This is a genomic window from uncultured Collinsella sp., assembly GCF_959026545.1.
Lineage (GTDB): Bacteria > Actinomycetota > Coriobacteriia > Coriobacteriales > Coriobacteriaceae > Collinsella.
Genome location: NZ_CAUFLV010000002.1, coordinates 115,343 through 173,013 on the forward strand (window position 1 = coordinate 115,343; position 57,671 = coordinate 173,013).

45 protein-coding genes (2 of these 45 running past the window's edge) are annotated in these 57,671 nt (G+C 62.7%); 32 read left to right on the forward strand and 13 right to left on the reverse strand.

The window, feature by feature from the left end; genetic code table 11:
* From Q5Q88_RS01740 to Q5Q88_RS01760, 5 genes are all read left to right on the forward strand, one after another.
* Positions 1-1,069 carry the 3' portion of a permease prefix domain 1-containing protein gene (locus tag Q5Q88_RS01740; RefSeq protein ID WP_302741445.1) on the forward strand. Its footprint begins 68 nt before the window's first position, so only the last 1,069 of its 1,137 coding nucleotides appear in the window; its start codon lies beyond the left edge, outside the window; it ends in the stop codon at positions 1,067-1,069.
* A 620-nt stretch (positions 1,070-1,689) separates the two neighbouring features.
* Positions 1,690-9,309 (forward strand): hypothetical protein, encoded by a 7,620-nt coding sequence (locus Q5Q88_RS01745; protein ID WP_302741446.1) that lies wholly within the window; start codon positions 1,690-1,692, stop codon positions 9,307-9,309.
* A gap of 79 nt (positions 9,310-9,388) precedes the next feature.
* Positions 9,389-10,936, forward strand: coding sequence for a SpaH/EbpB family LPXTG-anchored major pilin (locus Q5Q88_RS01750; RefSeq protein WP_302741447.1), 1,548 nt, complete (start codon positions 9,389-9,391; stop codon positions 10,934-10,936).
* Between the two features lie 12 nt (positions 10,937-10,948).
* The gene (locus Q5Q88_RS01755; protein WP_302741448.1) at positions 10,949-11,902 is read left to right on the forward strand and encodes a class C sortase; all 954 of its coding nucleotides are present in this window, start codon (positions 10,949-10,951) and stop codon (positions 11,900-11,902) included.
* Entirely contained in the window at positions 11,874-12,641 is a 768-nt protein-coding gene (locus Q5Q88_RS01760) for a hypothetical protein (RefSeq protein WP_302741450.1), read from the forward strand. Before Q5Q88_RS01755 ends, Q5Q88_RS01760 begins: the two co-directional genes overlap by 29 nt.
* A 146-nt stretch (positions 12,642-12,787) precedes the next feature.
* Here Q5Q88_RS01760 and Q5Q88_RS01765 read toward each other — a convergent pair whose 3' ends face one another.
* From Q5Q88_RS01765 to Q5Q88_RS01775, 3 genes are all read right to left on the reverse strand, one after another.
* Entirely contained in the window at positions 12,788-13,558 is a 771-nt protein-coding gene (locus Q5Q88_RS01765) for a mechanosensitive ion channel family protein (RefSeq protein ID WP_294122368.1), read from the reverse strand.
* 122 nt (positions 13,559-13,680) lie between these two features.
* Entirely contained in the window at positions 13,681-14,520 is an 840-nt protein-coding gene (locus Q5Q88_RS01770; RefSeq protein WP_302741453.1) for a MerR family transcriptional regulator, read from the reverse strand.
* Positions 14,521-14,646: 126 nt separating this feature from the next.
* Positions 14,647-15,885: an MFS transporter gene (locus Q5Q88_RS01775; RefSeq protein WP_294122362.1), complete on the reverse strand. Its 1,239-nt coding sequence runs from the start codon at positions 15,883-15,885 to the stop codon at positions 14,647-14,649.
* A 451-nt stretch (positions 15,886-16,336) separates the two neighbouring features.
* On the opposite strand from Q5Q88_RS01775, the gene asnS reads away from it, so the two are divergent.
* The 6 genes from asnS to Q5Q88_RS01805 all read left to right on the forward strand — a co-directional run bounded on the left by asnS (position 16,337) and on the right by Q5Q88_RS01805 (position 22,823).
* On the forward strand, positions 16,337-17,740 hold the full coding sequence (gene asnS, locus Q5Q88_RS01780) for an asparagine--tRNA ligase (RefSeq protein WP_302741456.1): 1,404 nt from the start codon (positions 16,337-16,339) through the stop codon (positions 17,738-17,740).
* A gap of 430 nt (positions 17,741-18,170) precedes the next feature.
* On the forward strand, positions 18,171-19,169 hold the full coding sequence (locus Q5Q88_RS01785; RefSeq protein WP_118654093.1) for an ABC transporter substrate-binding protein: 999 nt from the start codon (positions 18,171-18,173) through the stop codon (positions 19,167-19,169).
* A 94-nt stretch (positions 19,170-19,263) separates the two neighbouring features.
* On the forward strand, positions 19,264-20,295 hold the full coding sequence (locus tag Q5Q88_RS01790; protein WP_118654094.1) for an ABC transporter substrate-binding protein: 1,032 nt from the start codon (positions 19,264-19,266) through the stop codon (positions 20,293-20,295).
* 110 nt (positions 20,296-20,405) lie between these two features.
* Positions 20,406-21,326, forward strand: a complete 921-nt coding sequence (locus Q5Q88_RS01795) for an ABC transporter permease (RefSeq protein WP_118654095.1) — start codon at positions 20,406-20,408, stop codon at positions 21,324-21,326.
* Entirely contained in the window at positions 21,319-22,113 is a 795-nt protein-coding gene (locus tag Q5Q88_RS01800) for an ABC transporter ATP-binding protein (RefSeq protein ID WP_118654096.1), read from the forward strand. Before Q5Q88_RS01795 ends, Q5Q88_RS01800 begins: the two co-directional genes overlap by 8 nt.
* 203 nt (positions 22,114-22,316) lie before the next feature.
* Entirely contained in the window at positions 22,317-22,823 is a 507-nt protein-coding gene (locus Q5Q88_RS01805) for a hypothetical protein (RefSeq protein ID WP_118654097.1), read from the forward strand.
* Between the two features lie 133 nt (positions 22,824-22,956).
* Here the strand turns inward: Q5Q88_RS01805 and Q5Q88_RS01810 are convergent, their stop codons facing one another.
* The 3 genes from Q5Q88_RS01810 to Q5Q88_RS01820 are packed head-to-tail and all read right to left on the reverse strand — an operon-like array spanning position 22,957 to position 26,906.
* Complete coding sequence (locus Q5Q88_RS01810) at positions 22,957-24,573, reverse strand: UDP-glucose--hexose-1-phosphate uridylyltransferase (protein WP_302741458.1); 1,617 nt, start codon at positions 24,571-24,573, stop codon at positions 22,957-22,959.
* A complete protein-coding gene (locus Q5Q88_RS01815; RefSeq protein WP_302741460.1) occupies positions 24,564-25,778 on the reverse strand; it encodes a galactokinase family protein in 1,215 nt (404 codons plus the stop codon). The genes Q5Q88_RS01810 and Q5Q88_RS01815 overlap by 10 nt, the downstream gene beginning before the upstream one ends.
* A 51-nt stretch (positions 25,779-25,829) precedes the next feature.
* Positions 25,830-26,906 (reverse strand): aldose epimerase family protein, encoded by a 1,077-nt coding sequence (locus Q5Q88_RS01820; RefSeq protein ID WP_294158036.1) that lies wholly within the window; start codon positions 26,904-26,906, stop codon positions 25,830-25,832.
* A gap of 196 nt (positions 26,907-27,102) precedes the next feature.
* Here Q5Q88_RS01820 and Q5Q88_RS01825 point away from each other — a divergent pair, with 196 nt between their 5' ends.
* The 5 genes from Q5Q88_RS01825 to Q5Q88_RS01845 all read left to right on the forward strand — a co-directional run bounded on the left by Q5Q88_RS01825 (position 27,103) and on the right by Q5Q88_RS01845 (position 33,394).
* On the forward strand, positions 27,103-28,134 hold the full coding sequence (locus tag Q5Q88_RS01825; RefSeq protein ID WP_294122345.1) for a LacI family DNA-binding transcriptional regulator: 1,032 nt from the start codon (positions 27,103-27,105) through the stop codon (positions 28,132-28,134).
* Positions 28,135-28,360: 226 nt separating this feature from the next.
* Complete coding sequence (locus tag Q5Q88_RS01830) at positions 28,361-29,641, forward strand: substrate-binding domain-containing protein (protein ID WP_006720964.1); 1,281 nt, start codon at positions 28,361-28,363, stop codon at positions 29,639-29,641.
* A gap of 186 nt (positions 29,642-29,827) precedes the next feature.
* The gene (locus Q5Q88_RS01835; protein WP_276670628.1) at positions 29,828-31,336 is read left to right on the forward strand and encodes a sugar ABC transporter ATP-binding protein; all 1,509 of its coding nucleotides are present in this window, start codon (positions 29,828-29,830) and stop codon (positions 31,334-31,336) included.
* A 12-nt stretch (positions 31,337-31,348) separates the two neighbouring features.
* The gene (locus tag Q5Q88_RS01840) at positions 31,349-33,001 is read left to right on the forward strand and encodes a galactoside ABC transporter permease (RefSeq protein ID WP_276674451.1); all 1,653 of its coding nucleotides are present in this window, start codon (positions 31,349-31,351) and stop codon (positions 32,999-33,001) included.
* A gap of 87 nt (positions 33,002-33,088) precedes the next feature.
* Positions 33,089-33,394: a PTS sugar transporter subunit IIB gene (locus tag Q5Q88_RS01845; protein ID WP_050754969.1), complete on the forward strand. Its 306-nt coding sequence runs from the start codon at positions 33,089-33,091 to the stop codon at positions 33,392-33,394.
* 125 nt (positions 33,395-33,519) lie between these two features.
* Here Q5Q88_RS01845 and Q5Q88_RS01850 read toward each other — a convergent pair whose 3' ends face one another.
* The 4 genes from Q5Q88_RS01850 to Q5Q88_RS01865 form a co-directional block, all read right to left on the reverse strand.
* Positions 33,520-34,251 (reverse strand): SdpI family protein, encoded by a 732-nt coding sequence (locus tag Q5Q88_RS01850; RefSeq protein WP_276674453.1) that lies wholly within the window; start codon positions 34,249-34,251, stop codon positions 33,520-33,522.
* Entirely contained in the window at positions 34,229-34,519 is a 291-nt protein-coding gene (locus Q5Q88_RS01855; RefSeq protein ID WP_006720969.1) for an autorepressor SdpR family transcription factor, read from the reverse strand. The genes Q5Q88_RS01850 and Q5Q88_RS01855 overlap by 23 nt, the downstream gene beginning before the upstream one ends.
* 225 nt (positions 34,520-34,744) lie before the next feature.
* Entirely contained in the window at positions 34,745-35,683 is a 939-nt protein-coding gene (locus Q5Q88_RS01860) for an N-acetylglucosamine kinase (RefSeq protein ID WP_302741475.1), read from the reverse strand.
* Positions 35,680-36,324: a hypothetical protein gene (locus Q5Q88_RS01865; RefSeq protein WP_118654106.1), complete on the reverse strand. Its 645-nt coding sequence runs from the start codon at positions 36,322-36,324 to the stop codon at positions 35,680-35,682. Before Q5Q88_RS01865 ends, Q5Q88_RS01860 begins: the two co-directional genes overlap by 4 nt.
* 202 nt (positions 36,325-36,526) lie before the next feature.
* Here Q5Q88_RS01865 and Q5Q88_RS01870 point away from each other — a divergent pair, with 202 nt between their 5' ends.
* The 4 genes from Q5Q88_RS01870 (at position 36,527) to rplL (ending at position 41,508) form a co-directional block, all read left to right on the forward strand.
* Entirely contained in the window at positions 36,527-37,228 is a 702-nt protein-coding gene (locus tag Q5Q88_RS01870; RefSeq protein ID WP_118654137.1) for a histidine phosphatase family protein, read from the forward strand.
* A gap of 241 nt (positions 37,229-37,469) precedes the next feature.
* Complete coding sequence (gene feoB, locus Q5Q88_RS01875; protein ID WP_294158021.1) at positions 37,470-39,896, forward strand: ferrous iron transport protein B; 2,427 nt, start codon at positions 37,470-37,472, stop codon at positions 39,894-39,896.
* A 606-nt stretch (positions 39,897-40,502) separates the two neighbouring features.
* Entirely contained in the window at positions 40,503-41,024 is a 522-nt protein-coding gene (gene rplJ, locus Q5Q88_RS01880; protein WP_302741479.1) for a 50S ribosomal protein L10, read from the forward strand.
* A 106-nt stretch (positions 41,025-41,130) separates the two neighbouring features.
* Positions 41,131-41,508: a 50S ribosomal protein L7/L12 gene (gene rplL, locus Q5Q88_RS01885; RefSeq protein WP_118654108.1), complete on the forward strand. Its 378-nt coding sequence runs from the start codon at positions 41,131-41,133 to the stop codon at positions 41,506-41,508.
* A gap of 675 nt (positions 41,509-42,183) precedes the next feature.
* Here rplL and Q5Q88_RS01890 read toward each other — a convergent pair.
* The gene (locus Q5Q88_RS01890) at positions 42,184-43,194 is read right to left on the reverse strand and encodes a calcium/sodium antiporter (protein ID WP_302741481.1); all 1,011 of its coding nucleotides are present in this window, start codon (positions 43,192-43,194) and stop codon (positions 42,184-42,186) included.
* A gap of 237 nt (positions 43,195-43,431) precedes the next feature.
* A complete protein-coding gene (locus Q5Q88_RS01895) occupies positions 43,432-44,751 on the reverse strand; it encodes a homoserine dehydrogenase (RefSeq protein ID WP_302741483.1) in 1,320 nt (439 codons plus the stop codon).
* Between the two features lie 339 nt (positions 44,752-45,090).
* Here Q5Q88_RS01895 and Q5Q88_RS01900 point away from each other — a divergent pair, with 339 nt between their 5' ends.
* The 7 genes from Q5Q88_RS01900 to Q5Q88_RS01930 all read left to right on the forward strand — a co-directional run bounded on the left by Q5Q88_RS01900 (position 45,091) and on the right by Q5Q88_RS01930 (position 52,691).
* Complete coding sequence (locus Q5Q88_RS01900; protein WP_199588920.1) at positions 45,091-46,287, forward strand: ABC transporter substrate-binding protein; 1,197 nt, start codon at positions 45,091-45,093, stop codon at positions 46,285-46,287.
* A gap of 123 nt (positions 46,288-46,410) precedes the next feature.
* Entirely contained in the window at positions 46,411-47,292 is an 882-nt protein-coding gene (locus tag Q5Q88_RS01905; protein WP_040360995.1) for a branched-chain amino acid ABC transporter permease, read from the forward strand.
* A gap of 4 nt (positions 47,293-47,296) precedes the next feature.
* The gene (locus tag Q5Q88_RS01910) at positions 47,297-48,379 is read left to right on the forward strand and encodes a branched-chain amino acid ABC transporter permease (RefSeq protein ID WP_294158013.1); all 1,083 of its coding nucleotides are present in this window, start codon (positions 47,297-47,299) and stop codon (positions 48,377-48,379) included.
* The gene (locus Q5Q88_RS01915; RefSeq protein ID WP_294122311.1) at positions 48,372-49,223 is read left to right on the forward strand and encodes an ABC transporter ATP-binding protein; all 852 of its coding nucleotides are present in this window, start codon (positions 48,372-48,374) and stop codon (positions 49,221-49,223) included. The genes Q5Q88_RS01910 and Q5Q88_RS01915 overlap by 8 nt, the downstream gene beginning before the upstream one ends.
* 5 nt (positions 49,224-49,228) lie before the next feature.
* On the forward strand, positions 49,229-49,954 hold the full coding sequence (locus tag Q5Q88_RS01920) for an ABC transporter ATP-binding protein (RefSeq protein ID WP_118654113.1): 726 nt from the start codon (positions 49,229-49,231) through the stop codon (positions 49,952-49,954).
* Positions 49,955-50,280: 326 nt separating this feature from the next.
* The gene (locus Q5Q88_RS01925) at positions 50,281-51,612 is read left to right on the forward strand and encodes a uracil-xanthine permease family protein (RefSeq protein WP_294158009.1); all 1,332 of its coding nucleotides are present in this window, start codon (positions 50,281-50,283) and stop codon (positions 51,610-51,612) included.
* 434 nt (positions 51,613-52,046) lie between these two features.
* Positions 52,047-52,691 carry an NTP transferase domain-containing protein gene (locus Q5Q88_RS01930; protein WP_302741489.1) on the forward strand — a complete coding sequence of 215 codons (645 nt, stop codon included), beginning with the start codon at positions 52,047-52,049 and terminating at the stop codon, positions 52,689-52,691.
* Positions 52,692-52,792: 101 nt separating this feature from the next.
* On the opposite strand, the gene yqeC is transcribed toward Q5Q88_RS01930, so the two are convergent.
* Complete coding sequence (gene yqeC / locus Q5Q88_RS01935) at positions 52,793-53,494, reverse strand: selenium cofactor biosynthesis protein YqeC (RefSeq protein ID WP_302741491.1); 702 nt, start codon at positions 53,492-53,494, stop codon at positions 52,793-52,795.
* Between the two features lie 73 nt (positions 53,495-53,567).
* Between yqeC and yedF the strand changes: the two genes are divergently transcribed.
* From yedF to selD, 5 genes are all read left to right on the forward strand, one after another.
* Positions 53,568-54,209 carry a sulfurtransferase-like selenium metabolism protein YedF gene (gene yedF / locus Q5Q88_RS01940; RefSeq protein ID WP_294122303.1) on the forward strand — a complete coding sequence of 214 codons (642 nt, stop codon included), beginning with the start codon at positions 53,568-53,570 and terminating at the stop codon, positions 54,207-54,209.
* Positions 54,210-54,384: 175 nt separating this feature from the next.
* On the forward strand, positions 54,385-55,539 hold the full coding sequence (locus Q5Q88_RS01945) for an aminotransferase class V-fold PLP-dependent enzyme (protein WP_302741492.1): 1,155 nt from the start codon (positions 54,385-54,387) through the stop codon (positions 55,537-55,539).
* The gene (locus Q5Q88_RS01950) at positions 55,536-55,775 is read left to right on the forward strand and encodes a DUF3343 domain-containing protein (protein ID WP_118654119.1); all 240 of its coding nucleotides are present in this window, start codon (positions 55,536-55,538) and stop codon (positions 55,773-55,775) included. Before Q5Q88_RS01945 ends, Q5Q88_RS01950 begins: the two co-directional genes overlap by 4 nt.
* An 87-nt stretch (positions 55,776-55,862) precedes the next feature.
* On the forward strand, positions 55,863-56,717 hold the full coding sequence (gene yqeB, locus Q5Q88_RS01955; protein WP_294158003.1) for a selenium-dependent molybdenum cofactor biosynthesis protein YqeB: 855 nt from the start codon (positions 55,863-55,865) through the stop codon (positions 56,715-56,717).
* Between the two features lie 5 nt (positions 56,718-56,722).
* A protein-coding gene (gene selD, locus Q5Q88_RS01960; RefSeq protein WP_294122299.1) for a selenide, water dikinase SelD crosses the window boundary here: on the forward strand, positions 56,723-57,671 show its 5' portion. The gene runs 92 nt beyond the window's last position; only the first 949 of its 1,041 coding nucleotides appear in the window; the start codon lies at positions 56,723-56,725; the stop codon falls past the right edge of the window.

Below are 57,671 nucleotides of genomic sequence, written 5' to 3' on the forward strand. Positions count from 1 at the left end.
ACTCAAGGAAGAAATCTACGGCAACATGGTTGCCCGCTATGAAGATCTGCTCGCCGACGGTCTTTCTACCGAGGAGGCTCTCCGGCGCACCAAGGAGAGCTTTACGAGCGTCGATGATGTGCTTGCCGAGGAGGGCGCGGACCACGTTGCGCTTCCCGAAGTCGATGAGTCGATCGAACCGGTGGCGCCGCTCGATGATTCAGACCAGCCGTCTGCAACGTCTGAACCGGTTGTGACGCATGGATGTCCCACGCCTGTTGTTGAATCCGGTTCTGCCGTCCTGCACCCGCAGCCGAGCCAATCGGTCGAGCGTCGCCGTATATGGCCGCTCGTCCTTATATCGGTCGCGGGAATTATCATCGTTTTGTTCATCGGCCTCGTTGGCTGCAATATGGTGCGCGGTATTGAGAGCCTGGGCGCCTTCACGGGCAACCAAGGCGACAGCGTGAGTATTGATGAGAGCGGAGCGCAGGTTCAGGGCGGGGGCAGTACGGTTGATGCGACCCCCGATGATGGCGTTTCTGTCTACACGGAAGACTCCGGTGTTGTGGTCGATGCGAACGGGCGTGTATACCTGGATGGCGATGTTGCCGACGAGCTGACCAAGGAGGTCGTAAACGCTTCGAGCAACGACGTGCTGACCTATGTGAACAGCAGCCTGAGTGATGTTGATGGTCTGGGAGCGCTTCTCACAAACCTGCCCATGGGCGAGTGGGGCGCCAATCTTGACGTGACGCGTGGCAATGGCGTACTGCGCTTTGATTACCTGCGTGTTCCCGATTATATTGACGGGGATTCCATCGATTTGGCGCTTGCATACAACGCAACGGTGCTCTTCTGTGTGGTTCCTGACGTGCAGGAGATTCAGGTGACGCTCACCGAGAGCGATGATCCCCATGATGCTGATTACTACGTGTTTAAACGTGCCGCAGTCGAGGAGATGTACGGCGTTTCCCTGAACGCCGATATGGTGAACGAGGCAGGCTGGGATCAGCTCAAGCGCGATAACCTGTACAAGCACGATGTTGCGGAGCATATAGTCGACCGCGCGGAGAGCGCAGGACAGTAGGCTCTCAAAGAGCGGAACGTATTGCGGCCGTCGCAGTAATGCGGCGGCCATTTTTATGAATTGAAATGCTGTGAAATATGTAACGTATGTGAACGGCGCAAGACGATAACGAGCGCCGCGCTTCTACAACACGCATGAGCTGGGTCAGTTAATACCAACCGAAATACTAGTAATATAAGTGAACAGTTTCTAATTAATGAATCGGTATATCAGTGATGTAATTTGCTAAGGTGGATAATACATGTGTACACCATGCCTCAGGGGGAGGTTCGTTTTGTTTCGTAAGGCTGTCATTGGGTTGCTGATTGCCTCATGCTCGCTGGGATCATTCCCCGCCGGCGTTGGCGCCTATCAGGCAGCTCGGGCGTGCGACAAAATCGAAGCGGCCCTTGCGGGCTATTCCCTTGCCCAAGCCGATATGAAGGCGCGGATGGAGCGAGCGAACACCGAGGTGGAGGCCAGCGCCGAGGTTGTCGCAGGCGCCGATGCATGGACGCCGTCACCCCTCGCTTCGGATTTGGGGCGTGGGGGGGGGGTATTCCCAGGTTGTATCGAATGAGCCTGCAGTAGGGTCGAGCGGGCACGATGTAGCTGCGGTAAACGACGAATTGCCCGATGGGGTGCAGAGCGCTTCCGAATCGGAACAAGGCAATCTGAGCGCAACGGATGGTGCACGCGAGGATTCCCCGAATGAGCAAGATGAATCGGACGTCGCGCAAAGCGAGCTCTCCAGCTCCGATGGGGTAGGGGAGCCTGTTGCCCGCGCGACCGAGGGTGCCGACGGGCAGGATGACGCTGCTTCGGGCGCGGTTTCGGATGCGGAACAAGACGCTGCGCAGATTGAAGGCGCCGAGGTTCTGCAGCAGGGCGATGGCGAAACGACCGGCAACGTGCTGGTTGCCGATCGCGCTGCGGTGGACCCGCTGGGCGGCCGTGACTTCGTGGGTCAGGTTGTCAAAGATATCAACGGAACAAAATACATCCTTATCGGCAACGAGCAGCAGCTGCGCGCGATTGGGTCGAATAAGCATGTCGTAGGGAAGGTATTTAGTCGAACAGAGATTCTTGGAATGCCAGGGCCGTGGGAGCTTGAATACGCGGGCGATGCCGATATCGATGTGGGCAATAAACTGTCGGACACGAATTACGGTGACTCGCTGATTATCGGAAAAGAACACTGTGGCGTCGATGCTTCTGGAAACATGGATACCAAGGCGAGCCCTAATACCGGTCTCGTGTACTCGGCAACGGCCAATTACATCATTTTTCGCGATATCGACGTGAGCTCTGGTGGAAACTGGACGCCCCTCATGCTCCAGGGAACCATGACGGGTGCAGTTGCGGCAGAGGGTGAAAAGATTTGGGATGCCACTGGCAGCACCATTCTTGCTACGGGGCGCCCTTCGATTTCGGGCGTTAATGTTGACATCCAAGGAGTGCTGGACACTTCGGAGTATGCTGGCGTTGGCTTTTTCGGTACGGTTTCGAGTCCGATGAACCTTAACAGCATTGGAGTTTCGGGGGGAGTTGCTCGTGTGAGCAATATCGCACTCGTGGCTCCTCAGGTGAATAACGCGACGACGCGCTTCAAGGATGTCCCCGATAATCTTGTTGAACTTTTGACGAGTTTGCTCGGTGGTTTGCTCGGCGGCGTAGGCGACTTGCTGTCTTTGCTGCTCAAAACTATAACCGTAGGCAATCTAGAAATTAATCTGGGCGACGTGTTGCGCGGCTTGCTTAACTTGCGCAATGCCGACCCATCCACCACGGCATCCGGTACATTCGCCGGTCGCCTTGTGGGCGATGTGCGTATAGAAAACTGTGAAGTGGTCAATGCTCCCGATGGCGCAGCTGCCCGCGTCACGAGTTCCTGGGGAATGACTGGCGGATTCGTTGGTTATTCGGAGGGCATGACCGAATACGATGGCCTCTCGAAGATCCTCGGGTTTACAGTTGATGCTCTCGAGACGATTCTCAACGCCGTTCCTGGTCTTGGCTTGGGTGATCTCATTAAACTCTTGCTCGCAAACAACATTCTAAATGTTAAGAGCCTGATCCCTACGGGGTACAAAAATCCGGTGATTTCGGAATGCTCGGTTTCGCTTTCTCAGGACAGTCCTGTTGGCTTGTCGACGACGGACAAGAACGGCGGCTTTATTGGTGAACAGTCGGGCACCATTATCGTGTCTTGCGCGGTGAACTCTCCCGTGATGGCAAAAGCGCGTCTGTTCGCTGGTGGTTTTTCTGGCGTTGCTCGTAATGGGGTAATGAAGGGCGCTTTGTCCGACCTGGGAGTTGAGCTTGTCAGGGTGGCGCAGCCCCAGAGCGTTACTCAGGAATGTTCGGTTGTCGCCGGCGCTTCGGTTGAGGCTGCCAGTTATGCGGGCGGATTCGCAGGTGCTTTCTCCAATAGCTATAGCATCAACGACACCATTTCGGGGCCTGTTGCGGTAAGGGCGACAATCCATTCTGAAGAATCGGGCGATGAAGCTAAATCTTACGCTTTGGCGGGCGGGTTTGCAGGTGCTGCGACGCTCGGCTGGGTGAGTGATTTAGGTAAATCGGAGAATGCACCTGAAGAGAATAATCTGATCGGTTTAGTTGGCGATCTTTTGACGGATGTGCTTGAGGGCAAGGATTCCGACGGTAGACGCGATGCCCTCTTGACTCTTTTGGGCGTTGACGAATCCGCCATTCTGGGCGCGAAGATATCTGGCGGCACGATTACGGTTGAAAGCGCCGGCGATTATGCGGGTGGTTTGTTGGGCCGTGGCGACGGCACGCTTGTCGCCGCGTCAGATGACGCCCATTGTTCGAAATTGAAAATCTATAGCCGCGCCGACGGTCTTTTATCGAAGCCGAATACGCCTCGTGGAAATACCATATCGCAGTTGGCTATGGTGAAAGCAAGTGGAAGCCATGCTGCGGGTGTTGCTGGGTTGATGGGCACCGCTTCGGTTGGCGGTGTTCTTGATAGGACCGTCGGTCTGGGCGGCTATCTGCCGTTCGAGCTGAGCGACGTCACGGTGACGGGCGTCGCGGAAGGCGCAACCGTGGTCGCGGGCGACGCGTATGCGGGCGGAGCCGTTGCCGAGGCAACGGGCGGTTCGTGCACCAACGTGCATATTAAAGACATTGTGTCCGTGCGGGCGGGCACGCGTGCCGGCGGTTTCGCGGGTGCCATGGGCCCCGGCAACCTTGCGAACGGCGGCGGTCTCGACCTGCTGGGTCTGGGCGCCATCCGCATCACGGGTTTGCTCTCTGTGGGCGAGGGCGTGAACGTAACGGCGGAAAACTGCACCGTGGCGGGCCATGCGAACGGTTTCACGGTGGAAACGACCAAAGATACCAAGCCCGACGCGGGCGTTCCCGCGGCAACGGCGGGCGGCTTCGTGGCCGACAACCGCAGCGCGCAGCTGTCGAACTGCAACGTGACGGGCCTGCACCGCGTGACGGCCGATAACGACAACGGCGCGGCAGGCGGTTTCGTGGGCAATTCCGAGACGGGCGGACTGGCCGATGTGGCCGACAGCGCGTCCATCCTCGCGCTCGGCTCCATCGCGGATCTGCTCAACGCGGTTCCCTATCTCATCCCGAAATACAGCGATTGCAACGTGACCTATGCGGGCGACGCTATCGTTGCTGCCGACGAAGCCGGTGGCTTTGCGGGCGTGTTCCGCAGCGGCGTGGTGGAAGGCGATGCCGATCAATGGGCTGTCAACGGCCTGAAGAGCGTCGAAGGCGGTAGCTATGCGGGCGGCTTCGCGGGCCTGCTCACTTCGGGAGCGCTCGCCGCAGCGGCTGAGGGCGGCGGCGGTCTGAGCATCCTGGGCGGTATTAAAGGCTTGAAGATCGACGTGTCGAATCTGATCGGTTTGGTTGACGCCTACGTTGCGAAGGTATCGGACGCGGGCGTGAATTCGCCCGATGGTTTCACCGTGCGCGCGAGCCGTATCGATGCGCTCGACACGAACTCCGGCGCAGCGGGCGGCTTCGCGGGCTATGCCTCGGGCGCTCAGCTTTCCAACTGCGACGTGAACAAGATCGCCCATACGGCAATCGAAGACCCCGCCGATCTCGAGGCCGACGCGATCGATGTCTATTACGACGCGAACACGCCGTGGGCCATAGACGGCCTACGCTATGCCGGCGGCTACGCGGGTCGTCTGGACATCGGCTCCACCGCATCGGTGGGCGAAGGCCTAGGCATTCTGGGTACGGCCATCAATCTGACCGACGTGCTCTCCGCGCTCAATGTGATGGTTTCCACGGTCGAGCATTCCGATGTCTACGGCATGCCGGGCGGCTATGCGGTGCGTGCCACCACTGCCGACGGCACCGAGGGCTACGCGGGCGGCTTCGCGGGTCGAATCACTGGCTCGCATGTCCAGGATTCGAGTGCCCATTCGTTCTCGCACGTGGTGGGTCGCATCGCTGCGGGCGGCTATGCCGGCGGCATGGAGCCTGGTAGCGCGGCCGAAGTGCTCGGCGGCGGTGAAAGCAGCATTCTGAAAAAGCTCGTCAACATCGACAGCCTGGCGAGCCTGGTGGAAAGCTTTGTTCCTACAGTGCGCAACAGCTCCACCGACTGCGTGCCCTGCGGCGGCGTGGTGCGCGCTCAGGCGGAATCCGACGGCACCGCCATGCGCGGCATGGCGGGCGGCTATGCCGGCTACAACGAAGGTGGCCAGATCTGGGGCAACGATACGCGCGATTGGAAAGCGGCCGCATACACCGGTCCCACGCGTACGGCGTTCGCCGACCGCATACGCTCGGTGTTCGGCACCGAGGTCGCGGGTGGCTACACCGGCATCATGCGTCCTGCCGATACGGCCGATACAGGCAGCCTGAGCCTGCTGTTCGGTCTGATCAAGGTTGACACGCTGGCCTCGGCGCTGTCGGTGGTCTATCCCACGCAGCGCCAGACGCGCGTGACGGGCCCTCTTTCCGGCATCGACGCGGACACCTGGAATACGTGGGTCGATTACGTCGGCGTGAACGGCGGATTCGGTGCCGACCTTGCCCAAACTGGCAAGGTGAACTCGCAGAAAGAGCTGGATGCCAAACTCGCTAACTATATATATGGCTACAACGTGGCGGCGGGCCGCAGCGCTTACAGCAACGCGGCCAACGAATGCGACGGCGGCGTGGCCGGCGGCTACGTGGGCATCATGCGCAGCGGCGTGGTCAGCGACGGCGCGGCCAATGACGCCAAGACGGTGCGCGCCATGCGTGCCGCGGGAGGCTATGCAGGCTTCATGGAAAGCGGCGGCGCGGCCAACCTGGGCGGCGTGAGCATTCTGGATCTTAACCTCAACCTGGGCCAGCTCGTTTCGGCTGCCGAAGTGTTCGTGCCCAGCATTCAGGGATCATCTTCCACGGTGGGTTATCGCGAAGGTATGACGGTGCAAGCGCTCGGCATGGGCAGTGCCGAAAACGACGAGAAGTACGACCTTGGCCATGCGGGCGGTTATGTGGGCTATGCCGAAGGCGCGCAGATCTGGGGCGATACCGAAAGCGCAACGGGTTGCAACGTAGGTAACCTGCGCCTGGTGAAAGGCACCAACACGGTGGGCGGCTATGCGGGTACGGCGGCTCCAGGATCTGCGGCAGACGCGAACACCCATGCAAGCAACGGTCTTTTGCAGGGCATTCTGGATACTGTCATCGGCCAGTCGGGCGATGTCGCTAATGTGCTCGAGGCAACCATGACCACCATCCGCGGTGCGTCTGTGACGCCTGCCAATGAGGCATGGGGCTTCGTGGTTGACGGCTCGTATCAGCGGGCCGGCGCAACCGGGTTCGCCACGGCAGCGGGCGGCTTCGTGGGAAGTTGCGAATCTGCCGTGCTGGGCAGCAAGGAGGGCGCTTCGAAACTTTCCGTCAACGGTCTGCGCGGCGTTTCCGGCGGCAAGAACGCTGGCGGTTTCGTGGGCCTTGCCGACGTGGGCAGCGTGGCTGACGTGGGCGGCACCGATGCCGGCACTAACAAGACATCCATCTTGGACCTGATCGGCCTGGGCAACGTCAGCGTGCTGGATGCGTTCCGCAGCTACGTGTACCACGCGAGCGTGACGGGCGTGGCAGACGGCGCCCAGGTGCGCGCCAACACGGCAGACAAGGTGGGCACCATGGATTCGTTGCGCTACTTCGGCAACGCGGGCGGTTTTGCCGGCAGCTTGTTGAACGGCTCTGTCAAAGATTGCACCGTGAGCGCGCTTTCCACGGTGTCGGCTCCTAGCTACGCGGGCGGTTTCGCAGGCTATATGGGCAAGAACTCCACGGTTGATATCGATGAAGCTAGCGTGGGTATCGGACAGATTTTCAATCTGCTGAAGCTACGGGCAGGCGTACTGGACGTGTGGGGGTCGCATGCCGACCGTTGCCGCGTGGAAGGCGTTGCTTCCGGCTTCACGGTAACCAGCGGCGCCGATGCCGGTCAAGACATCGTGGAGCAGGGCAACGATGCGGCGCAAAACATAGCGGGCGGCTTCGTGGGCCTGGGCGATTTGTCCAAGATCGACGCCTGCGAGGTTTCGAATCTGGGCATCGTGCGCAGCGACCAGGTCGCGGCGGGATTCATCGGCCAGACCGACATGTCGTTTATAGCAGGTGTAGAGCTTGATTCTCCAGTAGTTGAGCTGCTGCTGGTCATTGTTGACCAGTTGGTAAAGTCTCTGTATGTACATGATCTTGAGAATTTGGGCGTCATCGATCTGGGAGGGTTGAGCGTTCCCGGTTTGGGCGAGCTGCTGAATCTGAAGATCCTCTCCGACGGTGATCTGCTTTACGTGAACCTGCTGGGCCTGCGCGTCGGCGTGGCGCTTGCGAAGGGCGACCCCAATGATCCGACGCAGTCTGATACTGCCATCATTACCATTGGCGATTCCACCATCAAGCTGCCGTGCAACAAAGACGGCTTGCTGAACCCTGACGAAAACAAGGCGAACCTGGAAATTACGCTCATCAAGGGCAACCGCACCGCGGTGACCAATTCCAAGGTCACGGGTGCGAAGGCGGGTTACGACGTGTTCGGCGGCGGCGCCACGCAGGATGCCGACGGCTTAGCGGTGGAAGGCGGCTTGCCCCAAGACGAGAATCAGCGTCCCGACAATGCGGGCTATGCCGGCGGCTTTGTGGGCCACAACAAGGAAGGCCTGTTCGAAGGCAACGAAATGGTGTATTGCGACGTCGTGCGTGGTACCGAGCAGCTGGTGGGCCCGTTCTCGGGAATGACCAACCTGCAATCGGTGTATTTCAAAGACGCGGGCACCATTGAGGGCAAAGACAACGAAGGTCGCTACAACCTGTATTCGATTTATCGCGATATGAACGCTGCGTTGACCGACGCCGTGGCGAAGGCCGATGGCATTTTCTCGCATGCCCAGCAAGACACGGCAAGTGGCACGGACTACAACCGCTATGAGGTTCAGCACTACGACAAGATTTCGAGCTTCGAAGAGCTTAAAGGCGCCGTTATGCAGGACACCGCCGGCACCGCGTCGGTGGCTATGGAGGCCTATGTGTCTCCCGCGAAGGCCGTGCTCATGGATGACGCGCTCAATATTCCCGGTACGGGCGGCATCACGCCCGAGCCGGGCGAGGGCCAAGACCCGTGCTCCGCGCTGGTGGACATCACGCTGCAGAAGGTGTGGATGGACAACGGGAATGCAGGCAACACGCGCCCCGACGAAGTAACCTTCAAGCTCAAGCGCACCTACACCAACGCCGCTGGCGTGGTCGTGGACGACCCGACGTTCGGCACGAATGGCGTGCTCGAGGTGAAGCTGACCGCGGCCGATGCCTCAGAGTGGTCCGAAACCTGGCGCAAGGTGCTGACCGGCCTGCCTGTGGCGTTTGAAGACACGACGGTCGATCCGTCGGTTGTGCGCTACTACACCTACTCGGTGACCGAGGTACGCGTGGGGGCATACGACGCGACGACCCATTACAGCTACGCGATTGACAACGACGATACGGGCTACGTGATCACCGTTACCAACACCTTGCCGCTGCCCGAGACAGGCGGAAGTGGCACCTGGTGGATAGTACTTGCGGGCGGCATGCTGCTCGCGTGCGCCGCATACGAGTGCAAGCGGCGGTCCGTTGCATATGCCGGGTACGCGCCCAGACATGCCGCTCGTGAGGCAACCGGTGCGCCCCATTGGTTGCGGTTTGGGATTGCCCGCGACGCGCGCAAGCACCTGAGGCACTTGCGTGCGAATCGTCGGCGGAAGTAGGTGTCCCCGCGGTGCCCATGGTGCGCCGCGTCAGATAGGTAGGTATTCAGGTCATGCGTTTGAGGGAAGGAATGATTCAATGAAAACGATGACAAAACGCATCGCCAGCATGGCGCTGGCGACAATCATGGCGGTGGTGCTGCTCGCGAGCGCCCTGCCCACGAAGGCCTTCGCGGCCACCACGGGCAATCTGACCATCACGAGCCAGAGTGCCGAATTCGGCGGCAAAGACGTCAAGGCGTGGCAGATGTTCTCCGCCACCGCTACCGCTGACGGATCCAATGCGAGCTACACGCTTAATGCGGCATGGGAGTCGTTCTTCACGACCAAAATTGGCGGCAACATGACCGGTCTGTCCGGTGAAGGGCTCTCTCAGGCGGCAATCGAGTACGTGAACGCTCTTGGCGCCAGCGACAGCGCCAATGTGATCGATTTCGCCAAGAAGGCCTCCGACTGGGCGAAGAAGCAGAACATCCTGGCAACCGCTACCGTTACTGCTACTGCAAGCGGCAATAGCTATGTTGCCACGTTCACGGGTCTCGCTCTCGGCTACTACGTGGTCTCCCCCGAGGGCGGCTCCACTGCCAATCGCGGAACCGACGCCATCCTGGCGAATGTGGTCGCGGCTGACAAGAATGTGAACCTCAAGAGTGAGTATCCCACCATCAGCAAGACCGTTGATGACAACAACCATGCAGACGCTCAGGTTGGCGACACGCTGAACTTCGAGCTGAAGTCCAAGGTTCCCAACATGACCGAGTACACCACCTATGTGTTCAACTTTGTCGATACCCTGTCCAAGGGCCTGACGCTTAACCAGAACAGCATCAAGGTGACCATTGGCGCTTCCGAGCTTCAGAAGGACGTCGATTACACCGTCTCTGCCACGGGTGGCAATGGCGCTGCTACCGAGCTGAAAATCATCATGACCGACTTCAAGACGAAGCATGGTGACAAGGCTGGCCAGGAAATCAAGGTGACCTACTCTGCAATCATCAATGAGCATGCCGTTGCTGGCCAGGATGACGCAGGCAACAGCGCGAAGCTCGAGTACAGCAACGACCCCATCAAGGGTGGTACGGGTACTTCTGTTCCCAGCGTGACCCACGGCTACACCTTCGACTTCGACATCAACAAGACCGACGGCATGGACGGTTCCGCCCTTGCCGGCGCTGTCTTCCAGCTGCAGAAGAAGGGTGAAGGCACCCCGATCAAGCTGATTGTTGAAAACGCTGGCGACGAGACCCAGCCCGCTGTCGTGCGTTCCGCAAAGACTGGCGAAGGCAATGCGGTTGACACCATCACCACTCCCGAGAGCGGTAAGATCACCTTCAAGGGTCTGGATGCTGCTGAGTACCAGCTCGTCGAGACTAAGGCTCCCGATGGATACAACAAGCTCCAGAAGCCTGTCGATGTGACGATTGTCGCAAACTACGATCAGGATGGCACGCTCAATAACTGGACGGTGAACGGCGGCGGTAACGACGTTGCTCTTAACATCCAGAACAACAAGGGCACGCTGCTCCCTGAGACCGGCGGCATGGGCACCATCCTGTTCACGCTCGTTGGTGCGGCTGCCATCGGCTACGGCATCTACCGCAAGCGCACGGCCAAGCACGTTGCGTAATCGGGTTCAGCAATGAAAAAGCCCCGCGACTGGTTCTCAACCTTGGCGATCATCGGCGGTTTGCTGCTGGTGCTCTACCCGACCATCTCGAATGTGCTCAACTTGTTCAACGCCACGCGCGTGCTCGAGCAGTATAGTGAGGCGGTCGACGAGCTCACCGATGAGGAGGCGGCGCAGCTCATGGAAGCTGCCCGCGTTTACAATGCCAAGCTCGCGGGGCTTTCGGGCATCCCGGCTGCCAAAGGTGGCTGGGATGCCATTGAGCCCTCGATGGCTGCCGAGCTTCGCGAGGAGTACAGCAGTCTGCTCGACCTCACGGGCACGGGTGTGATGGGCTACATCACCATCCCACGCCTCGACGAGACCATGCCCATTTACCACACCACCGAGGAAAAGGTCCTGCAGGTGGCCACGGGGCACATCGAGACCTCGTCGCTGCCGGTGGGCGGCGCGTCTACCCACGCGGCGATCTCCGGCCACCGCGGTCTGCCCTCGGCCAAGCTCTTCACCGAGCTCGACAAGATGCAGCTCGGCGACATCTTCTACGTCCGCGTTCTCAAGGAGACCTTCGCCTACCAGGTGGACCAGATCCTCACGGTGCTACCGGAGGAAACCGAGGCGCTTGCCATCGAGCCGGGTGCGGACTATATGACGCTCGTCACCTGCACGCCCTACGGCATCAACTCGCATCGGCTTCTCGTGCGGGCGCACGCGATTCCGTATCTGCCCTCCATGGAGGGCGAGGTAGGCGTGATGGGGAACCCCATCAATCTCTCGTGGCCGCACGTGGCCCTGGTTGTGGGGCTGGTGCTCGCCGCGATCGTGCTGGCAAGCTTGCGGCTGCGGCACGAGCAGAAGCGCGAGGGCTCGCAACGCGGTGCGTATGGGAGCGAAGCGGGCACGACGTACGGACGATCGAAGGGAAAGGAGGACGAACATGCGCGTGGTGGACGGCATTTTGCTTAAGCGGGGATTCGTGTTCGGGCGTCACCGGTTGCATCTCAAGCGCTCGACGTTTCCCTCTGTCCGCATGAGACTCGTCCTCTTGTGCGTCTGCGCGGCCCTCGTCCTGTGCGCTACCCCAGCCGTCGCATCCGCTGCTCCCACGGGCTCCATCACGTTGAATTGCTCGGTCGAGCGCGACGGGGTGGACGCGCCGCTTGCGGGGGATCGCTACGCGGCGGTCTTGGTTGCCCGTGCCTCGATTGACGGGGATGGCGTGCACTACAAGGTGCTCGACGCCTTTGCCTCCGCGGATTGCGCGTGGGCGGAGCTGGACGCGGCCGGGCTGCGCGATAAGGCGCGAGAGGTCCATGACCTGGCGCTTGACGCCGCCGTGAACGCCGCGGACACGCTCAGCACTAACGCGAGCGGCATCGGCTCTGTGTATGGGTTGGAGCCGGGCGTCTACCTGCTCTATCGTACGGAGGCGGCACCTGCCAATGCCGACACGACTGTCGACCCGTTTTTGGTGAGTGTCCCCACGCTGGTGAACGGGGTTCTTGCCTACGAGGTGACGGCGTATCCCAAGTTCGGCTTTGGGGACGACGAACCCGACGCTCCTGAATCTGGGAAGCCCGGCCAGGGTGACTTTGTTCCCTGGCTCGACCTACCCACCACGGGCGACCTTCAGATGATCGTCGTGGGGGTGCTGGTCCTTGCCGGCGGCGCGATGTTTGCCCTCGCTCGCCGCATCACCCGCTAAATCCGACGCCCCGCCGTTTACAATCGGGGACGTAGTCGTTTTGTAAATCGTGCGTGCCGAGTGTACGCCGAGTGTGCGCCAGAGGGGATGGGTACTTTTGGCACGGCGACTCGGCACGGCGCCTTGGCACGTCGCCTTGGCGCACCCTAAACCAGCGTGGCGATGGCGCGTACGATGGCATCGGCCGCGGCTGAGGTCTTGGACGCATCCTCGACCTGCAAGATGATCTTGCCCTTGATGCCCAGTTCGGAAATCTCGGAGAACAGTACGCGTGGCCCGTCGATGACGGGGGAGACGCCACCGGCGGCGGTGCGCGCGAGCGCGATGAGCTGCTCGGCAAGACCATCCATATCGTCGGCACGAGCACTCCCGTCCTCGCCTAGGCGCGGGACGGCAAACGGAACGGTCACGCGGCTGGCGGGCAGCAAATGCACGAGGGCGGTCTTCGAAATGATCGAGTTGGGGATGATGACGGTCTGCCCCATGGCGTCGCGGATGGTGGTGTGGCGCCAGGTGACGTCCTGCACCACGCCGCGCTCCGCGCCGACCTCGATGTTATCGCCAGGGGTGACAATTCCCATGAAGGTCACCTGAAGCCCGCCGATGAGGTTGGACAGCGTGTCTTGAAAGCCGAGCGAGACTGCGATGCCGCCAACGCCAAGGGCCGCCACGAGCGCGTTCGCGTTGACGCCAAAACACGCGTCGAGGATGATACTCGCCCCCGTTGCCCAAATGACGCCGCGCGCGATGTTGACGATGATGCTCGAGCTGGGCAGCGGGTTGCTGTCGCGGTCGAGGAAATGCTTGAGTGCGCGGCTGGCGATGCGCGCAACAACGGCCGTCGCCGCGATGAGCGCGATGGCCCACAAAATGCTCTGCACCAAAGGAATCTTAAAAAACGAGATCATGGCTTCCATGGACGGCTCCTCGTATGTGTGCACATGCGCGCCTCGCGCGTGTAGCGTGTCGAACATGGAGAGTGTGCCCATTCGCGCGCACTTTGAGACGGTGCGCACCCATTTGCAGGGCAAGAAGTGTGTCAGCCTTCCCGGGGAACGGCGGCCTCGCGCTCGGCCATGTGCCTTGTGAACCTCAGGAACAGCTCGTCCGAGACGGCAATTTGCGCATCGTTGTAGTGGACCATGGCCATGTTGTCGAGCATGCGCTCGTAGTCCTTATCCGGTCGCAGCCAGTTTGCGGCATCGAAGCAATCGGAGATCTTGTCGAGGAACGCCATGCCCGCCTCGATTGCCGCTTCGCGCTCACGCGGCGTCGCGTCGCTCGGCAGCCTGTCCATGAGGTCGCTCACGTGCAGGTACTCTTCGGTGAGGTTGCGTTGCGGAATGGCGCGGAAGATGCGCTCGATTTCTGCGAGCTCGCCATCGGAGTAGAGATGGGCCGCAATGCCCATGGCGACGCGGTCATCGTCGGTGAGGGCGCTCAGAAGGAAGCCGAATTCGTGCGCGGAGCGTTCAAAGGAGTCGATGGCATCGAGCACGCGGGCGGCGCGCTCGGGATAGTCGGGGTCTGCCTGGCGTGCGCGGATATGGCGGATGAGCTCGCGCTGGTGCTTAAGATGGGCGATCTGCTCGTCAAGCTGACGGTCGAGATCGTCGAGCAGGCGGTCCGCTCTCGCACCTAGGTCCTCGCCCTCGCGGCGCTCCGCGTCGAGTTCGTCGAGCATGGGCCCGATTTGATCGAGGGAAAACCCGAGCGAGGCGAGCTGACGGATGCGCAAGAGGTGCAACAGGTGCACCGCGTCGTAATCGCGGTAGCCGTTGTCCCCGCGCGGGGGCTCGGGCAAAAGCCCGATGGCGTGGTAGTGGCGCAACGTCCTCACACTCACGCCTGCCATGTGCGCCAGCTCGCCACTCTTCATGCTGCTCCCCATTTCTCCTATCGCATCTATCCGATCTTGTACCCGTCCGCGTGATGTGTCATTTGGGGAGGCACCCCAAATGACACATCCGTACCTTATTGGTGCGTACCTCGGCACGCGTATGTGTTATGCGGGCTCGTCGTCCAAATTGCGCAGCGTGGGCGCGGCGAGAGCCACGGCTGTCACGGCGATCCACGCGATCGCCAGCACCATGAAGGTGCGCTCGATACCAAAACCGGCGATGAGCGTGGAGCCCAGAAACGTTCCCGCGGGAGCGACGACGAGGTAGAGTGCGTTGAGCGTACCCATGGCAGATCCGCGGCGTTCCTCGGGGATACGCTCGTAGGCGAAAAATCCCAACAGCGCGGATGCCGGACCCGAGAAAAGGCCCACGGCGGCGGCGCTGGCAAGAAGGAGCCCCGTGGCGGGCAGCGTGCCCATAATGCTCACACCCGCGGCCATGCCCACGAGCGAGAGCACGAACCATCCGCGACGGCTCAAACGACTTGAGAGCGCCGTGTAGATAAGGGATCCCAGTAACATGCCTATGCCCATCGCCGAAATGAAGACACCGGCGAGCTCGGGTGTGCGCTGTGAGGTGAAGTACGCTGGTAGCACAATGCCCTGCCAAGCCCCCATAACCATGGTGATTCCAAAGGACAGCAGCGTGGTGGCGCGGAGCAGGCGGTTGTTGGCGAAGAGTGTGGAGAGGCCGTCGGTGAGGACGGAGCGCGCGAGCGCGATGATGCCGCCTTTGCCGGCAGGGGAGTTGGCGGTGCTCGCCGGTGATATCGTCCCCACACCGTGGGGGAGGCTGGCGCTGGCGAGCGCGGCGGCGCATGAACAGGCGGCGGTGACCCAGAGCGCGTCGATGTCGTTGAGCAGCCCGATGAGCAACGCGGCGGCAGCCGGACCGACGATGCCCGTGAGGGCGTTGAGCGATTGGCTCGCACCCACGAAACGTTGGAGGTCTACGCCCTCACGCTCGCAGACCTCGGGCAGCAGGGCGTCGCGCGCGGTCATGCCGGGAACGTCACCCACGGCGCCGAGCAGCCCGAGCGCCACGAACCAACCGAAGGAGAGTCCCACCGTGGCGTCTATCACGGGCAGCAGGGCCACGCTGAGCGCCGAGATGAGATCGGAAGCGACGCAGATGGCCTTGCGGTTGACGCGGTCGAGCACCGCGCCGCCCACGATACCGAGGACGAACTGCGGTACGGCGCAAATGAGCGCGAGCGATCCGGCAGCCAGGGCATCGCCCGTGCGGGCCAACAGGACGAGCGGCAGCACCACGCCGGCGATGGAATTGCCGAGCAGCGACAGCGCATCGGAGATGAGGTAGCGCAGGACGGCGCCTTTGAACATGAGGTTCCTCTCGAACGGGGCGGTACATCCCGCCGTTGTTCGACAGTAAAAACCCCGACGTAGCGTCGTGGTCAAAGCCCTGCACAAACCTTTCACGATGTGTAATTCGGGGACGGGTGCATTTCGCACATCGGGGATGGACGCGTTTTTTTAGAAGAGCTCAACTGGGGTTTTGCCGCAAAAAACCACGGGCTACTCGACCACTTTCAAAATTCGTTACAAAATCGCCCGATTTGTGGCACCGACCCCGTCTGGGCACGCCAAAAGGCCGATCGCAATACGGCCACACGCGGTGCCTTTGCATCGATGGCCGTCCGGCCGTGATCGGGTGGAAGGACGGGGCGGCGCCCTTCCCAGTGGCTTCGCCGTGCTCGAACATACCTGCTAGAATGAACGATTGTGAGAAAACGCAACGCGCGGCACGACGCGCCGCGGATATGAAAGGAATGGCATGGATCGCACCAAGATCGCCCAGCTATACGCCGACGCCGAATCCCTCGGCGGCCAGACCGTGACCGTTGCCGGCTGGGTCAAGTCCGTCCGTGATATGAAGAACTTCGGCTTCGTCACCCTGAACGACGGCAGCTGCTTCAAGGACCTGCAGGTCGTCATGAACCGCGAGGCGCTCGCCAACTACGACGAGATCGCGCATCAGAACGTCTCCGCCGCGCTCGTGTGCACCGGCGAGCTCAAACTCACCCCGGAAGCGCCGCAGCCCTTCGAGCTCGCCGCGACCGAGATCGCGGTCGAGGGCGTCTCGGCACCCGACTACCCGCTGCAGAAGAAGCGCGCGACCGTCGAGTTCCTGCGCACCCAGCAGCACCTGCGCCCGCGCACCAACCTCTTCCGCGCCGTGTTCCGCATCCGTTCCGTGGCCGCCGCCGCCATCCACCGCTTCTTCCAGGACCGCGGCTTCGTTTACGTGAACACTCCCATCATTACCGCGAGCGACTGCGAGGGTGCAGGCGAGATGTTCCATGTCACCACCATCGATCCGGCCAACCCGCCGCTGGATGATAAGGGCAACGTGGACTACTCCAAGGACTTCTTCGGCGCGCCCGCCTCGCTCACCGTTTCCGGTCAGCTCAACGCCGAGAACTTCGCCATGGCCTTCGGCGATGTCTATACCTTTGGCCCCACGTTCCGCGCCGAGAATTCCAACACCACGCGCCATGCCGCCGAGTTCTGGATGATCGAGCCCGAGATCGCCTTCGCCGACCTCGCCGACGACATGGACCTCGCGGAGGATATGCTCAAGTACGTCATCCGTGATGTCATGGACAGCTGCCCCGACGAACTCGCCATGCTCAACAAGTTCGTGGACAAGGGCCTCGTCGAGCGCCTCACGCATGTCGCCAACTCCGATTTCGCGCGCGTCACCTACACCGAGGCCGTCGAGATCCTCGAGCGCGCCGTCGCCGCCGGCCATGAGTTCGACTACCCCGTGAGCTGGGGCATCGACCTGCAGACCGAGCACGAGCGCTTCCTCACCGAGGAGCATTTCAAGTGCCCGACCTTCGTGACCGACTATCCTGCCGAGATCAAGGCCTTCTACATGCGCCTGAACGACGACGGCAAGACGGTCGCCGCGGCCGACTGCCTGGTGCCGGGTATCGGCGAGATCATCGGCGGCTCCCAGCGTGAGGAGCGCCTCGATGTGCTCGAGCGCCGCATCGCCGAGCTGGGCATGGACGCCGAACAGTACCGCTACTACCTCGATCTGCGCCGCTACGGCACCTGCAAACACGCCGGCTTTGGCTTGGGCTTCGAGCGCCTGGTCATGTACCTCACGGGTGTGGGCAATATCCGCGACGTCCTTCCGCATCCCCGCACCGTGGGCAGCTGCGAGTTCTAGGGCGGCGCCCCTCGACTCGTTTGACCGGGCGGCGCCCCGGCTCGTCTGTGCGGGTTGCGCCCCGGTTCGTTTGTATGGGGCGCGCTCGGCTCGCTCAATTGAGGGTAACAATGTCGAAAATCCTGCCGGTTTTGCGGCTTGTTTTCGACATTGTTACCCTCTCTTCGCATGCGACGGCTGTGGTGCCGTGCCGGCCGCGAGACCTCGGGTCCCGCGAGACCTCGGCGGCCGCGACGCTTCGGCGGCAGCGCCGGCTCGTCGGCTGGGCATCAAGCCCCCGTCGTGTTACACGTCTGTAACGAGTTTGAGCGCGGCGCGGGGGCACGTTAGTATATCCCTTGCGTGCTTTTATACGGTAAAGCGCCTTATCAAACACGGCGTCGCCGGCATCTTGGCGGGCGCCCGGAACAGCGAAACGGAGTTGATCGCCATGCTGAGTATCTCGCGCAGGAACCTTATCACCCTCGGAGCGGGCTTTTTTGCCGCGAGTGCGCTTGCGGGCTGTGGCGATGACGGCAAAGCCGTCCCAGGCGGCGGCGCCTCCTCCAAGGACTCCTACAAGATCGGCGTGCTGCAGCTCACCGAGCACGGCGCGCTCGACCAGACCAACGAGGGCTTCGTGGCTGCCATCGAAAAGTCGGGCATCGACGCCAAGATTGACCAGCAGAACGCCCAGAACGACCAGTCCGCCTGCCAGACCATCGCGAGCAAGCTCGTGAACGACGGTGACGACCTGATCTTCGCCATCGCCACACCTGCCGCCCAGGCGGTCGCCGGCGCCACCACCGAGATCCCCATCGTGGGGTCCGCCATCACCGACTACGCGGAGGGCGGCCTCGTGGAGTCCAACGACGCTCCCGGCGGCAACGTCACCGGCACGTCGGACCTCACCCCCGTCGCCGACCAGATCGACCTGCTTCACCAGTTGCTGCCCAATGCCAAGACCGTGGGCATCCTCTACTGCTCCGCCGAGTCCAATTCCGAGGTGCAGGTGCAACTCGCCGAGGAGGCTCTTGACGACGCGGGTCTTGCGCATGAGCGTTACTCCATTTCTTCCTCCAACGAGATCCAGCAGATGGTCGAATCCATGGTCGGTAAGGTCGACGCGATCTACGCTCCCACCGACAACACCATCGCCGCGGGCATGGCGACTGTCTCCATGGTCGCCAATGAGAATAAGCTCCCCGTCATCGTAGGATGCGACACCATGGTCGAGGATGGAGGGCTGGCGTCGTATAGCATCAACTATTACGACTTGGGCTATAAGGCGGGCGAGATGGCCGTGAAGATCCTCACCGAGGACGCCGATCCCGCCAGCATGCCCATCGAGTACCTGTCGAGCGAGGAGTGCCAGCTCATCGTGAACCAGGCGACTGCCGACGCGCTTGCCATCGATATCTCGACCCTCGAGGATGCCCAGATCGTCTAAGCGATTGCCCGGGATACGGCGCCGTGCGCGCCTCGATCCTCGTCGTTTCCCTCAACCACGCCGCGCCTCCTTCCGGGCGCGTTAGGAGAATCTCATGACTGATATGACCTGTTCCCGCCGTTCGTTCGCGAAGGGCGTTGCCTGCGCCTCCGCATGTGCCGTGGCGGGCGGCCTTGGCCTTTCCGGCTGCGGCGGCGATTCTGCCGGCGAGGCCGGATCTTCCGATGCCAAGGCGGCCTCGTACAAGATCGGTGTTCTGCAGCTCACTGAGCACCCGGCGCTCGATGCCGCTAACAAGGGCTTTGTCGAGGCGATCGAAGCTGCCGACATCAACGCCAAGATCAACCAGCAGAATGCGCAGAACGACCAGTCCGCTTGCCAGACCATCGCGAGCACGCTCGTGAATGAGAATTGCGATCTGATCCTCGCTATCGCCACGCCTGCCGCCCAGGCGGTCGCGGGTGCAACCTCCGACATTCCCATCGTCTGCACTGCCATCACCGACTTCGCCGCCTCTGGGCTGGTCGAGGACAACGACGCCCCGGGCGGCAACGTCACCGGTACTTCCGATATGAATCCCGTTGCCGACCAAATCGACCTGCTTCACCAGTTGGTCCCCGACGCCAAGAAGGTCGGCCTGCTCTACTGCACTGCCGAGTCAAATTCCAAGATCCAGATCGACCTCGCCGCCGAACAACTCGATGAGCTCGGCCTGGAAGGTGTCGAGTACACCGCCTCCAGCTCCAACGAGGTCCAGCAGGTGGTCGAGTCCATGATGGGCAAGGTCGACGCGATTTACACGCCCACGGACAACACCATCGCCTCGGCCATGACCGTGATCGCCTCCATCGCCAATGAGAATAAGGTTCCCACGGTGTGCGGTGAGGTCGCCCATGTCGAGGCGGGTGGCTTGGCGAGCGTGTCGATCAACTACGAGGAGCTCGGCCGCCGTGCGGGCGAGATGGCCGTGCGCATTCTCACCGAGGACGCCAACCCGGCCGAGATGCCCATTGAGACCATGACCGCCGACGAGTGCGACCTGGTCTACAACCAGAAGACCGCCGACCAGCTCGGCATCGACGTGAGCTCCCTCGCCGACGCCGGCGGTACCGACGTGAGCGCATAGGGCGTGCGCATGGTACACTGACCTGCGCATCTATATCTGTCGCATAAGCGATGAACCCCGGCGAACACCTCCGTCGGGGTTCATTTGGCTCGATTTGAAGGAGGGACAACATGAGTGGTGCTCTACTCGGCGCCGTCTCCCAGGGCATTCTCTGGGGCATCATGGTCCTTGGTGTGTTCATCACCTACAAGCTGCTCGATATCGCGGACCTTACGGTTGACGGCAGCTTCGCGCTCGGCGGAAGCGTCTGCGCCGTGCTTGTAGTCGCCGGTGTCGACCCCCTCATCGCGATTGTCGCCGCGATGCTCGCCGGTATGCTCGCCGGTGCGGTCACGGGCTTTTTGCACACCGTGTTCGAGATTCCCGCCATCCTCGCCGGTATCCTCACGCAGATCGCCCTGTGGTCGGTCAACCTGCGTATTATGGGCAAGTCCAACACGCCCCTGCTGCAGCATGACACGATCTTCTCCCGCATGACGGAGGCGACGGGCCTCTCCATCAACGCCGGCTCCATCATCGTGGGCCTTATTGTGGCGGTCCTCATCATCGCCCTGCTGTACTGGTTCTTCGGCACCGAGATCGGCAGCGCCCTGCGCGCCACCGGCAACAACGAGGACATGATCCGCGCGCTCGGCGTGTCCACCGCCAAGACCAAGATGATCGCCCTCATGCTCTCCAACGCGCTGGTGGGCCTCTCTGGAGGCCTCATCTGCCAGAGCCAGAAGTACGCCGACATCGGCATGGGCACGGGCGCCATCGTCATCGGCCTCGCCGCCATCGTCATCGGCGAGGTGCTCGGCCGCCTCACTCCCGGCAAGCTCACCGGCTTCAAGAGCCGTCTGGTCTCCGCCGTGGCGGGATCCGTGGTCTACTTCCTCATCCGCGCCATCGTTCTCCAGATGGGCATGGACGCCAATGACATGAAGCTGCTCTCCGCCATCATCGTCGCGCTCGCCCTGTGCGTGCCCGTGGTATGGGAGAGGTTCAAGCTGCGCGCGAGCTACTCGAAGGGTGGTGAGGCAGATGCTTAAGCTGTCCCACGTCAAGAAGACCTTCAACCGCGGAACCGTTACCGAGAAGCGCGCCCTCACGGGCGTCGACCTCACGCTTGCCGACGGCGATTTCGTCACCGTCATCGGCGGTAACGGTGCGGGCAAGTCCACCCTGCTCAACATGATCGCGGGCGTCTACCCGCTGGATTCCGGTACGGTTGAGCTCGACGGCGAGGACATCTCCCGCCTCTCTGAGCCCAAGCGCGCCAAGTACTTGGGCCGTGTGTTCCAGGATCCCATGCGCGGCACCGCCGCCGACATGCAGATCGAGGAGAACCTCGCCCTCGCCAAGCGCCGCGGCCAGCGCCGCACGCTTCGCTGGGGTATCACCCGCGCCGAGCGTGAGGAGTACGCCGAGCTGCTCAAAAAGCTCGATCTGGGCCTCGAGACTCGCATGCAGGCCAAGGTGGGCCTGTTGTCCGGTGGCCAGCGACAGGCACTCACGCTGCTCATGGCCACGCTCACCAACCCGCGCGTGCTGCTGCTCGACGAGCACACCGCGGCGCTCGACCCCAAGACGGCTGCTAAGGTGCTCGAGCTCACCGAACAGATCGTCGGCGAGCGCAAGCTCACCACCCTTATGGTGACGCACAACATGAACGACGCCATCCGTCTGGGAAACCGCCTCATCATGATGCATGAGGGCCGCGTGATCTACGATGTCGCCGGCGATGAGAAGCGCGCCCTGACCGTGCCCGACCTGCTGCAGAAGTTTGAGGAGGTCAGCGGCGGCGAGCTCGCCAACGACCGCATGCTGCTGAGCTAGGAACGTCCTGGCGTCCTGGCATCCGGTGCGGCGCCGTAGCCCGCGCCGACATCGCCTATGTCCACACGCACATTGCCTATGGCTTCCTTCCGTTTGACCGGGTTGAATAGGAAGGAAGCCATAGGCATTTTTCTTAAGCGGGGATTGTGGGTACAAGGCTGAGAAAGCACAATTCCAATGCGCTGGTATGGAAGGGGTACACCATGAAGCTGCGGATTAAGGCGAAGCTCTTGAGCGTTCACAGCGAGGTGGAGGTGAGCACGACAGATAAGGAGGTCGTCTATTGTGCGGACACCGACCCGCTCTCCTCGCCGCGCCTCACGCGCCTCAAAGACGCCGAGTGCCGCGAGCTTGCCACTATCACGACCGCACGCCTTGACGCCAAGGACCGCGCGCATCACATCGTCATGGCTGATGGGCACACGTTCGATATCAAGCGCAAGTTCCGCACGCCTGCCAGTACGGTCGAGAGCTATCTCACCGTCGAGGGCGCGGATTGGCAGGTCGTGATGACGCGCGGTTGGACGAACCGCTTCGAGGTGCGTGACGCGGACGGCAGGGCCTACGTGGAGGCGAGGCAAGTCCCCATGGAGCGAAATGACACATACGAGCTGAACGTGAAGATCTCAGAGCACATGGATGAACTGATGGTCATGTGCATCGTCGCGCGCAGCATCATGGCGGCGGATGCACCGGCGAACGCCATGTAACTGGTTCTTGTACGGGCGTGTGTGAACCGGGCGAACGTCGCGTAGTGACCGAGTGAGGCTAGAACAAATGAGCGGACACGTTCAAGACGTGCCCGCTCAATGCATGTAAAGACGATGCGATGTCCGCTATTTCCTAGAGCGCGCTGATGAAGCGCTGCAATCCGGCGCGGCCCGTGTCGTTCCACTTGAATACACCGGCGTCTTCAAGTACGCCCGCAAACACTGCGGCGACCTCGTCGCGCAGGACGCGCTGAGCGTTCTCGCGCGTGAGGTCCGGATGACGTCGCGCCACCTCGGTCGCCCATTCGGCATGCGGGGCGGTGCGATCGTTGGCCTCAAGGTGCATGAGGAGCGTCGCTTCATCCTCGTTAGTTGCCCGCGCCGCCAACAACGTGTCCTCAACGCATGCGAGCTCGTCAACCAAGCGCGGAGGCAGAATCGCCAAGCCCATGACCTCGATGAGGCCGATGTTCTCCTTCTTGATGTGATGTTTGTCCGCATGGGGATGGAACACGCCAAGGGGATGCTCGTCGGTGGCGATGTTGCAACGCAGCGCGAGGTAGAGCGTGTAGTTCCCGTTTTCCCTCGTGGCAACCGGCGTTACCGTGTTGTGAGGCGTCCCATCTGGATCGCGTGGCGCGATACCGCATGACGCATCCGCGTGACCGCGCCATACCTCCAAGACGTGGGCGGCGGCATCGAGCACGCGGTCGCGCGATTCGCATGAGAGCCGCAAGACGCTCATGGGCCACTGGAGCACCTCGCCGCGGACATCGTTGAATCCCGGCATGGTGAATGTGCGTTCGACCTGCGCCCGCATCATTGGGAACACGTGGCGCCCGCCTTGGAAGTGATCGTGCGTGAGGATCGATCCGCCCACGATGGGAAGATCGGCGTTGGATCCCACGAAGTAGTGGGGCAGCGTATCGACGAAGTCCAGCAAGCGTGCGATGTTCTCACGGTCCACGTGCATGGGACGGTGCTCTTGGCTCATCGCGATGCAGTGCTCAGTGAAATACGCGTAGGGGCTGTATTGGAGCCCCCACGTTTCATTTCCGAGCTCGATGGGGACGATACGGAGATTTTGGCGCGCCGGATGTGCGCCCTGTGGGCTTGCCGCCGCCCGTCCTGCGTATCCCTCGTTGGACATGCACAGCTGGCAGGCGGGATAGGGCTCGGCGTCGTCAGCGCGCGTGAGGGCGGCAGCGATGTCGCGCGGGTCCTTCTCGGGCTTGGAAAGGTTGATGGTGATCTCGAGTTCACCCCACCGTGTCGGAGAGGTCCACTCGATATTGCGGGCGATCGCCGAGCGGCGCACGTATCCGACGTCGCAGCACAGACGGTAGAACCAATTGGTGGCGTCCAACGCTCCCTTTTCCCGGCGAAGGTCTTCGAATGAGCGGGCGATGTCGGAGGGACGCGGAGTGAGCCGCCCCATGATTGCCATCGAAGCGCGGTCTCGCCCGCCCGCACTGTCCTCGAACCTTCCGTTGGCCACGGCGACCTCGGATAGCACGGCGAGCGCGTCATCCAAGTCGAACGAGTCCTCATCGAACGTTTCGGTTCCCGTTTCCCAGGCCGTGCTCGGCGCAGGTCCTTCGGCTCCCATGGCATCGAGGAGCTCGTTGTATGCCCAGCGGCGATCTTGCGCATCGATGATGCCGCAGTCGATCGCATATAGAGTCATCTGCTCGAGCGCACACCTCACCTGCTCGTGCTCGTCGCATGTGGGGGTGTCGGTTACAGCCATGTTGCGGAAGCACCGTCCTCGGTGATGGCGTAGGTGCGGCAGGAGCCCTCTCCCAGCCATGCATCCATCCGCTGGCAGAACTCGGCGGCCAGCTCGACAGGGACGAAGCACTGGATGGAGCCGCCGAACCCGCCGCCGTGAATACGCACTGCGCCGCGTCCGTTCAGGATGTGCTCTGCCAGGCCCAGGGCGAGCATGGCGTGCTGCTCGCGCACGTCAACGCCGGAGGGGGAGACGTTTTGCAGGTACATGGCAGAGCTTGCGCCCGACTGGCGCGTGTAGGCGAGGAAGGCGTCGATGTCCCCGTCCTTCAGGGCTGCCCAGCGTTTGTCAACGAGGTCGTTCTCGTACCAGTAGTGAATGGCGCGCAGCACGGCGCGATCCCCGAGCTTCTCGCGGAGTGCCGGCACGGCGGCATCGAAATCGGCGGGGTCAACCTCGCACAGGCGCGTATGGCCGAGCTCTGCGGCGACCGCCTGCATCTCGGCGGGGGTGGCGGCGTACTCATGGGTGAGGTCGGTGTGGTCTGCTCCGACTTTCACCAAAACGAGGGAGTAGCCGTAGTCCTCGAAGGCGAGAGCGAGTTTTTCGGTGGCGGGTCGGGCGTTCTCGAAGTCCATGAATGAGAGCCCGCCCAGGCACACGGCGGCCTGGTCCATGAGGCCACACGGCTTGCCGTAGTAGTTGTTCTCGGTGCGCTGGCTCATTTGCGCCAGCGTGACGGGATCGACTGCGGGCGCTTCCCAGAGAGCCTCCATGGCCCGTCCGTATGCCGCCTCGACCGCCGCGGAGCTGGACAGGCCGCCGCCGGAGGGAACGGTGCATACGAAGGCGAAGTCGAAGCCCGCCGGGGTGCCACCGTGCGCGGCGATCTCATGAGCCATGCCACGCACGAGGCTGGCGGAGGTGCCGACCTCGTCTTCGCGCACGTCAAGGTCGTCGAGCTCGATGCTGAACGTGGGATACCCCTCGTCTGCGATGCGGACCGTGTTGGTGCCGTTTGCCACGGCGATGCCGTCCACCGAGACGTCGAGTGCACCGGCGATCACATGCCCGCCCTCGTGGTCGGTGTGATTGCCCGAGATCTCCGAGCGTCCGGGTGCGTGGATGGCGAGCACGTGGGCGTCGGCAGGGATGGGGCCGAACTCTGCCTCGTACAGCTCGCGAGCTTTGTCGAGCGCCTGAGTGCGGGTGATGGTTGTCATGGTTTGATCCTCCTATCCGTTCGCCGCGCGTATCGTGGCGTGTTGCGGTGATTAGCGGGTGGTCGAGAAGCGGTAGACGATGCGCTCCCGATAGGGTGCGTTTGGCGTGCAGACGGGCTGGTCCCATGCGGGATGATGCACCGCGTCGGGATAATACTCGGGCTCGAAGGCGAAGCCGCAGCGCGGCGTGTACGACGCGCCGTCCTTCGCCTGCGCATCGTCGAGCCAGTTGCCGGTGTAGAGATGGGCACCTGGAGCGGTTATGGCGACGTCGAGCGTCCGTCCACTCGTCGGGTCCTCGGCGTGAAGCGCGTGTCGCGGTGCCGCGCCGCGTTCGAATCCGTCGATGCAGAGGCAGTGATCGTATCCGCGCGCGCGGCGGAGCTGTTCGTCGACTTGGGTTATAAGCTCGCCCAACTGGTGCATCTTGCGGAAATCGAAGGGAGTTCCGGTGACGTCGAGCACCTCGCCGGTAGACACGCTGTCTTCGCGCACGGGCAGGTACGAGTTGGCGTCGATGCGGATGAGCTGGTCGTCGACCTGCCCGCTGTCGTGCCCGGCCAGGTTGAAGTAGCTGTGGTTCGTCATGTTGACGACCGTCTCGGCATCGGTGTCGCATTGATGCGATACCTCGAGGGCGATGGACCCGTCGTCTTCGAGAGAGAGCCGGTAGGTCACGGTGAAGGTGCGATTACCCGGTAGTCCGATCTCGCCGTCGGCGAGGTGGCAGGTGAGTACCAGGGCGTTGTCGGCATCGAGCGCGCGCGCCTCCCAAAGGCGCTTGTGCAGGCCGGTGTCGAGGTCGGAGTGCAAGTTGTTGGCGTGTTCCGGGCCATCGTTGGCGGGCAGGTGATACAGGGCTTCACCCAAAGGGACCTCGGCACGGTCGGTGCGGTTCGCGATGGGCCCGATGGTCGCCCCATAACAGGCGGGATTGTCGAGATAGCCGTCTATGGAGCCAAATCCGAGGACAATGTCCGCGATGGATCCCGAGGCATCGGGAACACGGACGGACAAGATGGTCGCTCCGAAATCCATGATCGATACGGAGGCTTCCTCCACTCGTAGCGTGTAGACGTGCACGTCCTCCCCGGTGGGTAGGGTGCCGAACGGTTCGGCTTCGATCATGCCGACCTCCTTGCAAGACGAAAGACGCTGTTTTCGGCGGGTGAGCGCGAAAAAGACGCATGAGTGCGCCGAAAACAATGTTAACGTACTCATAAATAAAAAAACACGCGACATACCCCATTTGGTCGATTTCGCGGCGTGAACGGTCGAACGACTCCACCGAGAACGGGGGTGCACGTTGATGGGAGGATATTTGATGGTCGATCGGGAAGTGGCCCTTGGCGCCACGCAGCGCGCGGGGCGCAACGTCTCCATGTCCGATGTCGCCGCCGCCGCCGGGGTCTCCCAGCAGACCGTATCCCGCGTGGTGAATGGGGCACCGAACGTGAGCAAGAAGACTCGGGCGATGGTTCTTGAGGCGATGCGAGAGCTGGGGTTCAGGCCCAACTACGCGGGCAGGTCGCTGCGAGGGGGGTGCTATCGCGCGGTGGGCCTGTGCGCATACGATGTCACGCAGGTGGGCAACCTCACCATGCTTGACGGCATCCTGGCGGCGGCATGCGCCCAGGGATGCGCGGTGACGATGGTGGAGATGGATGAGGAGTCTGCCTTCTCGCTGGAGGACGCCTCGCGTCGCATGGCCGCCCTGCCCGTCGACGCGATGATCATCGGCATGAGCCGCATGGCGCCCGATTTCGAGACGTTCGATCCTCAGCCGGGTATGAACACCGTCATCGTGACCATGTGCGCGCACCCGCGCGTGACGACGGTCGATTCCGACCATTACGGTTGCTCCAAGCTCGTGATGGACCATCTATTCGAGTACGGTCACGAGCAGATTCGCTTCGTGGGTGGCCCTGCCTTTTCCATCGACAGCATATTTCGCGAGGCGGGATGGCGTGATGCGCTCGCGTCTCGCAGGATCGAGCCCGTGGCGCCCCTGCGCGGTGACTGGACGGCCGACAGCGGCTACGAAGTCGGGCGCGCCCTTGCTGCCGATCGCACCATGACCGCCGTGTACGTTGCGAACGACCAGATGGCGGTTGGCGTCATCGCGGCCCTGCGCGAGGCGGGGCGCCGCGTCCCGGAGGATGTGAGCGTGGTGGGCATCGACGATTCGCTTAGGAGCATGATCCCCCATGTGGAGTTGACGACAGTTCGCTTTGATTTGAGGGAACGCGGCCGATTGGTGTTCGAACATGCCATGGGTTCGGTCGATGCGCCCATAGAGGCGGTGCGCATACCCGGTGAGCTGGTGCGTCGTTCGACAGTGGCGCCTCGCCCCTAGGCGCGCCGACGGTTCCGCCTCCGGTATCCAAAAACCGTCCACGTAGAAAAACAGACCTTCTGGCGATATAAGACGGGCAAGGGAGGTGCGTATGCCCTTGCGGTGTTAACGTTACCACAAGCACGAGACACGGCGTGTCCAAGAGAAGGGGGCGCCGGGTCGCCATGCGCAACCAGCGCATGGCGTGGTTCAATGCGATATCCCATCGCATGAAAGGAGCGTTTCAATGCAAGTTTCACGTCGTCAGTTCCTGCAGGTCGGCGGTCTGGGCCTCATGGGCGCCATGGGCGCCGGTGCCCTCGTTGGCTGCGGTGGCGGCTCCGAGGCCCCCGCTGGTAGCGAGCCCGCTGCCTCCGGCACCGACAAGCCGGTCATCTTCTACAACCGCCAGCCTTCCAACAGCTCCACCGGTGAGCTGGACATGACCGCGCTCAACTACAACAAGAACACCTACTACGTCGGCTTCGACGCCAACCAGGGTGGCGAGCTCGAGGGCACCATGATCGTCGACTACATCAAGGCCCACATCGACGAGATCGATCGCAACGGCGACGGTATCATCGGTTACGTCCTCGCCATCGGCGACGTGGGTCACAACGACTCCATCGCTCGTACCCGTGGTTGCCGTAAGGCCCTGGGCACCGCGGTCGAGAAGGACGGCGCCATCGTGTCCGACGCCGCCGGCACCAACACCGATGGCTCTGCTACCGTGGTCAAGGACGGCACCCTCGAGGTCGACGGTAAGACCTACACCGTCCGCGAGCTCGCCTCGCAGGAGATGAAGACCACCGCCGGCGCCACGTGGGACGCCCCCACCGCCGGTAACGCGATCTCCACTTGGGCTTCTTCCTTCGGCGATCAGATCGACGTCGTCGTCTCCAACAACGACGGCATGGGCATGGCCATGTTCAACGCCTGGTCCAAGGAGAACAAGGTTCCCACCTTCGGTTATGACGCCAACTCCGACGCCGTCGCCGCAATCGCCGAGGGCTATGCCGGCACGATTTCCCAGAACCCTGCCGTCCAGGCCTACCTCACCCTTCGCCTGATCCGCAACGTGCTCGACGGCGTCGACATCGACACCGGCATTGGCACGGAGGACGAGGCTGGCAACGTGATCGCCGCCGACGACTTCAAGTACAGCGCGGACGAGCGCTCCTACTACGCCATGAACCTTGCCGTAACGGCCGACAACGCCGACAAGTTCGTCGACGCCACCGCTCTGTACGAGACCGCGCAGGAGCAGCTCAGCGAGGATGATAGCCCGTCCAAGAAGATCTGGCTGTCCATCTACAACTCCGCCGACAATTTCCTGTCCTCCACCTATCAGCCCCTGCTCGAGAAGTACAAGGACATCCTCAACCTCGACCTCGAGATCGTTGGCGGCGACGGCCAGTCCGAGTCCTCCATCACCAACAAGCTCGCCGATCCCAGCTCCTTCGACGGCTTCGCCATCAACATGGTCAAGACCGACAATGGCGCTTCGTACACATCCTTGCTTGGCTAATCGGTTGGCCCGCGCTGCAAACACGGTTTCGTAGCGACTCATGGGGGAAGAGGCGGCGCTTCTTCCCCCTGATTTATGAGGGCGCCGGTGCATGTGGCTACTTTTCACGGCGGCGCCCTTCCTCTTTCCTTCGGCACATCCCGTCTTTGGAGAGGCGGGCTTTCGAGAGATACCGGGAGGGATTACATGACAGAATCACAGCAAGATATCGTCCTCTCCATCAAGGGGATGAGCAAGACGTTCGGGCGCAACCGCGTTTTGGATCACATCAACCTCGATCTGCGCCGCGGTAGCATCATGGGCTTGATGGGCGAGAACGGCGCCGGCAAGTCGACCATGATGAAGTGCCTGTTCGGCACCTATCAAAAAGACGAGGGCACCATCACGCTCGACGGTCGCGAGATCAGCTTCTCCGGACCTAAGGACGCGCTGGAAAACGGTATCGCGATGGTGCACCAGGAGCTCAACCAGTGCCTGGAGCGCAACGTCGTGGACAACTTGTTCCTCGGTCGTTATCCCGTCAACAAGATGGGCGTCGTCGACGAGGCGCGTATGCGCAAGGAGGCCAACGACCTGTTCCGCCGCCTGGGCATGACCGTTAACCTCACCCAGCCCATGCGCACCATGTCGGTGTCCCAGCGCCAGATGGTCGAGATCGCCAAAGCTATCTCGTACAACGCCAAGGTCATCGTTCTTGATGAGCCCACTTCGTCGCTTATGGCGCAGGAGGTGGAGAAGCTCTTCCAGATGATGCGCAAGCTTCGCGAGCAGGGCATCTCCCTCATCTACATCTCGCACAAGATGGATGAGATCTTCGAGATCTGCGATGAGGTCTCGGTGCTGCGCGACGGCAACCTCGTGATGACGAAATCCACCAGCGAGACGAACATGAACGAGCTCATCTCGGCCATGGTCGGCCGTTCGCTCGATAACCGCTTCCCGCCGGTGGACAACGTGCCGGGCGAGCCCATTCTGAAGATTCAGAACCTGTCCACGAAGTTCGACCCGCACCTGCAGGACATCACCTTCGACGTGCGCCGCGGCGAGATCTTCGGTCTGTACGGCCTGGTGGGCGCCGGCCGCACCGAGTTGCTTGAGACCATCTTCGGCATTCGCACCCGCGCTGCCGGCCGTGTGTATTTCCGTGACCACCTCATGAACTTCAGCAACGCCCGCGATGCCATGGATCACGGCTTCGCCCTCATCACCGAGGAGCGCAAGGCCAACGGCCTCTTCCTCAAGGGCGACCTCACGTTCAACACCACGATCGCGAACCTCGAGCAGTACAAGAACGGCCCCGCCCTGTCGAACGACAAGATGGTGCGCGCCACCAACCGCGAGATCAAGACCATGAACACGAAGTGCATGGGGCCCGATGATCTCATTTCCAGCCTGTCCGGTGGCAACCAGCAAAAGGTCATCTTCGGCAAGTGGCTCGAGCGCTATCCGCAGGTTTTCCTTATGGACGAGCCCACGCGCGGCATCGACGTCGGCGCCAAGTACGAGATCTACGAGTTGATCATCGACATGGCGAAGAAGGGCACGACGGTCATCGTCGTCTCCTCCGAGATGCCCGAGATCCTGGGCATCACCAACCGTATCGGCGTTATGTCCAACGGCCGTCTGTCCGGCATCGTTGACACCAAGAGCACGGACCAGGAAGAGCTCCTGCGTCTGAGTGCTAAGTATCTCTAGCGAGGGGGAGCTATGGCAACTACACCTAAGATCCTGACGGTTGAGGGGGAGACAGCCCTCCTGCAACCAATCGATACCTACATGAGCGGTATCCAGAGCAAGATCGATGAGCTTCGCTCGAGCGGCACCACCAAGGTGCTGTCGCTGCAGTCGAGCATCGACGCGATCAAGAGCGACCGCCTGCTCACCAAGCAGGAGCGCGAGCAGCAGATCGCCGCGCTGCAGAAGGAGATGGACGCGGCCAAGCAGGTCGAGAGCTCCCACAAGCAGCAGGTGGCAACGCTGATCGCCGACGGCGAGGCATACCTCAAGGCCCACTACGACAAGGAATACCTCACGCCGGTCAAAGAGAGCTGCGCGGCCGAGCGCGTCGTGGCGAAGGAGAAGTACCAGAAGCGCCTAGCAGAGCTCGAGGCCGAGCACAAGCAGCTGATGGCCAAAACCTCCGACGCCAAGGAGGCCAAGGAGGAGAAGTACGTCTACAAGAACAAGCAGTTCGATGCCAAGGTGACCTACCAGCTTGAGCTGCAGCGCATCAAGGATCGCCAGCACGACGCCGCGGCCTATCGCTATCACCTCATCGACCTGCTCCGTATGAGCCACTTCACGCTCGCCGAGAAGCTCGACCAGCGTTGGGAAGCCTATCGCTACACGTTCAACGCGCACGACTTCCTGCTGAACAACGGCCTCTACATCGCCATTCTGCTGGTGTTCGCGGGCCTGTGCGTGGCGGCGCCCATCGTGAAGGGCACTAACCTACTCACGCCGCAGAACCTGCTCAACATTCTGCAGCAGGCATCGCCCCGTATGTTCTTGGCTCTCGGCGTTGCGGGGCTCATCCTGCAGACCGGTACCGACCTGTCCATCGGTCGTATGGTGGGTATGAGCATGGTCGCCTCGACGGTCATCATGCACCAGGGCCCCAACACCGGTACCATCTTCGGCGTGGCATATGACTTCTCCGGCATCCCGGTGGTGGGCCGCATCGTCATGGCACTCGTCGTCTGCGTGGCGCTGTGCACGTTCTTCTCGGCGATCGCCGGCTTCTTCACCGCGCGGTTCAAGATGCACTGGTTCGTGTCCACCATGGCCAACATGCTGGTCATCTTCGGCTTGGTAACCTACGCTACCAAGGGTGTTTCGTTCGGCGCGATCGATCCTACGATTCCCAGCATGGTGACGCCTAAGATCAACGGCTTCCCCACGATCATCCTGTGGGCTATTGCCGCCATTGCCATCGTCTGGTTCATCTGGAACAAGACCACCTTCGGTAAGAACATGTTCGCCGTCGGTGGTAACCCCGAGGCCGCTGCCGTCTCTGGCATCAACGTCTTCGCGGTCTCCATCGGTGCCTTCCTGCTTGCCGGCGTGCTGTACGGCTTCGGCTCCTGGCTGGAGTGCATCCGCATGGTCGGCTCCGGCTCCGCTGCGTATGGCCAGGGCTGGGAGATGGACGCGATCGCCGCGTGCGTCGTCGGCGGCATCTCCTTCACCGGTGGTATCGGTAAGATCTCCGGCGTCACCGTGGGTGTCCTGATCTTCACCGCACTCACCTATGCGCTCACGATTCTCGGTATCGACACCAACCTGCAGTTCGTGTTCTCCGGCGTCATCATCCTTATCGCCGTCACGCTCGACTGCCTGAAGTACGTTCGCAAGAAGTAGTTGACCGACTACGGGGCCGGTGCCCCATCGATGCGATTCCCATCGCCCCTCGGAGTATCGGCGCTTCATGAGCCTATGGAGAATGTCATGAAGAAGGTATTCATTTGCTGCACGTCTGGTGTCACTACCGGTCTGCTCGTTCAGAAGATCGAACTCGAGGTCTCGAAGCGCGAGCTTCCGCTCGAGGTGGAGGCCCTTCCAATTAACGTGTTGGTCGAGCGGTTGTCGGAGGCCGACGCGATTCTGCTGAGCCCCCAGGTCGCATTCGCCCAGAGCGGCATTCGCGAGGCTTCCGACGTTCCGTTGGCGAGCATCGACCCAGATGTGTACGCGCGTGCCGATGTCGCGGCAATCGTCGACGCGGCGCTCGAGCTGCTCGCGTCAAACGCATAGGCACTGCCTACGCGCAAACATGAGCTGATGAAAGAGGCGGCGGCCCCGATGTTTGTCGGGACCGCCGCCTTGTTTATATCAGTTGGGGCGCAAAGGGGTGGAGGGCGCAAAGTGCAAGGGGTGCCTTAGCGTGTGCGAAGCGGCCTGTTCCCGTTGCGATACACGAGGAAGCTGTAGAGGTACGTCACGATGCTTGCACCCAGGACCGCGGCCATCAAAACCCAGAACGCGATCTCTCCGTGCTGGAGCGAGAGTGCGCCCGCGCCGACGACCGCAATTCCGGCCAATACGCACGCGATGCCGCAGAAGCGGTGCGTGAGGCGCCAGTTGTCATCGTCATTCAGCGCCCATGGGGTCCTTACGCCAAAGGTGTAGTTGCTCTTGATCTTGGGCATGTAATTGCCGAGTAGCATGAGGCCCACTCCCACCGCGATGCTCGTCGCTGCCCCGATGGGGCTGCCCGATTCGGGCAAGATGCCGAAGACGGTGAGTTCGGAGCTCCACGTCATGGCGACGATGAAGATCGTGAACAGGATGACGAACCCGGTGTAGAACAACCCCATGCGCTCGTACGCCTGGCCGCGCGGATCTATGCGCGGGATGATGTGGAACATGAAGAGGAATAGCAGGGGCAGCGCATCGAGGGCCACAATCGCGGTGCGCCCCGTCCATCCGTCGACGGTTCCGGCTGCGTCCCAGTGTGTGGGAATCATCTCGGGCATGTGGGGGAGCAGGGCGATATGTCCCAGCAGGCTCACGATGCACAGTGCCGTCAAGGCAATGAGGGTGCGGCGGCTCAGGGGGCTTGTGGAGTGTCCGGGCTTGGTCGCCCTTTTATCGTTCGACATGGTGCTCATTGGAATCTCTCCTATCGGTGAACGTGTAGAACCAACTCATCAGATCCTGCAATACCGTCGTGTCGAGGCTGTAGATGATGTTCTGGCCATCTCTGCGTGCCTCGACCAGGCCTGCTGCCTTGAGTGAGTTCAGGTGGTGGCTGAGGGACGGTTTCGTCATGTCGAAATGGGTGGCGATCTCGCCCGCAGTTAGTTTTCCGCCGCGCAGCAACTCGAGGATGCGCCTACGTGTGGGGTCGGCAAGCGCCTTGAACGCCTCTCCTCCCATCGATCCTCCAATCCTTGGGGTCTTGGGGTCGATCCACCCGTTAGGTGGACGGCCTTTCACTTGGTTGATATTAGAAGATTAGATATCTATCTAAATAATGTCAAGTGCATTCTTTGGGGTGAGGCGGATGATGGTCACTATCGTGGCAAAACGCCGCCTGGGCCTGCGCCAGCCCGTGCCGATGCGCAGCATGGCGCGCATCGGTGCTTCCGCGCTCCGTTGGGATCAGATGCCGCGGGTTTTGTTTTTGAGGAGGAGGACGGGGCCGAGGTCGGGTTCGTGTGCCGGTGCAACGAGGCGGCAACCGGGACCGAGCGCGCGGGCAAGCGGTTCGAGCAGAAGGTCGCCCGCGGCGAAGGTCCCGCCCACATACGTGACGGGGATGGACGCGCTCTGTGGCCCGCTGCGATGGAATAGCCCCCGGACGATCGCGTCGACCATGTCGGCCTCTTCTTGAGCGGCGCGTTCGAGGATGGCGAGAGCGGAGATGTCGCCGGCACGGGCGGCATCCGTGACGATCGGCGCGAGCGCGGAAACCGATGAGCGCTCGGCGTAATGACGCTGAGCCCACCCGATTACGTCGAAGTCATCGTCGATACCGAGTCTTTCGCGCACGAGTGTGTACAGGGCACCGCGCGCGTCGCGCCCATCGGCTTGACGGGTGAACGCTCGCAGGGCCTCCTTGCCCAGCCAACCGCCGGACCCCTCGTCACCGAGCTCGTAGTCCCATCCGCCGCAGCGCATGCTCTCGCCTCGACAGACGCCCAGCGCGATGGACCCGGTGCCGGAGATGATGGCGATGCCGTCCGCACAGTCCAGTCCTGCGGCCCAGGCGGCCTCGACGTCGTTGACTAACAGATGGGGCCGTGCGCCGGCGATGCGTTCCACCACCTCGTCCATGCGTCGCGATACATCGGCGCCCTCGCCGTAGCCGCAGAGGGCGAAGCCGATGCCCATGCTGGGAGCACCGGGCTCGATGCACGTGTGGGCGGCTCGATCGAGTCCCCAGCAGACGCCTTCGGAAAGGACGCGCTCCATGCCATCGAAGCCCACTTGCGCGTAATGGCAGGTGCCCAGCACCAGCCGATCGACGAAGGTGATGTCATCGTCATACAGGGAGAAGGCGGTTTTAGTTCCGCCTCCGTCGACGCCGAGCCACATCATGGGCAATGCCTTTCGTAGAAGTTGGTCGCTAAGGGGTAGAGGGGTGCGGGAAGGGGGCATGGGGCGAGCAGGATGCCCGAGGCGGGTCCATCGATCATGTCGTTCACGGCACGGCGTGAGCGGATGGCGGCGATTAGCTGGTCGATGCGCTCGGAGCGTGCGCGGCGCATACGGCCCATACGAGGGCTGCGTGCACACGGCTCGATGAGGGAGCCGCCGCCGCACGCAAGTCCGCCGCCCCAGGGGACGCCGGCCTCGCGACAAGACGCCGCGAGGCGCATGAGCGCGTGTTCGGCGGGAGTGCAGGCATAGGCGTCGGTTGCGGCGAGCGCGTATAGGGGGCGCACGTGGCCGGGAAGCGCCCCGGCGATGCGCGCAGCCTCTTCTGGACCTGCCGATTCGGCCGCGCTTGGGATGGGCGGCACGATGCGTTGGACGCGGATATCCCGCGTTTGGGCGATGCCGTCTAGCTGTTGGGAGGCGAACGTGCGCTCGTAGACGCCGAGGGCCTCCTCGAGGTCGTCCGCAAGGTGGAGCAATGCGGCTCCGAGCTTCCCTGTGCCCGCGTCGAGCAGTGCGAGGCCGATGGTGAACCCGCAAGCGGGATCGGCATCCTCGGAGTGTGGGAATTGAGCGGCCATCACGGGTCCTTGCGGGGTGGAGGGCAAATGAGATTGAGGATTACTCTAACGCGTCCGCGCCGCAACGGAAAGGGCGAAGTTCTCGGTGAAGCTCGATGAGGATGTCGCATGATGTGAGGGCGTAGCGATGGGGAAGGGGCCGTATAATGCCGTACCGTAACGATGCCCGCTCCGCGAGTGAAAGGTCTGGCTCGTGTCCCGCATGATCTACCTCGTCCGCCATGGTCAGACGGTATTCAACACACGCCTGCTGATCCAAGGCCGCTGCGACTCGCCGCTTACCGACCTCGGCCGCGAGCAGGCCCGCGCCGCGGCCGCCTGGCTGCACGGGCGCGGCGTCCAATTCGATGCGGCGTTCTCCTCGCCCGCCGAGCGCGCCTGCTCGACGGCGGAGATACTGTGGGGTGGGCCGTATGCGCGCCTCATGGGCCTGAGCGAGCGCTCTTTCGGTGCGCTCGAGGGGACCGACGTGCTTGCGCTGCCCAAGCCGATGGGCGATTATCCGGTGGCGTTCGGGGGAGAATCCGAACAGGAGCTGACCGAGCGCCTGAACAGGGCCATGCGCGCGATCGCATGTGGGGACCTGGAGCGGGACGCGGCTACCGAGCACACTTCCGCGTCCGCAGCGCTACCCATTCCGGGCCGCAGCGACGCTCCCATCGAGGCGTGCGCGATCGAGCCCCTTCCGACGGGTGCTCCGCGCACGGGAAACGTCCTCGTCGTGAGCCACGGGGCCGCGTGCAAGACGTTTGCACGAGCCTGGAGCGAGTTCGCCCAGGACGAACTCCCCGACCCCTTCCCCAACTGTTGCGTGCTCGTGTATCGATACGACCATGGCCGCTTCACCTTGCTCGAGGCTGCCGACCCCGCCTCGCACCTCGGTGGCGAGGGGCTCCCCATCTAACGCGTCTGCTGGGATGGCGCGTCCCGCGGCTCGTGCGCGGCGCCCCGTGCCTCCAGGCGCTCTGCGCGACGTTCCGCTTTGCCCCTCGGTTCGCTCGTTTCGCGACCGAGATCGAGATTGCGGAAATCTGGCTGCATGGCTTCTGTCGTTGCCGGTCGCGTTATCATCATCACGAATGACAGCCATGGGTAACATGTGCCGCGCCCTCGTGAGACTGGATCGGGCGCGATGGGAGGGCGGAATGGAACACGCAATCGACACGTCATCAGAGCCGACGGGCACGGAGCCCGAAGCTTGCGTATGGCCCCTGCGCCTCGATCATCTGGAGATCGGCAAGGACGCCGTCGTCGCATCGGTTGACTCGGACGACCAGGCGCTTCGTCAGCATATTCTCGACATGGGCCTCACCCCGGGCACCGAGGTGACCATGATGAAGTACGCGCCCATGGGCGATCCGATCGAGATTCGCCTGCGCGGTTACGAGCTCACGTTGCGCCGTGCGGATGCGGCCCGCATCGCGTTGGCGAATATCCACGACGCGCACAAGCTTCAGCGCGAGAACGCCGCGGTCGGTTCGACCGAGCATCCGGCTCTGGGGGAGAAGGCCTATCGCCCCCGTCCCGGTGCCCATTCGATTCCCGCGGGGAATCCCATCGCCTTCGCCCTCGCCGGCAATCAGAACTGCGGCAAGACCACCTTGTTCAACCAGCTCACCGGATCGAACCAGCACGTGGGCAACTTTCCCGGCGTGACGGTCGACCGCAAGGACGGCCAGATCAAGGGGCATCCCGAGGCGACCATCACCGACCTGCCCGGCATCTACTCGCTTTCGCCTTATACGAGCGAGGAGGTCGTGAGCCGCAATTTCATCCTACAGACGAAGCCCGACGCCCTCATCGACATCGTCGACGCCACCAACATCGAGCGCAACCTCTACCTTACGATGCAGCTCATGGAGCTCGATTGCCCCATGGTGCTCGCCCTCAACATGATGGACGAGGTTGCCGCGAACGGCGGCACCATCGACGTCAACCTGCTCGAGAGCATGCTGGGCATTCCGGTCGTGCCCATCTCCGCCGCCAAAAACGAGGGGACGGGGGAGCTCGTGGAACACGCGATGCATGTCGCGCGTTACCGCGAACGTCCGGGTCGTCTCGACTTCTGCGCGCCCAACGGACCCGATGGCGGCGCCCTGCATCGCTGCATCCACAGCGTCGCGCACCTGATCGAGGACCACGCGAAGGCAGCGGGGATTCCCGTGCGCTTCGCTGCGACCAAGCTTGTCGAGGGCGATACTCTGGTGCAGGAGGCGCTCGGCCTCGATCAAAACGAGCTCGATGCGCTTGAGCACATCATAAGCCAGATGGAGGGGGAGTCCGGGAAGGACCGGCTCTCGGCCTTGGCGGACATGCGCTTCGCGTTCATCGGCGAGGTGTGCCGTGCCTGCGTGGTCAAGCCCCGCGAGAGCCGCGAACACAAGCGCTCGGTGGCGATCGACCGCATCCTCACCGGTAGGTTCACGGCGTTTCCCGCGTTCCTGCTCATCATGGCGCTCGTGTTCTGGGTCTCGTTCGGCTCCCTCGGTGCATGGCTGCAGGGCCTGATGGAGGAGGGGGTCTCGTGGCTGACCGGCCTCGCGGCCGGCGCGCTGGCGGCCGCCGGCGTGAACCCCGTGGTCCAGTCGCTCGTTATCGACGGCGTGTTCGCGGGTGTTGGCAGCATGTTGTCGTTCCTGCCGCTTATCGTCGTGCTCTTCCTGCTGCTCTCGATGCTCGAGGACTCCGGCTACATGGCGCGCGTCGCGTTCGTGATGGACAAGGTCCTGCGCCGCTTCGGCCTGTCGGGGCGCAGCTTCGTGCCCATGCTCGTGGGCTTCGGCTGCAGCGTACCGGCGATCATGGCGACGCGCACCCTGCCCTCCGAACACGACCGCAAGATGACCGTCATGCTCACCCCGTTCATGAGCTGCTCTGCTAAGTTGCCCGTGTACGGCCTGCTCACCGCAGCCTTTTTCGCTCGCAACAGCGTGTTGGCAATGGTGTCGCTCTACTTACTGGGCGTCGCCGTCGCCGCCGTGGTGGCGCTCGTGCTCAAACGTACGGCGTTTAAGGGCGAGCCGGTGCCGTTCATCATGGAGCTGCCAAATTACCGCCTACCCTCCGCCAAAACGACGGTGATGCTCGCGTGGGACAAGGCGAAGGACTTCATCCAGCGCGCCTTCACCATCATCTTCGCGGCGAGTATTGTCGTGTGGTTCCTGCAGACCTTCGACGGCCAGCTCAACGTGGTGTCCGATCAGTCGCAGAGCCTCCTTGCGGGCCTCGGCGGCATCATCGCGCCCGTGCTCGCGCCGCTCGGCTTTGGCGATTGGCGCGCCTCGACGGCGCTCGTGACCGGACTGCTCGCCAAGGAGAGCGTGATCTCCACGCTCGCGGTGCTGCTGGGGACGGAGTCCGCCTCGGCGCTTACCTCGCTGTTCACGCCGCTTACCGCCTATGTCTTCCTCGTGTTCACGCTGCTGTACCCGCCGTGCGTGGCGGCAATCGGTGCGGTGAAGAACGAGCTGGGCCCGCGTTGGGCGGTCGCGGTCTTTGCCTTGCAATGCGGGGTGGCGTGGATCGCTGCGTTCGTCGTGCGCATAGTCGGCACCGCCTTGGGCTTTGCCTAGCGGCACTGCGTGTGATTTGGGAGCGGCCGTGCCTTTGACCCGTGCCCTTTGCGCGGCCTTGCCCGGGGCTCTGGCGCCCCCCCTGCCCGGGACCCCAGTTCCGCCTAGCCCGGGGCCCTAGCACCCCCTTGCCCGGGTCTCAAATTCCGCCTAGCCCGGGACCTTTGTGAGGAATCCTATGTTTGAAATAGCCGTTTCGTTTCAAATCCATGATTCCTCACAGAAAAGGGCCTGGTAATGTGATTTATCATGGGTTTGAAACGAACGAGGATGTTTCAACGAGCGCAGGGCCAACGAGCGCACCGTCAATGTGTGCAGCTTGTGCGCGATTAGCGTCGCCACCGTTGCCACTTGACGCCCACTTCCTTACTTGCGATACTACCTAACCGCACACGCACGATTCGCTGCCAGAGACAGCCGGTTCCCGCGTGCCCGCTCAGACGGGTGCAAGGGAGTAAAGGGGCAACCCGCCAGCCGAGGTGGTTGAGTAGATATGTCTTCTCACCCCCGTCGCTCTTGCAGCGCGGGGGTTTCTTTTTCGAGACACACCCCCGCCACTCTTAAGGCGGGTCGTGCCCGGGAAAGAACAAGAAGGAGGTGTACCACATGCCAAAGCAGTACAAGATCGATGCAGTTGCCGAGATCGAGTCCAAGCTCGAGTCCAACGCCGGAGTCTTTGTCGTGGCTTACAACGGCCTCACCGTTCTTCAGGCTCAGGAGCTCCGCAAGCAGCTTCGTGAGTGCGGCGCTCAGATGAAGGTGTATAAGAACAACCTCGTCCGCATCGCCCTGGAGAACAAGGAGCAGCCGAACCTCGACGAGATCCTGGCCGGCCCGCTCGCTTACGTCTTCTTCGAGGAGGAGCCCGTCAGCGCCGCCAAGGTGCTCAAGGAGTTCGCCAAGAAGTCCAAGGGCGTTCTCGAGGTCAAGGGCGGTATCTCTGACGGTCAGGCTGTCACCGCTGCCGAGGTCGACGCCATCGCCGAGCTCCCCAGCAAGGATCAGCTCCTGGGTCAGATCGCCGGTCTCATCAGCGGCTTCGCTCGCGACATCGCTGTCTGCGTCAACGGCGTTTCCTCTGGTCTCGCCCGCACCGTTCAGCAGATCTCCGAGCAGAAGGCAGCCTAGTCGGCGGCCTTCCCGCGGCCGCCTAAGGCCGCACCTCTGGCGCTTTGCGCGCCGTACTTTAGTTTGATCTCCCTGCCAGATGCAGGGAAACCGAAAGGACTTAGAAATGGCTAAGCTTACCACCGATGAGATCATCGAGGCTCTGAAGGAAATGACCCTGCTCGAGGCTTCCGAGCTCGTGAAGGCTATCGAGGAGACCTTCGGCGTTTCCGCCGCCGCTCCTGCCGCCGTCGTGGCCGGCCCTGTTGCCGCTGCCGAGGAGGCCGAGGAGAAGACCGAGTTTGACGTCGTGCTCGAGGGCTTCGGCGACAACAAGATCCAGGTCATCAAGGTCGTCCGTGAGCTCACCTCTCTCGGCCTCAAGGAGGCCAAGGAGGTCGTCGAGAACGCTCCTAAGGCCGTCATCGAGGGTGCCAAGAAGGAGGACGCCGAGGCTGCCAAGGAGAAGCTCGAGGCTGCCGGCGCTGCCGTCACCCTCAAGTAGTTTCCTGCAGGTGCATCGCCTGCAAGCTGCCTGAGCGTACAAGCTCTTTGCAAGGCGGGATCCACTCAAGTGGGTCCCGCCTTTTTTATGGATGAACACCTTAGAATGGGATTTCTGGCTAAAAAATACCGTTTTGTATCGCTGATGGCCTTGTCGAACTCCGCGCAGAGCCTCGATTCTGCTTCCGCATGGGCTTCGGGTTGTATTTCTCCGCTTTGTGAGCCTCTGGGTAGTGCAATATGTGCCCAGGGAAGTCTAAAACCGTGGCGAAAGGGTTGAATGCTCAACAGTCAAGTACAGCTAACGGTACAAAACGGTACTTTTTAGCCATTTTCATTGCCCTTGCGAAATCTGAGACTACAAATAGAGCGGATATGTCAAGAAGTCTGGGAGGGGCGGAGCAGCTAAAGGATCTTGACGCCTAGATATCTGGTGCTTTTTCGTCTATGGAAGTCCTGCATCCGATCTGCTCTTAAATTAGCTCGAAAACCGTCCAATTAACGGCGCGCACCTTCTTTGTGAGATCGCGCGCGATGAAAAAGTCCCGATGCGCCCAAACAAACCGCCTCCCATCCTTCGAGGTCCGAGAGATGGGAGGCGGTTTGTGTGAAGCGGGGCTTTTCGCGTGCAGCTGTGGCGTGCGACGGGAGTGTTTCGCCGCATGATCGCGATGTGTTACAGCACGGCAGAGGCAACAATGTAGATGATATAAATGAACACAAAGAAAACGCCCTCGCGTCGAGTCATGGTGTGTTTGGTGCCCACAAAGGCGAAGCCCACGAGGACGACGGAGAAGATCGCGAGCAGGGCGAAGTCGATGTTGTAGCTGAATGCATACACAATGGGGGAGAACAGCGCGGGCACGCCCATGACAAGCAGGACATTGGTGATGTTCGAGCCCACGACGTTGCCCACGGCGATGTCGGTGTTGCCCTTGAACGCGGCAACGACGCTGGTGACGAGCTCGGGCAGGCAGGTGCCGAGCGCGATGACGGTGAGGCCGATGATGCGCTCGCTGATGCCGAGCGCGGTGGCGATCTCGACGGAGTTGTTCACGACGTAGTCGGCGCCGAACTTGAGCAGGGCGATGCCGAACAGCACTAGGGCGATCGAGACGTGCATGCCACGAGGCTCGCCCTCGTCTTCCTCCTCGGCGACATCGTCGTCTTCGTTCTCGAGTTCATGAGGCATGAGCTGCGTCTCGGGGTCGAGCTCCTCGTGGCCGCTGTCGCCTTCGCGCAGGCCGAGGAACACGGTGTAGCCCATGAACGCCGCGAAGACGGCAAGCAGGATCAGACCCTCGACGGCAGTGAGCTCGCCCCCGGTATTGGAGAGGAACATGAGCAGGAGCACCGAGGCGACGCTCACGGGGATCTCGAAGCGCTGGGTGTGGCGGGCGAGCGGTAGGCGCGTGATGACCGCGCTCATGCCGAGAATCAGCAGGAGGTTCGCCATGCAGCTTCCGGCGACATTGCCGAACGCCATGTCGGCGTGCCCATCCACGGCGGAGACGACCGAGACCACGAGCTCGGGCATGGCGGTGCCCACGGCGACCACCGTGAGGCCAATGACGCGGTCGGGAAGGCCAACACGTGCGGCGATCTGACTCGACCCGTTTACGAGAAGGTCGGCGCCCCAGACGAGCAGGGCGAATCCAACGATGATGAGGAATAGTTGCAGGAGCATGTCTGCCTTTCGTTAGGAGATGGATGATGCGGACGGCGGTTTTCAAGAAAGAGGGCGCGGAACGCGTGCGCTCCGTGCCCTCTCAGTCGTTTAACTGACACGCTTATCTAGATTACCCAGATTTTTGCAACGGTGGCAAGGATTCAAGCTTCGTATCCGCAGGAAATCTGGGGGTTGCCGAACGAAAGAAGCGACAGAAGACTCATGCGAAGCAAAAGCCGCAGCGTGAAAGCCGTGCTAATTCGCCTCGACGCCTTGGGTCCAATCGGCAATGTCCTCGATGCGGATGACGTTGGCCACCTCGACGGCCGCAGCGGCGCCAGAGAGCGCCCCAAGCGCGGCGAACATGTTTCCCTCACGGCAGGTGTTGGTGAGCAGTGCAAACGATCCGTTCTCACGCGGGATGACGCGTTCGACAGTGACGCCGTGTTGATTGAGAACCTCTGTGGCGCCCGTCGCGACACCGTCCGTGCCGTCAGCGGTCAGGCGCACGTAGTAGCGGGTCTCGAGGTCCGCCACGTTGCGGATGGGAAGCTCGCGTGCGAAGGGCGCGGGTTCGGGCAGGGGCTTCACGCCCGCGGAGATGTCCTCGGCGAGATTCATGACGTCGCCCACGATGGCACTCGCGGTGGGGAAGGCGCCCGCGCCGGCACCGTAGAACATGGTTTCGCCCACGGCATCGCCCACCACGTACACGGCGTTCATGGCGCCGTTCACGCCGGCGAGCGGGTGGCTCGCGGGGATCATGGCGGGGTGCACGCGGATATCCACGCCCTCATCGGCGCGGCGTCCGATGGCGAGCATCTTGATGGCGTAGCCGAGCTCGCGCGCGACCTCGATATCCTCAGCGGAAATCTTGCGGATGCCCTGCATATACACATCGTCGGTGGTGATGCGCGTGGTAAAGCCGATGGAGGAGAGGATGGCGATCTTGCTCGCGGCGTCGAAGCCATCGACGTCTGCGGTGGGATCGGCCTCGGCGTAGCCCAGGCGCTGGGCGTCGGCCAGGACCTCCTCGTAGCCCAGGCCCTCGGTCGTCATGCGCGAGAGGATGTAGTTGGTGGTGCCGTTCACGATACCGGCGATGGCAAGGATGTTGTTGCCGGTGAGGTCGTGCTCGAGCGTGCCCACGATGGGGATGCCGCCGCCGCAGGACGCCTCGCAGCGCAGCTGAACGCCCGCGGCGCTGGCGGCACCCGCAAGTTCGGCCATATGGCGGCCGAGCAGGGCCTTGTTAGCCGAGACGACATGCTTGCCGGCGGCAAAGGCCTCCGTGAAGATCTCGGTCGCGGGATGCTCTCCGCCGATGACCTCGACGACGATGTCGATGCGCGGGTCACTTACGACGTCACGCCAATCGGTGGTGAATTGCTCCGCGGTGACTCCGAGTTCGCGGGCGCGCGACTCGTCGAGGCCGCAGGCGCGGGCGATGCGCAGGTCGATGCCGTAGGCCCGGCGGTATTTCTCGGCATGGGATTCGATCAGCTGGAAGATGCCGCCACCGACGGTACCCAAGCCGATGAGTCCGACGTTGACGGTGCGGGTGCTCTGGTGCATGACGCGCTCCTTTACCTGCTGTCGCGCGAATGCGCGCGACGGGGCTGATTCTTGCATAGCCTGCATTTTACCCGCTTGCATACGGATGCGGCCTCTGTGCTGCGTAACAACTGTGTTACATGGTGCCTTAGATGCAATCAAGTCCCTACCGAGGCTGATACATGCATATTTTCGGAACGACTTCGCATGAATGGGCACGCAATTGTTTCACCGATATTTCGAGGGGATTTTCCTTACTCCGGTATGCTAAAGCGTGTACCCTAGAGCAACCGCGCAAATAAACCCGCGGGCCAGCTCATCGCCGTGCTTTCAGCCGGCCTCGTTTGAAAGGAGAGCCGCATGTCGTGCCTCACCGGTAAGTCATTCAACCCTGTAATGAATCGCAGAAGCGTTATCGCGGGCGTAGCAGGTTTGGGGGCTGTAGGTATTCTAGCCGGCTGCTCCGGCAACGAGTCCGAGGGCGGCTCCACCGCTGCCGCTGACGATGGCTCCGCGTTCAAGATCGGTGCCATCGGCCCGCTGACGGGCTCCGCCGCGTCGTACGGCACTTCCGTGTGCAACGGCGTCGAGCTCGCCTGTAAGGATTTCTCCACCGACGACCTCAAGTTCGTCAGCAAGTCCGAGGACGACGTCGCCGACGGCGAGAAGTCCGTCAACGCCTTCAATAGTCTCGCCGACTGGGGCATGCAGGCACTTGTCGGCCCCACCACTACCGGCGCTTCGCTTGCCGTGGCCGAGGTCGCCAATCAGGACCCGCAGATGTTCATGATCACCCCGTCCGCCTCGAGCCCCGATGTCACTGCCGACAAGACCTGCGTGTTCCAGGCCTGCTTCAACGACCCCAACCAGGGTGCCAACGCCGCCACGAAGCTCGCCGAGATGTTCCCCGACGAGAAGTTCGTCGTGTTCTACAACTCCGGTGACACCTACTCCTCCGGCATCCGCGACGCCTTCGTGGCAAAGGCCGAGGAGCTCAAGCTTAACATCGTGGATGAGGAGACCTTCAAGGACGATTCCGCCACGAGCTTCACCAACCAGCTCACCAAGGCCAAAGACGCCGGCGCCACGATGATCTTCGCCCCTATCTACTACACCCCCGCCTCCGTTCTGCTGGCTAACGCCAACGAGATGGGCTATGACGTGAAGATGATGGGCTGCGACGGCATGGATGGCATCTTGGGCGTCGAGGGCTTCGATACCTCCCTGGCCGAGGGCCTCTACCTCATGACCCCGTTCTCTGCGGACGAGGAGAAGAACGCCGATTTCGTCGCTGCCTACAAGGACGCTTACGACGAGGTGCCCGATCAGTTCGCCGCCGACGCCTACGACGCGGTCCACGCGGTCTCCCTCGCACTCGCCGAGGCCGGTCTGGGTGCCGACGCCGATCCGGCCGACGTCGCCGCCAAGCTGCCCGAGGCAATGACCAAGATCACCGTCGAGGGCCTCACCGGCACCCTCACCTGGAACGACAAGGGTGAGGTCGAGAAGGACCCGATGGTCTACGTAATCAAGGATGGAAAGTACGTAGCGGCCTAAGCGCCGTCCGTCCTGTGCCGCCGCGCGGTGCATCAAGCTACGATGGGGACGGGCCTTTACCGAGGGTCCGTCCCTTTGCCTGTTGCGCCATGCGGCGCGTGAAAGAAGAAAGGGGGAGAGGCTATGACAGTCTTTTTGCAGTACCTCGTCAACGGCCTGTCGATGGGAAGCGTCTATGCCATCATCGCCCTGGGCTATACCATGGTGTACGGCATCGCCAAGATGCTCAACTTCGCCCACGGAGACGTCATCATGATCGGCGCCTATATTTCGTTCGTGGTGACCTCGTACATGGGGCTGCCGGCGATCGTGTCGGTCATCGCCGCCGTCGCCGTCTGCACGGCGCTCGGCATTCTCATTGAGGGGCTTGCGTACAAGCCCTTGCGCCAGGCCGGCCCGCTTGCCGTGCTGATCACCGCCATCGGTGTGTCCTATTTCCTGCAGAACGCAGCGCAGCTCATCTGGGGCGCCACGCCCAAGAACTTCACGTCCATCGTGAGCTTCCCGGTGCCGGCGTTCCTCAAGGCTTATAACGTCTCGGCGGTCTCGCTCGTCACGGTGATCGCCTGCCTGCTTATCATGGCGGGTCTCATGTGGTTCACCGGAAAGACCAAGATGGGCAAGGCCATGCGTGCGGTCTCCGAGGATAAAGCGGCCGCCCAGCTTATGGGCATCAATGTCAACCGCACCATCTCCATGACCTTCGCCATCGGTTCGGCGCTCGCCGCCATCGCCGGTGTCCTGCTGTGCTCCTACTCCCCGGTGCTCCAGCCCACCACGGGTTCCATGCCCGGCATCAAGGCCTTCACCGCTGCCGTTTTCGGCGGCATCGGCTCGATCCCCGGCGCCTTTGTGGGCGGCATCCTGCTCGGCATCATCGAGGCAATGGCCCAGGCCTATATCTCCACGAGCCTCGCCAACTCCATCGTGTTCGGCGTGCTCATCGTGGTGCTGCTCGTCAAGCCCGCCGGTCTGTTCGGCAAGTACGTCCCCGAGAAGGTGTAGCGCCATGTTTAAGTTCCTCCAGAACAAGAAGACGCGCAGTGACTTTTTGACGTACGCCCTAGTCATCCTCGCGTTCATCGTCGTGTCCTTCCTCAAGGACGCCGGTATGATCCCGCGCATGATCGCGGGCCAGCTCGTGCCCATCTGCGCCTATATTGTCATGGCCATCTCCCTCAACCTCGTCGTCGGTGTCGCGGGCGACCTGTCGCTCGGCCATGCGGGCTTCATGAGCGTGGGTGCCTACAGCGGCATCGTCGCCGCGATGAGCCTTTCCGAGGCGATCCCCAACGACACGGTCCGTCTCGTGATAGCGCTTGTCGTGGGTGCCGCCTGCGCCGCCCTTGCCGGGTTCCTCATTGGCATTCCGGTCCTGCGCCTGTCCGGCGACTACCTCGCCATCGTGACGCTCGCGTTCGGTGAGATCATCAAAGAGGTCGTCACCTGCCTGATCGTGGGCGTGGACGAGCGCGGGCTCCACGTCCTGTTTAATCTCACGGGCAAGCTCACGGTCGACAACCTCGGCCTCTCCGAGACCGGCGTCGCCATTATCAAGGGTGCGCAGGGCGCTTCGGGCACGGATATGATCTCGACGTTATTCGCCGGCTTCGTGTTGGTCATGGTCGCACTCGTGATCGTGCTCAACCTCGTGCGCAGCCGTACCGGCCGCGCCATCCTAGCCGTGCGCGACAACCGCATCGCCGCGGAGTCCGTGGGCATTTCCACTACTAAGTACCGTATGATCGCCTTTGTAGTCTCCGCCGCCCTCGCAGGTGCCGCGGGTGCGCTGTTCGGCAACAGCTTCTCACAGCTGTCCGCCACCAAGTTCGATTTCAACATGTCCATTCTCATTTTGGTCTTCGTCGTCCTGGGTGGACTGGGCAACATGCGCGGCTCGATCATCGCCGCGACGATCCTCACCATCTTGCCCGAAGCGCTGCGTCAGTTCTCCGACTACCGCATGCTCGTCTACGCCATCGTGCTGATCCTCGTGATGATCGGTACCAACAACGATTCGCTCAAGAACTTGGTGGCCCGCGTTATCCCCAAGCGCAAGACGTCCGAAGAGGAGGTGTCGGCAGATGCCTAAGTTCGAATTCGAGCGCGGCAAGATGGTGCCGGTCCCCAGCCACTCCATCGTGCCTGAGCGCGACGTCGATTCCGCTCCCGTTCTCGAGGCCCTGCACCTGGGCATCGATTTCGGCGGCCTCAAGGCGGTCGACGACTTCAACCTCACCATTGGCAAGACCGAGATCGCCGGACTCATCGGTCCCAACGGAGCGGGTAAGACCACGGTGTTCAATCTGCTCACCAAGGTGTACGCTCCCACCCGCGGCACCATTCTGCTCAACGGCAACGATACGAGCGGCAAGTCCGTCTACCAGGTCAACCGCATGGGCATCGCCCGCACGTTCCAGAACATCCGCCTGTTCAACACCATGACGGTGGAGGAGAACGTCAAGGTCGGCCTGCACAACACCAAGGCCTACTCCACGCTCTCGGGCATCCTGCGCACGCCGGCGTACTGGCGTCGCGAGGCCGAGGCGCACGAGCGCGCCCTCGAGCTGCTGTCAATCTTCGACATGCAGGATCTCGCCAGTCATCAGGCGGGGAGCCTCCCTTACGGTGCCCAGCGCCGCCTGGAGATCGTGCGCGCGCTCGCCACGAACCCGAGCCTGCTGCTGCTCGACGAGCCCGCCGCCGGCATGAACCCCTCCGAGACCGCCGAGCTCATGGAGAATATCGTCAAGATCCGTGATACCTTCAACATTGCGATCATGCTCATCGAGCACGACATGAGCCTCGTCATGAACATCTGCGAGGGCATCTGCGTGCTGAACTTTGGCAAGGTCATCGCCAAGGGCACGCCCGAGGAGATCCAGAGCAACGAGGCGGTCATCGAGGCGTACCTCGGCAAGCAGAAGGAGGCGTAAAGACGATGGCTGCGGACACTGCCAACAAGGTCCTCGAAGTCGAGGACATCAACGTCTACTACGGCGCGATCCACGCCATCAAGGACGTCTCGTTTGAGGTCCATGAGGGTGAGATCGTCGCGCTCATCGGCGCAAACGGCGCCGGCAAGTCCACGACGCTCAAGACGCTCTCGGGTCTGCTGCGCTCGAGTACGGGTTCGATCGAGTTCATGGGCGAGGACATCATGCATGTCCCCGCAGATAAGCTCGTCGAGCGCGGTCTGGCGCATGTGCCCGAGGGCAGGCGCGTCTTCGCCCAGATGAGTGTCGAGGAGAATCTCGAGATGGGCGCCTACACCCGTCCCAACTCCGAGATCGCCCCCGGGCTCGAGCGCGTCTATGCGCACTTCCCGCGCCTCAAGGAGCGCCGCCGCCAGGTTGCAGGCACGCTTTCCGGCGGCGAGCAGCAGATGCTCGCCATGGGTCGCGCGCTCATGAGCGCACCCAAGTTGCTGATGCTCGATGAGCCCTCCATGGGCCTCGCCCCCATCTTGATCGAGCAGATCTTCCAGATCGTGAAGGACCTGCATGCCGCTGGTACCACGATCCTACTCGTTGAGCAGAACGCCCAGATGGCGCTCTCCATCGCCTCGCGCGCCTACGTCATGGAGACGGGCCACGTGACCCTTTCGGGCACCGGTGACGAGCTGCTCCACAACGACGACGTTCGTCGCGCCTACCTTGGAGGGTGACGCCCCCCCCATACGGTCCACGCCATCCCACCCTCGGCGCGAGGGGCCCTGCCCGCCTGCTCGCGTCGAAACCCCATCGCGCGCCCTCGTCACGCCATCCGACGGGGGCGCGCCCATCTGCATCGATGTCCCGCTGGCCCTGTCGCCCGGGCGCTTCCCCCGATGTGCGCCTCGGGCCTCGAAAGATCGCCGCACGGGCGAGATTCTCGCAGTTCCATGGCTTGGATTCCAGTAAAGTTGAGGGGTTGAAAATCCGCAGCGTGCCCTAAGGGGGCTCTCGATCTTAAACTCGCGAGGTCGGGGAGTTGCACAGGAAGGAGTCTTGAATGACCGAACAGGTTTCAACGGAGGAAAAGGGCGAACTTTTCAAACTCGACGGTAAGCCGTCGTTTGGAGAGGCGTTCCCGCAGGCCATGCAGCACGTCCTTGCCATGCTCGTGGGCAACATCACGCCGCCCATGCTCATCGCCGGTACCTGTGGCCTTTCCGCCGCCGACCAGACCATGCTCATGCAGTCCGCGATGATCATCGGCGGGCTTACCACGCTTGTGCAGCTGTTCCCGGTGCTCGGGTTCGGCATGGGGCTTCCCAGTGTCATGGGTGTCGCGTTTGCGTACATGCCCATTCTTACCACGATTGGCATGCAGTACGGTATCGCCGCGATCTTTGGTGCCCAGCTCGTGGCGGCGTTCGTCTCGATTTTCATCGGCATGTTCATCGGCAAGATCCGTAAGTTCTTCCCGCCCATCGTGTGCGGCACGGTCGTGCTCGCCATCGGCCTGTCGCTCTATGCCACCGCTATCAATTACTTTGGCGGCGGAGCAGGGGCAAAGGCGGCCGGGACCTTCGGCTCTCCCGAGTTCTGGATCCTCGCGGCGGTCACCCTCGGTGTCACGCTGGCCTGCAGCCTGTTCGGCAAGGGTTACATCAAGATCTCCGGCATGGTCATTGGCGTGGGCGTGGGCTACGTGGTCGCGCTCATCATGGGAGGCCTGATCGACTTCACGCCGGTCGCCGAGTCCGCGATCATCTCTGCGCCCATCCCGCTGCACTTTGGTCTCGAGTTCCACCCCGACGCGATCATCATGATGATCCTTATGTACATCGTCCAGGCCGTGCAGACCATCGGCGATGTGTCCTCCACCACCATGGGTGGCTTTGGTCGCGACGCGAAGGACACCGAACTTGGCGGCGCCATCAAGGGCCAGGGCATCTGCGGCATGATCGGCGCGCTCATCGGCGGCCTGCCCACCGATCCGTTCAGCCAGAACGTCGGCCTCATCTGCACCACCAAGGTCGTCGCCAAGCGCGTGTTCGCCATCGTGTCCGGCATCATGCTCGTCGCGGGCTTCTGCCCCAAGCTCATGTCGCTCATTGCCACGGTCCCGCAGCCGGTGCTCGGTGGCGCGACCATCACGGTGTTCGCCGCCATTACGCTCTCCGGTATCCAGCTCATTTCCGAGCAGCCGCTCAACTACCGTAACCGCATGATCGTGGGCATCTCGCTCGCGTTGGGCGTCGGCATCGCCAGCGTGCCCGAGATCCTGCAGTTCGCTCCGCAGCTTGTGCAGAACGTCTTTGGCAGCTCGCTCGTGGTTGCCTTCATCGTCGCCTTTGTGCTGAACATGATCGTTCCCGAGGACGATAGCGAGGAATAAATACGCCAAGAGCGCTTCAAACCGATAGCTCCTCGAGTTGAAGGGGCTTCGCGCCTAAGGCGGCTCGCGCGCACGGCGCAGTCAGGGCCCTTCCGCAATGCGCGGGAGGGCCATTCTTGTCATGAATGCGGTTTAATTTCAAACCCCTATACGTTTCGCCGACTGCGCTGATTGCGGTATTTCCCTCTTCGGGAGGGAGCCGAACGGTATTCTTGCGTCGCGGTTATAGCTGTCGGCCTCGGAGACTTCTTGGCTTGAGCCGCTTTACAACGAGATTCGTCATGCGCTGTTGCTGTGGGTCTCTTGGGGGAAGGGAGACCGCGAACCCAGTTCCGAAAATGACGACTTGCGCGCAAACGGTTGGCGTGTGGCGACCCCATCTTTCGTTTTTTGGGAGATACTGGGGCGATGGATAAGAGTTCGAAGGGACTTGCATGAAGCTCGGTTGCATTGTCATGGCGTCAGGGGCGGGCGAACGTTTCCGCATGGCAGGAGGCACGGGCTCCAAGTTGCTCACGTCCATCGACGGACCGCTTGGTGAAGTTCCGCTTGTGGTCCAGACGGCGGCGAGCGTGCCTGATGACCTATTCGAAATTGCGGTTGTTGCCTGGCGGTCTGAGGTCGACTCGGTCGTGCGGTTCGCGGGGCTCAACGTCGCCGTGGTGAGCCCCTGCGTCGATATCCAGCCGCGGAGGAGCGACACGGTTCGTGCCGGCGCCACCTATGCCGATGCGCGAGGCTGGGACGGCGTTCTGTTTCTTCCGGGCGACCAGCCATTGGTGACGCGTGAGAGTTTCCGTGCCCTTGCGGAGGCGTTCACACGCGATCCCTCGCGAGCATACCGTTTGAGTTGGTGCGGCGTTCCGGGCTCTCCCGTGCTTTTTCCCGCACGTTGCATTGCGGTGCTTATGGCGTTGCAGGGCTCCGATGGGGGCTCATCGCTCTTCAGGTCGGGGGAGCTCGAGGTGTCGTTGACCGAGGCACGAGAAGCGTGCGAACTTATCGACGTCGATATCCCCGCTGATCTCGAGCGCATCAAGGAAGCATGTCGGCAGCGGCGTCATTTGGAAATCGTATAGGCCGCTTCGGGTGAGCGCCTTTCGTGCGTTGCACTCATGTGAAACGGACGAAAGGCGCTCGCTCGGCGAGGGATCGAGTTCGCAAAGCGCGCTCGCGGGATTCAAATGCGCTGCAGCCGGTCGGTTCGCAGGGATCCGGCGTATATGGAGGCGGGGCACGAGCGACGGAGCTCCGCAGCGAAGGAGCGCGCCTGCCGCGCTGCTCGGTCATCGTCGGCTTGGTTGACGATGACGAGGCCGTTCGCGTCCACGAGGCCCTCGGCGGCGATCGCGCGGGCGACGAGTTCGGGTGTTGCGGGAGCCTCCAACTTCGCCCCGGTGAGCGCGCAGAAGACTTCGGGTCGGTGTACGGTCCGGGCGATTGGTCGCTCGAAGCCACTCGCCCCCACCACGAGGACGGCTAGGGACGCGCGGGCGGGGATGACCGGCTCCCAGGTCGCATGGGCCTTGAGGGGCAGGCATCTCGACCCATCCGCCTCGACGAGCACGTAGTCGGCATGTGCGGCGAGCGCATCGATGCCGCACGGGGGCTCGGCGACCTTGCCCGTTGTGGCGTCAAGCGCTCCGACCGCCGCGATGCCGTCACGCGCGAGGACGGCATCGAGCCGCTCCACGCCGTCCAGGAGCGACATGTTCGACGGGGGAAGCATATGCGTCGAGGTCGCGAGCACCACGCGCGCCCCTTGGGCGGAGAGCGCGCGTCCGCCGCTGGTGAGCAGCGTCGACTTGCCCCCGCTTCCCACCACGGCGATGATGCCTCGGTGACGTGCGAGCAGGTCGGCGATGCCCCAAGTCGTGTCCATGCATCCTCCGTTCGGTCTTCCGTAACGGTACCATGTAGATGCGCGCCGAGCCTCGCGCGCGAAAGGAGTTCACATGTCCGTTGTAGATGCCCTGGGGAAGACATGCCCCCAGCCCGTGATCATGACGTCCAAGGAGCTCGACGCCCTCGCCGCCGCCGGACGTTCAGCCGAGGCGGTCGAGGTACTCGTCGACAACATGGTCGCGGTCGAGAACCTCAAACGCTTGGCGGGATCGCGCAAGCGCGGGGTCGAGATTGCGCAGGAGGAGCCCGGTGCCCGATGGCGCGTCGTCATCGCCGGTGGAGAGCCGGGTGACGAGACCCCCGCGGAACCGTTCGAGCCCTCATGCGACATCCCGCTGCCCGCGGTTGCCCAAGTTGCCGGCAAGGTCATCGCCGTGGGCAGCGAGTTCATGGGGCGCGGCGACCAGGAGCTCGGCTCGATTCTCATGAAGGGCCTCATCTACGCCTTCGCCAACGCCGACACCCCGCCTGCCAAGATGGTCTTCTTTAACGGGGGCGCCCGCCTCACCTGCGAGGGCTCGGTCTCTCTCGAGGACATCCGCCAACTCGAGGAACGCGGTTGCGAGATCCTCACCTGCGGCACGTGCCTGGACTTCTTTGGCATCAAGGAGAAGCTCGCCGTGGGAGGCGTGACGAACCTGTACGCCATTTCCGAGTTTTTCCTCGCCCCCGAGGGCGTCGTATCCCTGTGATGCAAGTATCCCATCGTCCCCGGGGACCTGCGCGCATCATCCCGTGCTCGGACAGTCCTGAGCTCGCGCGGAGGGCACATTAAGTGCCCTCCGGCTCGTGCGGAGCTGCGCGCGGGACGATGCGCTCAGGTCCCTGGAGCGATGGGATGGTTGGAGCGAAAGGAAGGTGAATGCGGTGATATATCTCAATTGCGCGGCGACATCGCTCGTGAGGCCGCCGTGCGTAGTCGATGCGGTGGCCACCGCGATGACGGCACTCGGGAGTTCGAGCCGCGGTACGGCTGAGGGCGACCTGGCCGCGGCGCGCACCGCGCTCACGTGCCGCATGGCCGTGGCCGACCTTTTGGGCAGCAGCCATCCCGACCGCGTCATCTTCACCGCCAACGCCACGCAGGCGCTCAACACGGCCATCTTCGGGCTCGTACGCGCGCATGACCGCGTGGTCACCACGGTGACGGAGCACAACTCGGTGCTTCGCCCGCTCAACGTGCTGGCGCGCGACGCCGACGTCGAGATCGAGCACGTGGGCCTCGACGTCGCCCACGTGCTCGATTATCGTGCGCTCGAGCGAGCGGTCACGCCGGCCACGCGCGTGGTGGTGTGCAGCCACGCCTCGAACCTCACGGGAGACGTGGTCGACATCGAGCGTGTCGCCGCCATCGTGCACGCAGCCGGTGCCTTGCTCGTGGTCGACGCGGCGCAGACCGCAGGGCATATCCCCGTGGATATGGAGCGCACGGGCATCGACGTCCTGTGTTTCACGGGTCACAAGGCCTTACTCGGCCCTACGGGGACAGGCGGTCTCATCGCGGCACCCGGCATCGACATCGAGCCTTTGCTCCAAGGCGGCACGGGCGTGCATTCCGCCGATCCGTTCCAGCCCGAGGCCTGGCCCGAGCACCTCGAGGCGGGGACGCTCAACGGCCATGGTCTCGCTGGTCTGGAAGCCGCAGTGCGCTATCTGGACGAACGCGGCGTCGAGGCCGTGGCAGCCTACGAGGAGCGCCTGCGGTCGCGCTTCGCCCGGGCTGCGCGGGCCATCCCGGGCGTCGTGCCCTATGGTGCGGGTGACGCCGCCTTTGGCCACACGCCGGTTGTGGCGCTGAATCTCGTCGGCATGACCAGCTCACAGTTGGCCGACGTCCTCGCCAGCCGGTACGGTATCGCCGCGCGGGCGGGCCTGCATTGCGCCCCGCTCATGCACCGCGCGCTGGGAACGATCGAGACGGGCTCGGTGCGCTTCTCCTTCGGCCAGTTCACGACCGAGGCGGAAGTGGACGTCGCCTTGGCTGCCCTGGCAGAGATCTCGGCTGAGGAGGTGCGCGCATGAGCACTCGTGCGCCCGAGCCCGTCTGCGTGGTCTCGTTTTCCAGCACGCACGATGCCGTGCGCGCGGAGCTCGCCTGCACCCAGGCGGGGGTTCCGGGGCGCATCATCCCCACGCCCGTGCAGATCCACGCCGACTGCGGGTTGGCGTGGAAGATGCCACCCGCCGCGCGCGCGGCGTTCGAGGCGGCCGTCGCTGGCGCCGTCGAGCCGGCGGGGTATCACGACCTGATGTTGTAGTGTTCGGGCCAGGGCCCCACGTATGCGTCATCGCGGTTCGCATCGACGTGCGCGGGTGCCCATCTGGGCTTGATGGGAGGAATGGACATGCTGGTCTACATGAGAGGGGCGGGCGATATCGCCACGGGCATCGCGCTGCGCCTGCATCGTGCCGGCCTCGCCGTGGTGATGGCCGACATCGCCGAGCCTACGTGCATCCGCCGCACCGTGGCGTTTTGCGAGGCCATCCGCCTGGGCGAGGCGTGCGTCGAGGGCGTGTGCGCCCGCCTGGCGCACGATGCGGCGCAGGCACGTGCGATCGCGGATACGAGCGACATCGCCGTCGTCGTGGACCCCGCAGCCGATATGCTGGGCGAGATGGCTCCCGATGTGGTCGTCGATGCGATCCTCGCCAAGAAAAACCTCGGCACGACGATCGACATGGCCCCGGTCGTCATAGGCGTGGGGCCCGGTTTCACCGCGGGCGTGGACTGCCATGCGGCGGTGGAGACCAAGCGCGGCCACTATCTCGGCCGGGCCCTCTATGAGGGAAGCCCCATCGCGAACACGGGCATCCCCGGCATCATCGGCGGGCATGGGTCCGAGCGCGTCCTGCGCGCGCCGGCCGACGGCACCTTCGATCCCCTCGCCGCGATCGGCGACATCGTCCGCACGGGAGACGTGGTCGCGCGCGTCGATGGCGTGCCGATGCCCGCCACGATAGACGGTGTCCTGCGCGGTCTGCTTGCCCCCGGTGTCCACGTGCTGCGTGGCATGAAATCCGGCGACATCGACCCGCGGGGCGATGCGTCGTTCTGTGATACGGTGAGCGATAAGGCGAGTGCCGTGGGTGGCGGCGTGCTCGAGGCGATCTTGCGGCTGAGCGGCGCCCTGGGTCGCCAGACCGCGGCGCCGGCCCTGCGTGTCGAAGTGGCCCCGACGGCGTTTCCGGAAGGGGAGTGACGGCAATGTCCGAAGACGTGAAATTGACTAAGCTCGCCGCATGCGCCGGGTGCGGCGCCAAGGTGGGCGCGGGCGAGCTCGCAAAGCTCTTCGAGGGGTTCGAGCAGCCGCGCGACCCCAACCTGCTCGTGGGCTTCGACCGCGCCGACGACGCCGCGGTCTACCGCGTGAGCGATGACGTCGCCCTGGTCCAGACCCTCGATTTTTTCCCGCCCATCGCCGATGACCCCTTCGTGTTCGGCGCGATCGCCGCCACGAACGCGCTGTCCGACATCTACGCCATGGGAGGGGAGCCCAAGACGGCACTCAACATCATGATGATCCCCGAGGACCTTGATCCGGGCACGGTGCGCGAGATTCTGCGCGGCGGCGCCACTAAGGTCGCCGAGGCCGGTGCCATTGTGTGCGGAGGACACAGCATCTACGATCGCGAGCCCAAGTACGGTATGGCGGTGACCGGTCTCGTGCATCCGCGGTGCATCCTCACCAACGCCGGCGCGCATGTGGGCGACGCGCTCATCTACACCAAACCGCTCGGCATCGGCATCGTGACGACCGCCGCCAAGGCGGGTTTGGTGGGGAGGGCCGCCGCGGACGAGGTCGAATCCCTTATGATGACGCTCAACCGCCCCGCGCGTGACGCGATGGTTCGTTATCGCGTCCACGCGTGCACGGATGTGACGGGTTTCGCCGTTATGGGGCATATGCTCGAGATGGCGCAAGGGGCGGATGCGGCAATCGAACTCGAGGCCGCTGCCTTCGAGCTACTCGATGGGGCGCGCGACCTGGCGGCTATGGGCATCGTACCGGCCGGCGCCTATCGCAACCGCCGGTACGCGGAGGACGCGGCGGACCTCTCGGGTATTCCGCTCGACATGGCAGACGTGCTCTTCGACCCGCAGACTTCCGGTGGCCTCATGATCTCGGTCGATCCTGCCGACGCGTCCGCGTTGC

Coding starts and splice junctions, on each gene's coding strand:
- Q5Q88_RS01750 (WP_302741447.1), top strand. CDS start 9,389: ATGAAAACGATGACAAAACGCATCGCCAGCATGGCGCTGGCGACAATC.
- Q5Q88_RS01755 (WP_302741448.1), top strand. CDS start 10,949: ATGAAAAAGCCCCGCGACTGGTTCTCAACCTTGGCGATCATCGGCGGT.
- Q5Q88_RS01760 (WP_302741450.1), top strand. CDS start 11,874: ATGCGCGTGGTGGACGGCATTTTGCTTAAGCGGGGATTCGTGTTCGGG.
- Q5Q88_RS01765 (WP_294122368.1), bottom strand. CDS start 13,558: ATGGAAGCCATGATCTCGTTTTTTAAGATTCCTTTGGTGCAGAGCATT.
- Q5Q88_RS01770 (WP_302741453.1), bottom strand. CDS start 14,520: ATGAAGAGTGGCGAGCTGGCGCACATGGCAGGCGTGAGTGTGAGGACG.
- Q5Q88_RS01775 (WP_294122362.1), bottom strand. CDS start 15,885: ATGTTCAAAGGCGCCGTCCTGCGCTACCTCATCTCCGATGCGCTGTCG.
- asnS (WP_302741456.1), top strand. CDS start 16,337: ATGGATCGCACCAAGATCGCCCAGCTATACGCCGACGCCGAATCCCTC.
- Q5Q88_RS01785 (WP_118654093.1), top strand. CDS start 18,171: ATGCTGAGTATCTCGCGCAGGAACCTTATCACCCTCGGAGCGGGCTTT.
- Q5Q88_RS01790 (WP_118654094.1), top strand. CDS start 19,264: ATGACTGATATGACCTGTTCCCGCCGTTCGTTCGCGAAGGGCGTTGCC.
- Q5Q88_RS01795 (WP_118654095.1), top strand. CDS start 20,406: ATGAGTGGTGCTCTACTCGGCGCCGTCTCCCAGGGCATTCTCTGGGGC.
- Q5Q88_RS01800 (WP_118654096.1), top strand. CDS start 21,319: ATGCTTAAGCTGTCCCACGTCAAGAAGACCTTCAACCGCGGAACCGTT.
- Q5Q88_RS01805 (WP_118654097.1), top strand. CDS start 22,317: ATGAAGCTGCGGATTAAGGCGAAGCTCTTGAGCGTTCACAGCGAGGTG.
- Q5Q88_RS01810 (WP_302741458.1), bottom strand. CDS start 24,573: ATGGCTGTAACCGACACCCCCACATGCGACGAGCACGAGCAGGTGAGG.
- Q5Q88_RS01815 (WP_302741460.1), bottom strand. CDS start 25,778: ATGACAACCATCACCCGCACTCAGGCGCTCGACAAAGCTCGCGAGCTG.
- Q5Q88_RS01820 (WP_294158036.1), bottom strand. CDS start 26,906: ATGATCGAAGCCGAACCGTTCGGCACCCTACCCACCGGGGAGGACGTG.
- Q5Q88_RS01825 (WP_294122345.1), top strand. CDS start 27,103: ATGGTCGATCGGGAAGTGGCCCTTGGCGCCACGCAGCGCGCGGGGCGC.
- Q5Q88_RS01830 (WP_006720964.1), top strand. CDS start 28,361: ATGCAAGTTTCACGTCGTCAGTTCCTGCAGGTCGGCGGTCTGGGCCTC.
- Q5Q88_RS01835 (WP_276670628.1), top strand. CDS start 29,828: ATGACAGAATCACAGCAAGATATCGTCCTCTCCATCAAGGGGATGAGC.
- Q5Q88_RS01840 (WP_276674451.1), top strand. CDS start 31,349: ATGGCAACTACACCTAAGATCCTGACGGTTGAGGGGGAGACAGCCCTC.
- Q5Q88_RS01845 (WP_050754969.1), top strand. CDS start 33,089: ATGAAGAAGGTATTCATTTGCTGCACGTCTGGTGTCACTACCGGTCTG.
- Q5Q88_RS01850 (WP_276674453.1), bottom strand. CDS start 34,251: ATGAGCACCATGTCGAACGATAAAAGGGCGACCAAGCCCGGACACTCC.
- Q5Q88_RS01855 (WP_006720969.1), bottom strand. CDS start 34,519: ATGGGAGGAGAGGCGTTCAAGGCGCTTGCCGACCCCACACGTAGGCGC.
- Q5Q88_RS01860 (WP_302741475.1), bottom strand. CDS start 35,683: ATGATGTGGCTCGGCGTCGACGGAGGCGGAACTAAAACCGCCTTCTCC.
- Q5Q88_RS01865 (WP_118654106.1), bottom strand. CDS start 36,324: ATGGCCGCTCAATTCCCACACTCCGAGGATGCCGATCCCGCTTGCGGG.
- Q5Q88_RS01870 (WP_118654137.1), top strand. CDS start 36,527: ATGATCTACCTCGTCCGCCATGGTCAGACGGTATTCAACACACGCCTG.
- feoB (WP_294158021.1), top strand. CDS start 37,470: ATGGAACACGCAATCGACACGTCATCAGAGCCGACGGGCACGGAGCCC.
- rplJ (WP_302741479.1), top strand. CDS start 40,503: ATGCCAAAGCAGTACAAGATCGATGCAGTTGCCGAGATCGAGTCCAAG.
- rplL (WP_118654108.1), top strand. CDS start 41,131: ATGGCTAAGCTTACCACCGATGAGATCATCGAGGCTCTGAAGGAAATG.
- Q5Q88_RS01890 (WP_302741481.1), bottom strand. CDS start 43,194: ATGCTCCTGCAACTATTCCTCATCATCGTTGGATTCGCCCTGCTCGTC.
- Q5Q88_RS01895 (WP_302741483.1), bottom strand. CDS start 44,751: ATGCACCAGAGCACCCGCACCGTCAACGTCGGACTCATCGGCTTGGGT.
- Q5Q88_RS01900 (WP_199588920.1), top strand. CDS start 45,091: ATGTCGTGCCTCACCGGTAAGTCATTCAACCCTGTAATGAATCGCAGA.
- Q5Q88_RS01905 (WP_040360995.1), top strand. CDS start 46,411: ATGACAGTCTTTTTGCAGTACCTCGTCAACGGCCTGTCGATGGGAAGC.
- Q5Q88_RS01910 (WP_294158013.1), top strand. CDS start 47,297: ATGTTTAAGTTCCTCCAGAACAAGAAGACGCGCAGTGACTTTTTGACG.
- Q5Q88_RS01915 (WP_294122311.1), top strand. CDS start 48,372: ATGCCTAAGTTCGAATTCGAGCGCGGCAAGATGGTGCCGGTCCCCAGC.
- Q5Q88_RS01920 (WP_118654113.1), top strand. CDS start 49,229: ATGGCTGCGGACACTGCCAACAAGGTCCTCGAAGTCGAGGACATCAAC.
- Q5Q88_RS01925 (WP_294158009.1), top strand. CDS start 50,281: ATGACCGAACAGGTTTCAACGGAGGAAAAGGGCGAACTTTTCAAACTC.
- Q5Q88_RS01930 (WP_302741489.1), top strand. CDS start 52,047: ATGAAGCTCGGTTGCATTGTCATGGCGTCAGGGGCGGGCGAACGTTTC.
- yqeC (WP_302741491.1), bottom strand. CDS start 53,494: ATGGACACGACTTGGGGCATCGCCGACCTGCTCGCACGTCACCGAGGC.
- yedF (WP_294122303.1), top strand. CDS start 53,568: ATGTCCGTTGTAGATGCCCTGGGGAAGACATGCCCCCAGCCCGTGATC.
- Q5Q88_RS01950 (WP_118654119.1), top strand. CDS start 55,536: ATGAGCACTCGTGCGCCCGAGCCCGTCTGCGTGGTCTCGTTTTCCAGC.
- yqeB (WP_294158003.1), top strand. CDS start 55,863: ATGCTGGTCTACATGAGAGGGGCGGGCGATATCGCCACGGGCATCGCG.